We start from the raw sequence: 56,351 nt of genomic DNA on the forward strand, positions 1-56,351 counted from the left end.
CACTGAGCGAAGTCGAAGTGTCGCTAGCGGTAGCCTCAACCTCCCTCAACCTCCCTCAACCTCCCTCAACCTTCTCAACTTTTTAACTAATTTGCTGCTTGCTCCACTTTCCCTTTCAAGCGCAATACCACTTGTTCGTCACTCAGGCTAGTGATGACGGTCACCTGCTTGGTAAACTCGCCCGGCGCCAGGGCATTGTAAGTAGCGGTGATTTCGCCAGTTTTTCCAGGAGCAATGGGTTCTTTGGTGTAATTAGGTGTAGTACAGCCACAAGAGGCATTCACCGAAGTAAAAATCATGGGCGACTTACTCTTATTTTTCACTTTAAAAACCGCAGTCACGGGTTTGCCTTGAGGAATGGCACCGAAATCGTGTTCGATTTTGTCCCAAATCAAAGTGGGTGCTTTCTTTTTACTTTTGGCTGAAGCTTCACTTTTTTTCACAGTGGCTTCGGCAGTGCTTTGAGCAGCAAGGGTTCCAAATGTGCTCAGGGCCAATAGGGCAAGGATCAAATATTTCATGGCAACGTCGTTTTTGTTCCGCATTTTAACGGAGGTTCTTAAAACTTGTACAAAAGTAATGTAAGCTTGTACAAGGTGCTGTTAACAGGATTCAAATGTTTACAAAGTCTCCGGTTATTCCAACCCAAATTTATCTAATAAGTACACCAGCGCGGTCATAGCAGCGGTGCCCAGCTCCAATTCGCGTTTGTTGACGGCGTCGAAAGTATCAATGGCGGTGTGGTGATAGTCGAAATAACGTTGAGAATCGGGTTCAAAGCCAAACAAAACCCCTTTTTGCGAGCGCAGGGGGCCAATATCTGCCCCTGAGCCACCCCTTTTAAACGTAAGTCCATAGGCTTCCAGCAGCGGCGACCACTCCATGATTTGTTTGTACTTTTTATCAAAAGCCCGGTTTTCCGATTCGCAGGTAAAGCCTCTGGGCGTAAAGCCACCTCGGTCTGACTCAATGGCAGCCAGGTGAAACTCTTGCTTTCGGTTGGAAATTTCGGCATAAGCCTGGCCTCCTTTTAGTCCGTTTTCTTCATTCATAAACAAGACACAACGAATGGTGCGTTTGGGGCGGTACCCCAGGCGTTTGAATACCTGTAGCACATCCATAGCCTGCACACAACCCGCTCCGTCATCGTGTGCACCAGTACCCACGTCCCAGGAATCGAGGTGGCCACCGACCAGGATGATCTCTTCCGGTTTTTCACTGCCCCGGATTTCACCGATCACGTTGTGCGAGGGTTTCATGCCCATCATGTGGCTGGTGTTGCGGATGAATACCCGAACGGGTTCGTCTTTGAGCAGGCGACTGAGTAGTTCGGCATCGTTGGTGCTGATGCCGAGGGCGGGAATGGGCGTAATGCCAGGCTCGTAAGAAGTGCTACCCGTGTGGGGCACATCGTCGTGGCGAGTGGTCATGGAACGCACCAAAACAGCTAGCGCACCATATTTGGAAGCACGGGAAGCCCCCAGGCCACGTTGATCTACGGCCCCACCATAAGCGGCAAAAGTATTGAGTTGGGTTGGATCCATCGGGCGATTGAAAAAGACAATTTTTCCGGCGAGTTTTTCTCGGCCCAAGTTTTCGAGTTCGTCCAGGCGTTTGACTTCAATGACTTCGGCACTCAGGCCGTTGGGCCCCGTGCCTTCGGAGTTGCCCAGGGCCAAGGCCTTGAGGTCAAAACTCCCCATTTTGGAATGCACCACCCGCACTACTTCTTTTTCCCCACGTTGCCAATGGGGCACCATACAGGGTTGAATCCAGACCGAGTCTAATCCCATGGTGTCCAACATTTGGCGGGTGTATTCTACCGCAGCGGCAGCTTGTGGCGTGCCACTCAGACGGGCCCCGATCCGATTGCATAAGTAGTCCAACCAGGGGTAAGATTTCCCTTGGGTGAGCGCCTTATTGTAAATTTCGCGGATGTAAAAAGCGTCGACATCCGATTTTGCATTGGCTTGAGCGTGTAAATTTTGCAATTGGCATCCGAGTACAAGCAATAACGCAAACAATTTCAGCTTCATGAGTAAGTGGTATTAATGGTACATTGCGTGAATCAAAAAAAAGTTCAAAAAAGGGCAAAAAAAGTTTTTTCGGCTTTTTTGGAAAAAAATTTTCTATTTCTCGAAAAAAGCAAATTTTTATCGCCGAAAAGGGGGTTTTGCTTAGTATAAAATCTAATTGTACAAAAATGGCTTTGTTTGTAAATTAAACAAAGTATCCTTTTTGGAAAAAAGATTTGATATTTTCAAAAAAAGGCCATATTTTAGCGCTATCAATTAAAAAGAACAAAGAGTTATTGAAAAATTTGTAATTGTACTTTTTACAATAACTCCATTTGTTTTCAACAAGTTGCAGAATTTTTTCGAAAAATATAATTTGGTTTTATTTGGTTAGGGCTGAGGTAGTGCTGTGGTAGCGCTGCCTCCTTTTTTTTGCCCCTACCTGAAGGTGGGGCAAAAATCCCACGACTGAAGCCGTGGGTTGGCGTAGTTCCCAGAGTGAATGAAAGGCCAACACACCCACACATTCACACTCAAACCCACACCCATTCTTCACGGCCTTACCTTTTTAGCCTTTGCTTTCTGCATCGGATTTGGACCTTCCTCTATTTTATGGGCTTTGAACACCTGGAAGCGGGTCGGCACCTGTTTTACTGGCCAGTTGTTGTTGCTTTCGTCGATGTCGGCGGTTTCGCGGAAGGGGTCGAGGCGTACGGCTTTCACCATCTTGTCTTTGACGAAGACCTTTTTGAACTGGCTTTCATTTTTGCGCCAAATTTCGGCGGGAATCCGGTCGACTTGAGTGCTGCCATCGGCAAAGGTCCATTCCAGGATGATCGGCATCACCAGACCACCCTTGTTGCTGAACTGTAGTTCGTAGTAGTGCTTATCGCCAAAACGTTTGTTTTTTTCCTCCTTGCTGTAGGTTTGATCGTAGAGGGATACTTTGACTTCCTCAATGGAGTCCGCTGTAGCCCAAGGCTGGTAAGTGGTGTAAAAATCCTTGAGGCTGGTATCCCGGTCAATCAAGGGCACTTTGCCCGCTTCTTTGTTGCGTACCTTATTGATGTCGTAAAAAGGTTTTTCGACCTTGTTTTTTTCAACAAATTCTTCTTTCACGGGGTTATTGTCCAAATCCACCCGGTAGTACTTGATGCTATCCAGCGAAATATCCACCACATCAGTGGTAAAAAACCAACCGCGCCAAAACCAGTCCAAATCCACCCCGCTGGCATCTTCCATCGTGCGGAAAAAGTCGGCTGGCGTGGGATGTTTAAAAGCCCAGCGGCGGCAATATTCCTTAAAGGCGTAGTCGAATAACTCCCGGCCCATTACCGTTTCGCGCAGGATGTTGAGCGCAGTAGCGGGTTTGCGATAGGCATTGGCAAAGAAGTCGATGATATTGTCGCTGTTGGTCATGATGGGCTCTAGCTGGTCTTTGGGCAGCTTCATGTAATCCACAATCTGGTGCGCTGGGCCAAACCAGGGTTTGTAATCGTTGTCCATTTCCCGCTCGGCCACAAACTGGACAAAGCTGTTGAAGCCTTCATCAAACCAACTCCACTGCCGCTCGTCGCTGTTGATGATCATCGGAAAATAATTGTGCCCTACCTCGTGAATGATGGTGGAGACTGCGTCAATTTTGGTCGCTTCCGAATAGGTGCCGTCGGGCTCCGCTCTACCCGGATTGAAACAAATCATCGGGTATTCCATGCCGTTGGCGGCTTCTACAGAAATGGCGGTAGGATAGGGGAATGGAATGGTGTATTTGGAATAGGTATTAATGGTGTGCTGAATGGCTTTGGTGGAATACTTTCGATAGATTGGGTAGGCCTCCTTGGCGTAATAACTCATACACATCACCTTTTTGCCTTCCTCGGTGGTATTAGCCAAGGCATCCCAGACAAACTTGCGGCTAGCTCCCCAGGCAAAATCGCGAACATTGTCTGCTTTGTAAATCCAGGTTTTTAGCTCAGTGGCACGTTTGGCTTTTTCCGTTTTTTTAGCTTCCTCCAATGTGACAATTTCGATGGGCTCTTTGGATTGCTGCGCTTGTTGCCAACGGGTGTATTGAGCCGGACTGAGCAAGGTGGAATAATTGAGGCATTCCCCCGTAGCCGCAACCACATAATCGGTGGGCAGCGTCATTTTGACCACAAAATTGCCGAAGGTCAACGCAAATTCAGCGCGCCCGGTGAATTGTTTGTTTTGCCAACCCGCAAAATCGCTGTAGGCACAGAGCCGGGGATACCATTGGGTGATGGTGAAAATGTAATTGTCCTCGTCCGGGAAATATTCGTAGCCACCACGGGCCAGGTTGGTGGCGCTATTGCTCATGATTTTGGCAATGTTGATGCGGTCCACCAAATAATAATGCCATCTGACGCGGAAAGCAAAGGAACTGCCCGGCTTGAGGGGTTCGGGTAGCTCGATGCGCATCATCGTTTGGTTGATGCTGTATTTGAGCGCCTTGCCATTGGCATCGACCACTTCTTCGATTTTGCAACCAAATTTCTCTTTGCCCTTGGCGGGTTCCAGGCCCTGCATCTGGTTTTCACTCATGGTGGCGTTGATGCTGGTGGGGTCAAAAACCTGATTGGGGTTATCGGCGGCGTGTTGGTTTTCATCGAGTTGCAGCCAGATGTAACGCAGGATTTGCGGCGACTGGTTGACATAAGTGATGTTTTCGCTGCCGTTGAGGCGCAGGTTGTTCACATCCAGGGTACACTCGATGTCGTAATCACAGCGTTGTTGCCAGTATTGTGGGCCAGGTGCACCGTCAATGTTGCGGTAATTATTGGGATCGGGAAGCAGGTCGGTGATTTGTTCAAACTTGTTGCCGTGGTTAGAAACGGGTTGGGCAAAAAGGCCCACACTCCACAACAAAAGACTAAGGCTGATCCAGCTGCGCTGGATGGAGGGCTGTTGAAACATAAACAGTGGTTTTAAATGGGAAAAGCATGACTCGCCGTTCAAGCATTACCGTAAAGTTCAATAATTTCTGGACTTTTAGGACAAAACTTGCCAATAATATAGTGTGAAAATAAAAACGCCCGCTAGAACAATTCTTCTAGCGGGCTACTAAGCCGTTTTACCTCATCTTACTTCATCCAAAATGGAATCAGGTTGATCCCGATCACAAAAGAAGGTGTTTGGAGTTCCTGGCTTCGTTCCAGGATGAGGAGATTTTTTTTAAATATTTTTTCTGCCTCATTTTTTGCAGTCAATCAAAACAAATCAAAAAGCGAGGCGTTTAAATTTCAATACTTTCAAAATATATTGAAAACAATGAACCCTTCTTTTACCCTTCCCAACGCTGCCTCATTGGCCCAACATTGGCAAACACAACAAGCCCAAGCTTATGCTTATCCAGAAGTAGGTAGCAGCGCTGTTGATCCTCCCCCTGGTTATGACCACGACCACGAAGCTACCCTGCTGGGTTTTGGCGATGGGGTGTTTCGGGCAGCAGCTCAAGCCTTGCGCGAATGGGCGATGTTCCCGCCAGGTTGGACACAAATTTACCCCAAGAATGCCCCATTAGAACCGGGCAGCGTCGTCCTGGTCCTGTTCAGGATATTTGGGTTATGGTGGTGGCGCAACAGTTCCCGCATCGTTTACCTCATCGACGAGCCCACCCGTTTTGGCTTTGCTTATGGAACCTTACCAGCACACATTGAAAGGGGTGAGGAGATTTTTTGGGTTGAATTGAGGGATGATGGCAGCGTGTGGTATTCCATTCAAGCCTTTTCTAAGCCCAATCGCTGGTATGTGTGGTTGGCTTATCCGCTGGCGCGGGCTTACCAGCGGAAGTTTCGGCGCGATTCTTTTGCGGCAATGGAAGAAAGAGTGAAAAGTGAAAAGTGAAAAATGAAAAATGAATAGTGAATAGTATGGGAAAGCGAATAAACAGTTGGGAACTAATTTCCGGAGGATTGGGACTGGTGCTGTATTGGGTGTGGAATGGCAGTGTGCAGCCTTTGGAAAAGGATTGGGTGGAATTGTTGGTCTTGTTGGGGGCGATGGTATTTGTGCCTATGGCGATGCGGCAGTCCGGGGTCTTGAAGACAAAAGCTGAGCGTTTGGCTGTAATCCTGTCGACTTGGGTCTTGCTGTTGGCTTATTTGCAGGAACCAGGTATACTGGCGGCATTATTGGCCCTACCTTGGGTGTTGGTTTCAGTTTGGTTATTGGGAAATGCTTTTCAAAAACTGATGTTATCGCCATCAAAGCTGGCCGACAAGGCTCAATTTGCAGCATACCTGTATTTTCCAATTGGCCCACTGGCGGCATTCAGCGACCGCCTGGATTGGGCACCACTGGGGTTTAGTTCGATCATCATTTTGCTCACTGCGGCGCATTTTCACTATGCTGGTTTTTTGTTGCCCTGGGTCTTGTCGAATCTTCTGCGCCAAAGGGAGCCTTCACGCTGGCAGCGTTGGGCGGCCTGGGCCGTATTGTTGGGCATTCCGGCGGTAGCCGTGGGGATTACTTCAGCACAGTTTGGGATCGATCCATGGCTGGAGACTTTTGCGGCTACTTTGATGGCCTTAGGTGGCTTGGGTGTAGCCTTTTGGCATGCTGGACTGGCGCTGAAATCAGGACAACCTTTGAATCAAAGATTAGCTAGCTTAGGGTTGTTTTTGTGTCTAGGTACTGGAATGATCCTCGCCTTATTGTATGGCTGGCGCAACTATTTCCTCCCTCCATTTTTATCCATTCCCTGGATGTATGCCCTGCACGGCACTATGAATACGTTAGGTGTAGGGGTATTCGGGATATTGGTTTATAGACAAAATTTAGCAGGCAAGTACTAATTCATACTACTGGGTATTTTTGTTTATTGGAATCGGAGGACATGAGTTGCCTCCAGCTTCAGCTGGTGGATAAGCAGTAAACACTAGTTTTTGGGCTTCAGCCCTAGCTTAAAGATTAAGGTTTGGGCTAAAGCCCATTCAAGATTTGACCTTCAACCCACCAGCTGAAGCTGGAGGCAATTCATGTCCTCCGAGCAATGCAACCCGTCTGATTCAGTCTAAATTTCTGATTTCCTGCCTAGTAATTTTACCTACCCAAGGATAACCTTTCCACGACTCTTTCCGTATATCCTAAAAAAGAGCCTTTTCCTCGTTTTTCCTTCCTTTTTTATCGAAAAAAATCGAACTTAGTTTGACTTTTAAACTAAGTCTTTGTATATTTGAATCATTGAAGGTTAGTTTAGAATCAAAACTAAGTATATGTCACCACAGGAACTCATCTACAAAATCAACAACGCCAGTCATTTGGGCGAAGTACTGGAGTTGAACAACTGGAAAAAACAGTACAGCGACATGGCCCGGTTGTTGCATCCAGACCTGTGTAGCATCTCTGGTGCAGCCGATGCTTTTGCCCGTTTGAATGCCTTAAAGGAAGGATGGGAAAAAGGTTACCGCTTTAGTGATGATGCAGGTGCAGTGCGGGCCCAGAACACTACGATTACTTTTGTAGGCGACCCCAAATTGCTGTTGCAGTCTTACCGCAATTACGGCTACCTCAAAAGTTTGCGCCACCCGGCGGCCCAACATTTTCACCGCTACCTACCCGAATCGATGACGTTGGATGGCGAAGCATTGACGCTTCAGCTCCGTCACCGTGCGGCACCACTCACGGGACTGACTTTGCCACAAGGGCACGCCAACTGGATTTTGTCCCGCTTGTTGGAATTCAATACCTGGCTGGCGCAGGAAGGCTGGACGCACTGCGGCATCAATCCCGAAAGTGTATTGGTGGTACCCGAAACCCACGGCATCATCCTGAGCTCTTTTTACCACCTTACTCCGTTGGAGGGAGCGCTAAAAACGATCTCCGCCAAGTACAAGCACTGGTATCCCAATGCCCTGTTTGTGGACAAAAAAGCAGTGCCGATGATCGACCTGGAACTGAGTAAACGAACCATTGTCACCCTACTCGGCGACCCCTCCGGGATGGGCATCAAGCTACAAAAAACGCACAACCCCGCGATGATTGACTTTTTACTTACTGCACATACCGACGCATTTGAATGCTACGACAAGTACCGCAAGTTGCTGGACAAGCACTTCCCGAAAAAGTTTTTACCCTTAAATCTTTAATCAACTTTTATAATCCTAAAAATAAACAACTATGGGCTACACTTCATGGTCTAGCGATGCTTATTCGCACTTAAAAACTTCCTATTCCGGCAAATCTGCTGATCAAATTTTCAGCAGCGGCATGAACCCCACGATGGACCCGCAAGGGCTCGTTTTCCGCGAAAGCCGCGACTCCGATGCACACCCCAATTCAATCGCAATTGCCGTATTTCTGGATGTAACGGGCTCGATGGGCCAAATTCCGGAGATGTTGATTCGCCACAAATTGGGTTCTTTGATGGACACCTTGTTGGCGCACGGTGTGGAAGACCCACAGGTGATGTTTTCCGCCATCGGTGACCACCACACCGACCGTGCTCCCCTGCAAATTGGACAATTTGAATCGGGAACGGATGAATTGAACGAATGCCTTTCCAAAGTCTACATCGAAGGTGGTGGTGGTGGCCAAAACATGGAATCCTACCTCTTGGCCTGGTTGGTGGCAGGCCGCCACACCAGCATCGATTGTTTCGAAAAAAGAGGCAACAAAGGTTTCCTATTCACGATTGGTGACGAAAAAAACTGGGATTCGGTGGCCGCACCCCGCCTGAAAGAACTGATGGGTTATGCCCAAACCGATCCGATTACCGATGCTCAGGTATTGGCGCAGGCCCAACGCATGTACCACGTTTTCCACATCCACATCAATGAAACGGGCTACAAAGACAACCCCGACGTGATCGGCTACTGGAAAAAACTCCTGGGTGAACGCGCCCTGATTTTGGACCAACACATGGCCGTGGCCGAGTTGATTGCCTCCACCGTAGCAGTCATCAATGGTGCCAACCTGGACAAAGTAGCAGCGGAATTCGATTATGCAACGGCTAAATCTGTGAAAAACGCCTTGATGCTGGTGAGCACGGATGTGATCAAAGCAGGAGGGAATAGCGGAGTGGTCAAACTTTAGTTCAGACGAAGCCCTGTTAGAGGCGAAATATGGGTAGTCAGACCACGACCAAGTGTATCAACAGTCCCGTCAGGGACGCGATATGGGTATTCGTGATCAAAACAACCCACATTTCGTCCCTACGGGACTTTGAAAAAACCGGGCACCTCATTTCTACCCATATTTCGCCCCGATGGGGCTTGTGGGTTGCTCAATAATCGCATATTCTCTACATAAATCTTGACACCATGAAAACACAAATTGTAATTGGTTTAGGATATGGAGACGAAGGCAAGGGCCTAACCACCGACTACCTGTGCCGCCAGGCCGATTGGCCACTGGTAATTCGTTTTTCAGGCGGGCACCAGGCTGGGCATACCGTCGTTACTGCCGATGGCCAAAGGCATGTGTTTTCGAGCCTGGGGGCAGGTAGTTTGGCGGGTGCGGCCACGTACTGGAGTCGCTACTGCGCTTTTGCCCCAGAGAATTTCTGGAAAGAGTACCAGGCTTTGCAGGTCAATTCTGCTGGCTTTGTACCCAAAATGTATGTCGATGCGCTGGCCCAGGTAACCACCCCTTACGATGTGTTCCACAATCAATCCTCTGAAAAAATCAACGCGCACGGGAGCTGTGGAATGGGCTTTGGAGCAACCATGGAGCGCAACGAGTTGACGCCCTACCGCTTGTACGTTCAGGATCTTTTTTATCCCGCTGTGCTGGAGCAAAAGTTGCTGGCCATTGGTGAATACTACCGCCGTAAAGTGCACAACCCCATGCTGATGGTGGATTTGCAGGAGATCGTGACGGCTTTTAAAAGTGCAGTACAAGCCATTTTACCGCTGATTGAAGTGGTGGAAGAAAAAGTTTTTTTGGAAAAACGCATTTACCAATTAGGCTTTGATGCCATAATCTTTGAAGGCAGCCAGGGAATTTTGCTGGATCGCGATTTTGGGTTTTTCCCCAACGTGACGCGGGCGTACACCACTTCGCGCAATGCGATGGAATTAATTCAAAGCTACCAATTGCCACTACCCGAACTTTTTTACATCACGCGGGCTTACCAAACCCGCCACGGCAAAGGTTTTTTGTCGAATGAAGGCCTTAAGTTGAGTTATACCCCCAACCCCATTGAAACCAATGTTTACAACGAGTGGCAAGGCCATCAACGGGTGGCACCACTCGATGTGGATTTGTTGAATTATGCCCTGGATTGTGACCGCAATTTTTCCGGCACTGCGCCAAAAAATTTGGTGATCACCTGTTTGGATCAATTGAATGGCCAGATGGAAGCTAGTGTTGCGGGAAAAACGGTGACATTTGCGAAGCCCGAAAACCTGTTGCGTCAACTCAATGTAAAACCTGGCAATTTACTTTTATCCTATTCGGATCGAGCAGAGGGAATGGTGAAATTGTCGCAGGTGCAAATGGTGAAGGTTTGAAGTTGAAGGGTGAAATATTGAAATGACCGGCACTTCGACTTCGCTCAGTGACCGGTCATTTCAATATTTCACCCTTCAACATTTCAACTTATCGTATCTTTGCGCCCATGAACGGAAAAGAACGCATGGATATCCGACAGCGCTCGTTGGCAGAATTAGGGGAGCTGTTCAAAGAAATGGGGGAAGCCAAATTCCGGGCCAAACAGGTCCACGAATGGTTGTGGCAAAAAGGCGTACGTTCTTTTGAGGCCATGACCAACCTATCCAAAGGGCTGCGGGAGAAACTGGCCGAAAATTTTGTCATCAACGGCATCGTGGAAGACAAGGTGCAACGCAGCGCCGATGGCACCATCAAATCTCGATTTCGCCTGCACGATGGCCACCTCATCGAATCGGTGTTGATTCCAGTGCCAGAAGACAAACGTTTTACCGTTTGTGTATCCTGTCAGGTGGGCTGTAGCCTGACCTGCAAGTTTTGTGCAACCGGGCGAATGAAGCGCGTGCGCAACCTGGACGCCGCGGAAATAGTGGATCAGGTGGTGATGGTCAATCAACAATGCCTCGAAACCTTTGGGCATCCGCTTACCAATATCGTGTACATGGGCATGGGTGAGCCGCTTCTCGCTTACAACAACGTGATGGAAAGCGTAGAGCGCCTAACCGCTCCGGATGGCCTCAACATGTCGCCCCGCCGCATCACCATCAGCACTGCGGGTATTGCCAAAATGATTAAAAAACTGGCCGATGATGGTTGCAAAACCAATCTGGCCCTCTCGCTCCACGCCGCTGACGACCTCAAGCGCGACGAACTGATGCCCATCAACGAGCAGAACAACCTGGCCGTGTTGATGGAAGCGCTGGAATACTTCTACCGCAAAACCCACAACCGCATCAGCTACGAATACATTACTTTCCAAAACGTCAACGACAGTCTCGAAGATGCCGCCAAACTGGCCAAACTCTGCCGTCGCTTCCCCGTGCGGGTCAACATCATCGAGTACAACCCAATTGGCGATGTGCCTTACCTCAAATCGGAGGAAGACCGCATCGACGCCTTTGCGCGCTACCTGCGCGAGCGCGAAATCACGGTGACGGTACGCCGGAGTCGGGGCAAAGATATTGACGCGGCTTGCGGCCAATTGGCGAATAAGGGTTGAGGGAGGTTGAGAAAGTTTAGGGAGGTTTAGGCTACCGCGAGCGATTTTGACATTGTCCTTGTCTAAGTCGCTCGCGGTAGCCTAAACTTTCCTCAACCTCCCTCAACCTTCTAAACTTTTTTTAAATACGCGGGAACTTTTTAATTTAGGATAAGGTTGATGCATTGAAACCTAAAAAATCCTAACTTTATGGTAGCACAAGCAACGCAAAGCATGAATTACGATCGTATCCTGGAGGAGGAGTTGCTGCCTCAGGCGGAGGCGCTGCTTACTTTTGCTTACCATCTGACCTACAATCAGCAGGATGCTGAAGATTTGGTGCAGGAAACGTACATGAAAGCGTACAAGGCCATCGACAAATACATTGAAGGCACCAACGCTAAAGCATGGCTGTTCAAAATCCTGAAAAACACCTTCATCAACGACTACCGCCGCAAAAGCCGTGGTCCTGCGATGAAAGAGTTGGATGAGGTCATCGCCTATCAAAATCGTGAAAACACGCCTTACATCAGCGCACATGCGGGTTTGGCAGTGGAAAATTACGAGTCAGCAATGGGTGACGAAGTCACGATGGCCATCAACAAACTCTCGATGAACTTTCGGGAAGTATTGCTGTTGAGCGATGTGGAGGATTTTTCTTACGAAGAAATCTCCAAAATTTTGGATATTCCCATCGGAACGGTGCGTTCGCGACTGAACCGGGCACGGAATGCCGTCAAAGAAGATTTGCAATTGTACGCTCAGTCTATGGGCTTCAAAGACAATCGATAAACCCAGCCTTGGCTGGGAGAAGGCCTTTTCTTCTGATCCATACCTGGGACGGTGCGAAGAAGGGGCCTTTTTTTTAGCCTGTGGCTAAAAAACCCACGGCTGAAGCCATGGGTTGGGTGCAAGAGTGAAAACTTGAAATTTGTACCTTCCCACGGTTAAAACCATGGGGTTCTAGTTAACCTTAATTAAATGCTACCGGAGGATCTACTTACCATGATTAAAATCATGCGTTAGAAGATCGCCACAAAAAAACAAAGCTATGGTAAAGAGTCCGATCACCAATGATGAGTTCATTAAAAAGGTGGGGTTATTCCTGGACAACGAACTCAGTGACAAAGACAGCCGCGATCTCCTGCGCGAGATTCAGACAAACCCGGCATTCATGCACATTTTAAAAGAAGAGCAGACTTTTAGAGAATTTATAAAGACTAAAATAGACCGACGAAAACCTTCTCCTGCCCTAATAGCTTCAATAAAAGATAAAATAAAAGCTTCTTCGCCGATCTGATCGTTGTTCAGATCCTTCCGAAAACCACTAGTCCTTCAACACCTTTAAACTCAGATCCAGACTTTGGGCGGAGTGCGTCAGTGCACCTACCGAAATGTAATCTACACCTGTGAGTGCAATTGCACGAAGTGTGTCCAGGGTTACTCCGCCCGAAGCCTCGGTCTCGAAGCGATTGCCCACTATTTTTACAGCTTCACGCATGGTCTCCAGTTGGAAATTGTCCAACATGATGCGGGTAACTTTTCCCGTATCGAGCACCTGCTGGAGTTCTTCCAAATTGCGCACCTCTACCGTCACATTGAGGTTCAGCCCTTTTTCCTGCTGATAGGCATCTACTCGTTCAATGGCCGCTTGAATGCTGCCACAGGCATCGGTATGGTTGTCCTTGATCATGAACCAATCGTACAAGCCATCGCGGTAGTTGTGGCATCCTCCAATGCGTACGGCCCATTTTTCCAAAAAGCGGATTAAGGGAGTAGTTTTGCGGGTATCCAAAATTTTGACGGGTAAATCGGCCACGGCATCGTGGTATTGCTTGCTGATGGTGGCAATGCCGCTCATGCGCTGCATCGTATTGAGCGTAAGGCGTTCGCCTTGAAGCAGGGCCTGGGAGTGGCACTCGACAATGAATGCCACATCTCCATACTTGATGTTGGTGCCGTCGTCGAGGATTTTTTCAAAATGAGCTGTGGGATCCAGGGTTTTAAAGATGCGCTCGGCAATGGTTACTCCGGCGAGCACCCCTTCGTCTTTGACGAGCAGGCGGGCGCGGTTGCGGGCACTAGCTGGGATGCAGGCGAGACAGGTGACATCGCCCGTGCCGATGTCTTCCTTGAGTCCGGCGGCGATGAAGGCGTCGATTTGATCGAAATTCATGGGTTGTTTTATTTTGAACCACCTTAGGCACCTATAGGCACTTTAGAATCACCTCAGGTGTTTTGCCTCTAAGGTGGTGCTAAGGTGTCTAAAGTTTCTAAGGTGGTTCAATATTGTATTACATCATCTTGCCCACCTTTTCCAGCAGGGCTTTGGTCAATTTGATTCCTTCTTTTTCAGGCGTTTTTTGTCCCTCATACTCAATACCGACATAACCTTTGAACTTCGCTTTTTTCACGATTTTCATCATTTTTACATAGTCGGTATGGGTTTCGTTGCCAGCGGCGTCGAAGTCGTGGGTTTTGGCGCTCACCCCTTTAGCAAAAGGCATCAATTCTTCTACGCCCAGGTAGCGGTCGTATTCCTCGGCGCAATCATAGGAGCCTTGTTTGCGGGTGATGCAGAAGTTGCCAAAGTCGGGTAGCGTACCTACGTTTTTCATGTTGACCTGCTTCATCACGCCGGATAGCCATTTGCCATTGGAGGAGTAGCCGCCGTGGTTTTCAACGAGCACATTAATGCCCATGCTCGCGCCGAATTCGCCAATTTTGCTCAAACCCTCTACGGCAGCTTTGCCTACTTCTTCGGCGGTGCCTCTGCCGGCGGCATTCACGCGGATGGTAGCACAGCCCAGGTATTTGGCGCATTCTACCCACTGTTTGTGTTGGTCTACGGCTTTGTTGAGTTCCGCAGCATCGGTAGCACCCAGGTTGCCTTCCCCGTCGATCATGATGAGGTGGTTCTTGATGCCGTTGTCCTTGCAACGCATGAGCAGCTCGTTGAGGTAAGTGGTATCTTTGGCTTTGTCCTTGAAAAACTGGTTGACGTATTCAACGATCCCGACGCCAAATTCTTTGCGGGCCATCACCGGAAAGTCCAGGTTGGTCATTTCTTTTTTGAACAGGGCATTGTGGAGCGACCACTCAGCCAGCGAAATTTCAAAAAACATTTTTTTGCTGCTGTCCAGGTCCATGCTGCTCAGCGGCAGCACGGCTAAACCCGCCGCAGTATAAGTCATCTGATGGAGGAAATCACGACGTTTCATGTGATGGAAGAATTTTGCGTGAACTAATGGTGAGCAAGATAGGAGTTTTGGGAGATTCTGGATGGGCGGGGCTAGAAAATAAAATGCCTGCAAACTGCCACCATTTGGAAAAGAAGCATCATTGATCTGGAATGGTCTAGACTTGATCTATGAATTACACTTTTCTTTTACTTTAACGCAACCACTCCCATCGCTCTGCCCAATCCAACAAAATATCACTCCTCCACTTCGAAATCGTTCCCCCCTGAATCTTCCCATCGTATAAACTGGGGTCAGCTTTGTCGGTATACCAAAAAAATAAATTTTTCTGACTTCAGAAGCTGTTTGAGTTTTATTCCCAGGGCCCGGCTTCAGACACATGTACAATCTTTGAATCTTTAAGCCGAAAAAGCCCCCCTGATAATCCAAACCAAATCCTCCCTTTACGATCTTCCAAAATGGCTTGAATGCCATAACCATAAGGCATCAGGTCTGCTCGATCGGTTTCGCTGTACAGCGTGAATTTTTTTCCGTCGTAGCAATAAACCCCCACACGGTTGGCGCCAATCCAGATTTTTCCGGAGCGACCTGCGTGGATGGCGTAGGTTTCATTTTTACTTAAACCTTTTACAGCCGGGTATTGAATGATTTTTTTACCATCATATCGACTAAGTCCCCCATCGCCAGTTCTGCTCTTGGGGTCGGGATTATCTTTTTCCGTAATTCTGGAGCCGAACCAAATATTGCCCTGATTATCTTCTTGAATGGCTTGTACATTGTTGGAGGCCAGGCCGTCCTTTTTGGTGAAATGGGTAAAGGATTTTCCATCAAATTTACAAGCACCGTAACCATCTCTACAAAACCAGATATTGCCCTTCTTGTCTTCCATGATTTCAGTCACCCAGTTCATGGTAGTTTGATAACTCAATAGCTGTAGATTGGGGATAGGGAGGGGGAAACTGGAAAAAGTACTGCCATTGAGGCGAAAAACCCCACCCCAGGTTCCCACCCAAATGTTTCCTTTTTTATCGATTAAAACATCGGAAACCTGGTTGTTCATAAGCCCATCTTTGCGGGAAAAGTTGGTAAAGGTTTTGCCGTCGTATTTGGAAAGACCGGATTGGGTGCCAAACCACATATTACCTTTGCGGTCTTCAACAATGCTGACCACAGCGTTTCCGATTAAGCCTTGTTTAGTGGAAAGGTAGCTGAGTTTTTTTCCATCATAAAAGGCTACCCCTTTGGACAAGGTTCCAAACCAGAGCTTGCCTTTGGAGTCTTCAAAAACTTCTACCACGTATTGGTCGATGGGTTCTTGGGCAACTTTGGTCTGTCCTAAGCAAAGTGGATGGGCAGCTGCCAAAAGAACCAGAGCGCAAAAAATTAGGAGGGAGTGATTTTTTTTCATGGAAAAACTTTTTTTGTTAAGGGGCGATAAAAAAATAAGTGATCATTTTGCCAGAGGATTAGATAAGTAAACGTTTCATTTCAAGTGTCTTATCTAATCCTCTGGCTCAGGAAAAATGATCACTTATTTTTGCCCCACTACTAAGGTAGATCACTGGGCATTTTGGAAGGCTATATGGAGTGTAAAATGATGTAACGGAAGTGTAAATAGTTGAAACGCTTTAAAAACTTAGAGCTTGTCAAAATTGAAGTGAATAAATTGCGCTTATGTTTACGGATATTTTAGGTTTTGTAAATGAGTCTAAACCTGTTCGTGATTGAACATCAAACCGTGGAAAGGTATGCAGTACTTTGTTGAAAAAAATTCCATCGTTCGGCGAATTTGGGGCAAAAGCGACACCATCCTGTTCATTTTTGCAGGTGCTGCTGCTGAATTTGCCTTGAATAAAGCGGTAGACTGGCTGTACTTTACGGGCAGGTTGCCTTCCGATCCTTTGGGCCGGCTGTTTTCTACCGTTCAATACGCCAGGAGGATCGTTTTTGCTCCCTTGGAAGGCGCCCATGCGGCCATTGACACGATGCGGCAAATCCACGATGCTGTGGAAAAAAAACGCGGCGCAGAAATCCCCGACTGGGCTTATCGCGATGTGCTCTTTATGCTCATTTATTATTCGATTGCCGCTTATGAGCTGCTCGAACGAAAGCTAAATGAGGCCGAAAAAGCGGAAGTGTATGACGTTTTTTACCGCGTGGGCAAACGGATGGGTTTAAAAGAACTCCCCCCTACCTATGAGGAATGGCTACCCGTCAGGGCAGCACATTTAGCAGCAGACCTGGAACAAAGTACCTACACCATCGACCTTTTTCAACAGTATAAAAAACACCTGGGGGCGATGCGGTTTCGAGTTTTAATCGAAGGACAAAAACTGGTGGTTCCTGATCGGGTGAAAGCGCTATTGCATTTTAGCGATTTTTCACTGCTGACTCCGGTCGTGCCGGTTTATAAAATCAGTAGATTGATGAAAATGGACTGGTTGCTTAAAAGTATTTTGCTGCCGGGGGAATATAAGGCGCAGATTGATGCGTTGGATGAGGCGTGAGGGCGAAGGGAGAAACAGTAATTATTGGTTTTTTTGAAGTGCTTGTTCTAATCCGATTTTGATTGGGGTTAAATTGGAACCCTTTTTTTAGGATAACTTTGATTTCTACCCAAAAGACTTTAAATTGTCCTACGAATCATCACAACATGCAAGCGATCAGAAGTATTTATAAGGTTGAAAACGGGAAGTTAGTCATTGAATTGCCCGCCTCTTTTCAACATACAGAGGTGGAAGTGATTATTTTGCCAGCTGCGGCAGAAGATGTGGCAACATTGCCACATGCCATTGATCGGGGCAGTAAAGCGGAGCGCTTGGAAAAATTATCCTCGATGAGTGTTTGGGATGAGGCAGATGAGCAAGCGATTATTGAAAGTCAGAATCTTATCAATCAATGGAAAGTAGTCGAATTTTAATTGATACCTCAATTGTGATTGATTATCTTCGTAGCAATAGCCGACAAGAAACAAACTTTACAAAACTGTTTAGTGACAACGAGCTTTATTTGTCTTCCATTTCAGTGTTCGAGCTATTCAATGGAGCAACCTCAGAGGCTAAAAAACAAGATGTAGAACAGATTTGCCAACAAATCTCCGTGCTAGATTTCAACCTGGACACTGCTAAAATTGCTAGCGAAATTTATCTTGATTTACGCACAAAAAATAAGTTGATTGAATTTAGGGACATCCTGATAGCCGCAAGTGCTTTGCAGCATACGCTGCCAATTGCGACTTTGAATCGGAAGCATTTTGAGCGGATAGAGTGGTTGGAATTCGTCTGAAAGCAGGATATTCTTACGAGCCAGATTTGAATATCTTTGAAGACGATTTTAAAACCCGATATTCAAAAGTTAACTATGGCATTAACCGAAAAACAATTGCAAGAAATCAAGGCTGCGGGAGAAGACTTCCTGGAGTTGCGCAGACCACCTGAAGCAATCAGATCAAAACTTGACCTGATTTATCGCATTGAAGGACAAAGCGTACTCGTGTACGAAGTCCGGCCTCAATGGGATAATCCTGCTGACATCACGGAAACGCCAATGGCCAAAACTACCTTTGTACAAACCCAAAACGTGTGGAAAATCTATTGGATGCAGGCTGATCTGAAATGGCACAGCTATTCACCCAAACCACAAGTGAAATCCATAAAAACCTTTTTTAAAGTGGTAGCTGAAGATGTACATTCTTGCTTTTTTGGGTGAAGATGAATTGTCTGATCAGGACGTTACTATTTCACTTTGATCATCTTCTCCGCTTCAAATAAACTTTTGACAATGGGCTTAATCACTTCGCTTAGCCTTTCCCGATTCTCACGCAACCAGGTATCTACCTCCAAATCGTTGGTAGTTATTTCCAGGGTCACTGGTTTTAAGTTGTTTTTGGCCCCTTCCTGCTTGGACTCGCTGAATAATTTTGCTTTTTCCTCCCAGGATAGGCTGAGGTTTTCCTTTGACCATTCTACTTCATCAATCTCTTCGTCATACGCAATGTCGGCATCATCATAAAATACATTTTGCTCAGGAATAACAATTCCAGAACGTGCAAAGGATAAAGCATCCCGAACACTCACCTGAACAGTATCTAGGTCTTCAAGTACAACGCCTTTTAAACTTTCCCCATTCTTGATCATTGCCAAGGCTTGTTCAGTTTTCATCTTCTTGTTGTTTAAAGCGATTCTCAAGATAAGCATTTCTTTCTTCTTTGCTCGCTTGCCTCGCAGAGATTAACCTCACTACCACATCCCGCATGGTGTAAACGACAACCAAGATGAACTTTGCTGTCGTTTTGCCTATTCTTATAATGCGGGGTTCATCCCGAAAAGTTCCAAGTCTTTCAATGGCATTTTTGTCATCAAAGATTTCTTGCGCTTCACGGAAATCTACGTTGTGCTTCGACCGGTTCTTTTTGTTTTTTTCTGGATCCCATTCAAAACTTGACATATGGTTGTATTTATTTAATCAGCGAGGTAATGTTTTGCAGGATGAAGAGTTTTCAATACTTTAGGATTTTAGAACGGTTAAAAATCAAATTTCAATCAAAAATACAGATTTATACTGTATAAATACAAATTTTTTATCCTTTTTATGAAAAAAAATATTGTCCCGGCATTGGTGGCCAGCAAACTGAAAGCGCTCAACCTGTACTCTACCCAAGGAGAACTGGCAAACCTCATTGCAGCGTTTGACGGAGAACCCATGTACCAAAGCTGGGTCTCAATGGCCTTAAATGGCAAAAACAAAAAGACTTTGGGTCGGATAGTGAATTATTTGATTCAAGCGCATGGTGCAGAATTAACGGATTTTTTGCCGCAGGAGGAATTGCAGACGGAGATTCGGTTGTTGAAAGAGGCGGTACGGAGGTTGGAGGAGAGGGTTGAGAAGTTGGAGGGGAGGGGGTGATGAGCTGTTATGGGATAGCGGTTAGGTGGCATGAACAGAAAGCCTTTGTTTGTTGCATATTAATTGTTTTTGTGTTGATTACAATACTTTTCATAGCCTGATCCAAGAAAATTGGCTTTAGCATAATTGGAGCATGATGAGGTACTGCATTTTGGTGTATGAACTGTACAATAACTTGTCTGAGTCTTTTGATAACCTGAATCATCGACCCTTGCAATATTAAAACAATTCGCTGTCTTACAGGTGTGTTCGTGGTCACTGCAATACTTTCCATAAACAGAACCGAGAAAATTAGATTTAGCATACTTAGAGCATGATGGGCTGCCGCATTTTGGCGTATGAACTGTACAATAACTTGTCTGAGTCTTTTGATAACCTGAATCGTCTACCCTTGCGATATTAAAACAATTCGCTGTCTCACAGGTGTGTTCGTGGTCACTGCAATACTTTTCATAACTTGAACCGAGAAAATTAGTTTTAGCATGCTTGGAGCATGATGGGTTGCTGCATTTTGGAGTATGGACGGTACAATAATTTGTCTGAGTCTTTTGATAACCTGAATCGTCCACCCTTGCAATATTAAAACAATTCGCTGTCTTACATGTGTGCTCATGGTCATCACAATAATTTAAATAACTTGAGCCAAAATAATTTATCATTCTTGGTTGACTGCATTTAGGGTTTGAGCATTTAGGTGTATGTAATTTACAAAAACTAGATTGCTTATACATATAACCAGAACTGTACACTAATCGATACTCAGTACAGTTTAATTGCGCGCAAGGTTTTGTATCATTACTTGTATAACTATTACTCCATCCGCTATATGTTGAACTAAGTGCGTAATTGTCAGGTTTAACCCAACCAGACTGACCAGTGTAAGGGTTAATATTTCCTAATGTCGAGAAATTATCCCTATTGGTAGAATTGGAAGCAGTTCTATAATGAGGGCTTACATACGTACCATCACTTCGATAATGACCTCTAACCCTCACATGATTTGGATTCGTTTGAGACAACCCGTATACTATGTTAAATAAAAAAAACAGAGACAAAAAAAATGCTTTCCTTATGTAATACTTTATGATTTTACAATTTCTGAATTCTGCACTACCAGTCTCCAAACGTAAATATATTTCTGTTGAGTCAGTGCTCTGATTTCCGGATATGGGATCTGAAATGCTTCTCATAAGTACCTTACGTTATTTTCCAAAATTGTTTGTCACTTCAAGAATATAATCCATCAGTACGCTCAGATATACACAACACTTTTGATTACAAAAGGTATCAAATTTGGCTTTACAGCTTTTTTAGAAACCAAATCGACTTTATACCCAAGCAATTCTTCCAATTCTGAGGCTAAGTCAACCATCTCCCAACCCACAGGCTCGGAAAATTCAGCCAAAATATCAATGTCGCTATCTGCATTTTTCTTCCTTGCGCGAAACAGACCCAAATATCCCTAACTCTTTGATGGGGTATTTATGGAAAAGGACATCCTTGTTCGCGCTAAGAATTGCTGTTGCTGTTTCGAGCAGATGCATAGTGATCTTTTTTACAAATTAAGCACTTCTGGCCAAAAATCAAAACTATAACTTGATTAGCCCCCTTTTTTAGGGTAACTTCAATTCAATTTATACACAAAAGATATGAAACCAATTTCGCCATGTTGCTTTATCTGTAGCGGAAAGATAGAAAAAGGGACAACTACTTTTGTACTTGACCTGAAATCTAGCCTAATCGTCATCCGCAATGTTCCTGCGCTAGTATGCACACAATGTGGAGAGGAGTGGATTGAGGATTCTACGGCTATTGAGTTGGAGCAGATTACTGAACGGGCTAAGGCTCATGATATTCAAGTAGAGGTGGTTTCGATGTAATGCTACCATCTGTGCTAGTGGACAGCACATCATTGTATTGCATTCAAAGTTAGAAATACTCTGCCTTCCTTAAGAATTTCAGGCTTTTGTAAATATGGAACTACTTGCTCCTTTAAAAGAGCTAAATGTAAATTTGGAATACACACAGCGTTCATATTGCCATCAACATTGAATACTCTGTAGATCTGGTAAATTTCTTTATTTTTTAAGAAATGACTCCATTCATTAGTAGTTAGATAAAAAGTGGGTTTGTCCATTGAAGTTCCCTTGCACTCTACCAATGTTGAAATATTTCCAATGTCATCTAAAATTTCAAAATCGTGTTGTTTGCCACTTTCGCCATTTTCATTCAACCATCTAACTTTATTAAGTCCATACTTGTGGCATAAAATTTCATGGAGAAATTTTTCGCTGCGTTGTCTAATGCTTTCACTGTATTCACTGTCTATGGTCAAGGTTGTTGCATCAAACCCTGAATCAAGCAATGCATCCACTCTGAACAATTCTTTTAATGATGAAAGCTCTTCAAGTAGTTTTTGACTATTAGATACCTGCTCCTGGATTTTATTTTCCAACTCGTCAAGCTGTAAAATGGTTGCTTGTTTATGTTGCTGGTTTACCGCAGCAATTTTTTTCTCAACTGTTTCTTTGATTTTAGCAGGTTGAATTTGAGGATGAATACTGTTGGAAATAGTTTGAATATTTTGATTTGTGTTTCGCAGAATAGCAGTTTTAAGCGGTGCTAAAACTCTTTGGATTTCATTGGCAGCGAAGGATTTTGTTTTTATATTGTAGTAGCCTCCTGAGGCAATTTCACGAGATTTTTCTTCTGATTGATTATCTTGAGAAAGACCAATGATAAAAATTTTACAAGGTATCCCATCCAGTTGTTCAGCTTTTTTTGCTGCTTCCCTATAGTCGCCTTCCCCGGTTTCTTCTCCATCGGTAAGCATAATAATTTTTCTATCGCTGTTTGGGTACTTGGATAAATTAGTCACTGCTTTATTAATGGCTGCTGTAATTGGAGTACCACCACTTGCTGGGTCTTGCAGTGAGGCAATTACAGTTAAAATTTTTTGCTTGTCAAAAGCGCCTTGAAATATGATTGGAATTGAAAGTTCATCAACAACTTTGCCTTCCTCTTTTTTGCTATTGAATCGGAAAGTGCGGATAGTGATTTGGTTGGCGTAGTCAATTGTGGGAATAATTTGCTCTGCCAAAATCTGTTTTATCAAAGCCATTCGGGTCAGGCCATCAATTAAAAACTTTCCTTCATGCTGTGGATAGCCTGTCATATAGCCCATGCTTCCAGAGTTGTCAATTAATATTTCAAGGATGGTGTCACTCATTTTTTTAAAATTTTAATGCTTGTATTCCCTAAAATTCAATGCAGCCGAAAGGGGCTTGCAGCAGTATGGGCCGCAACTATTGTTGTTAGCCGAATTTTCATTTGGTTAAATAGTTGTTTTTTTCTAAGATTTGAACAATCATCTTCTTCAAATCTGCTTTAACTTGTCCCGCACTTTCATAATCTAACCTTCGATTTTTTGAAAAGTCAAAAGGAGTATCGTCATTTTTTAGTTCTTTTCGCCTGCGTTTGACTAATACAATCTGATTCATCTCTTTTCTTAATAACGCATAACTTGTTTCAAAGACAACATTCGCGTTTGGATAATTTTTGCCCTCTTCTATTAATTTAGAATCATTTCCCAGAACTCCGGCAACATTAGTGATATCGGAAACGATAATTAGCGACTTGTCAATGTTGTCTTTGATTGCCTGAACTATATCTTTTGCTCCATCTTCTGCTCTTGTAGATTCAACAATTTCTAATTGTTGTTTAGGCGCTCTCGTTTCATTTATCTCATTTATTGATTCTTTTAAAGCATCTTTTATCTGCGTCCGCGATGGATTGTAATCACTTTGCCAACTAAAAAAAATCCATGGCTTATAACCGATAGGAATGCTCAATCTTTCAAGATAAATTTCGTTTTCGGATAAATCTATATTTACTAAATGATATATACCACTTCCGTCCACGTAAAAATTTACTTTATTACCAAGCAAGAAATCTTCATACCATTTAGCTTGGCTAATTTCACTTCCCTCAATAATAAACCCTCGAAAACCTGTTTTGAGAATACTCTTCTTGATGATGCTAAATTCTACTTGTTGGGTTTTGGTAATTTCTAAATCGATTATTTTAGTATTAATAAGCCAACATTTTATTGGATTATATTTCATGAGTTTTGCTTTTAATTATGCCTATCAATTTCCAAGTTACCGTATTTCACCTTTTACTTACACTCCAAAGTTCGTTTATTTGCACTTATACTTCATCGAGTGAGATTTGTGCAAATCGTTGCTGCGAAACCTCATGAAATCAGGGTTTTCAAAGCATATTTGGACAAAATCTGAATCGGCGCGGTATAGTCAATATTCCAACTTGGCCGCTATACTTGATTCAAGTTAGCCTGCTATATAAATACCTTTATTCATCCATACAAGACATATTTTCAGACCGCTAAAGGAAATAGTGCTACATAGATCTCTACCTCAACGCCCCCCCACAACGCCTCCCCAGGATGCAGCGCCTTCCACCCCGTCCCATCCAAAAGGGCACATGCAGCTATTGAGCATTATACTCTAGAATCCTATCGACAGCTTCAAGCATATCCTCCAAAAGAACCTTATCAGAGCGCTCAGACATAAACGATATCTTTTAAAACGAAGGGCATTAAGTTGGCGCGAACCGCTTTTTTAGAAACCAAATCGACCTTGTACCCCAGCAATTCTTCCAACTCTGACGCTAAGTCAATGATTTCCCAGCCCACAGGCTCTGAAAATTCAACCAAAATATCAATGTCACTATCTGCATTTTCTTCTTTGCGCGCTACAGACCCAAATATGCCCAACTCTTTGATGGGGTATTTGTGAAAAAGGACATCCTTGTTTGCGCTAAGGATTCCGGTAGCTGTTTCGAGCAGATGCATGGTAATTTTTTTTACAAATTAAGGGATTTTGACTAAAAATCAAAACTACAACTTGATTGACCTGAAATCAAGCCATTGAAACCTTAACTTTGGCCTCCACCTTTTCATCACCACAAAACACCACCATGGCAAGCCACTACAGACAAAACTTATGCTATCTGTTCCTGAGCCTCTGGGCCATCAGCACCTCCGCCCAATCCCCCACGCTCGCCGATACGCTCAAAAAAATCGACGCCATTTTTAGTCAATGGAACACCAATGCCCCCGGTGGCGTCCTGACTGTGATGCGCCGTGACCAAACCATTTACAACGCTGCCTTTGGCATGGCCGACCTGGAACACAACATCGCCAACACCCCCGAAACCGTGTTTGAAGCAGGCTCGGTGTCCAAACAATTTACAGCGGCCGCTATCCTCTTGCTGGTGCAAGATGGCAAACTCAGCCTCGATGACGATATCCGCAAATACCTACCCGAAATTCCCAATTACGGCCCGACGATCAAAATCCGTCACCTAATGACCCACACCAGCGGCTTGCGCGATTGGGGTTCGGTAGCAGGAGTAGGAGGATGGCCGCGAGGCAAACGCACCTACACCCACGCACACGTGCTGGAAATTTTGTCGCGGCAAAAAAGCCTAAATTTTCCACCGGGCGACCAGTACAACTACTGCAATTCGGGCTACAACCTCATGGCCATCATCGTGGATCGGGTCAGTGGGATGTCTTTTGTCGAATTTTGCAAGCAGCGCATTTTTGGCCCGATGGGCATGACGCACACCCAATGGCGCGACGATTACCGCAAAATTGTACCCAATCGCGCCATCGCCTATTCCGGGTATGGCAACAACTACCTGCAAAACATGCCCTTTGAAATGGTACACGGCAACGGTGGCCTCTTGACTACGACCTCAGACCTGGTGCGCTGGAACCAAAACTACAAAAGCCATATCGTGGGGGGCAAAGCCCTCGCGGAATTGCAGCAAACCCGCGGCATCCTGAAGCATGGCGTGACCATCTCGTACGCAGCGGGCTTGACCATTGGTGATTTTAATGGTTTCAAAGAAATTAGCCACAGTGGTGCCACCGCCGGGTACCGGTCTTGGCTGGCCTATTATCCTGAGCAGGATTTGTCGATTGCTTTTTTGAGCAATTCGGCGATGGTTGGCCCCGTGGATGTGGGGGTGAAGGTGGCGGCAGTGTTTTTTGGCGAAAGGACCTCCACTGAACCGATGTTGGGTACCATTGTCCCTGATGAAACATCTTTAAAAGCCAAAGCGGGACTCTACCGCTCGGTGCGCAACGACAACGTTACTGAACTGGAGGTAAAAGACGGCCTGCTGCGCACCAAAGCTGGGCAGATTTTGCAGGCGACCAAGGAGCATACTTTCTTTCAGGGCAATACCCGCCTGGAGTTTGCCGGCAACAAGTATATCGCCTATAGCAGCAATGGCGACACGCTAACTTACCAGAAAAAAACTCCTTTCCAGCCCAGCGAGAAGGACTTGTTGGCTTTGGTGGGGACTTACCGCAGCACCGAAGCGGATGCGACTTATGAGATTCGGATCAAAAATGGGGTGCTGGAAACTTTTTTGCTGCCCGATTTGGATCAGAAGCTGACTCCGTTTTACAAGAATACCTTTAAAAATGAGCAGGGGGAGTTGTTGGAGTTTACATTTGGTAAGACGGGGAAGGTGACGGGGTTTAAATTTACGACGGGTCGGGCTTGGAACATTGAATTTGTGCGGGTGAAGTGATGGCTCGACGGAAGTAAACTTTCCTTGCTGAAGTTAACGTATAATTTCTTAGGTGAAATCTGAGGTGTCTTCGGTTTCTTAGGTGGTGAGAGAAGTGCTGCACTGTTTTTTTTCACCACCTAAGAAACTAAAGACACTTAAGATTTCACTAAAGGCTGGTAAATTATTAGAAAAGCTATGCTAAACCGATTGTTAAGTCTTGAAATCCTGGTTTTATCCCTTGCCCTGTTCATCAGTGCCTGCCAGCCCAAACCGCAGGTGCAACGCGCATTTTACCACTGGCAAACCAATTTGTCGCTCAGCCCAACCGAACAAAAAAGCCTACAATCCCTCCAAGTTTCGAGATTGTATGCCAAGTTTTTTGACGTAGACTGGAACGAAGCCCAAGGCCAAATCGTACCCCTTGCCAGCATTCAAATCGATACCGCCGGGCTCCAACACCTGGAGTTGATCCCCGTCATTTACATCACCAATCGCACCTGGGATCACGTGGAAAGTGAGGCGAAATTGGAGACTTTGGCGCAACGGGTCATTGCTAAAATTGATGCGTTGACCCAACCTTTGGGTAAGCCAAGCCTCTCCGAAATTCAAATTGACTGCGACTGGACAGCCGGCAGCCGCAGGGTTTATTTTGCCTTTTTGGAAAAACTGAGCAACAAACTCGCGCAGCGCAAGTGCCGTGTTTCCGCCACCATCCGTTTGCACCAATTCAAATACCCCCAACGTACGGGCATTCCACCCGTAGCCAGCGGCACACTTATGCTTTACAATGTGGGTGATTTGGAAAGTTGGGAGGAGGAGAATTCCATTTTTTCCAAATCGGCAGTTGAGGCTTATGCCCCTTTCCCAAAGTACTCCTTGTCGCTGGATGTGGTGCTGCCAGCCTTTAGTTGGGGAGTGTTGTTTCGGGAAGGGGAGATGATCCGACTGGTGAATGAGCTACGCTTAGAAGACTTGAGCGGCGATGCCCGTTTTGAGCAGATTGCGCCGCAGCGATTTCGCGTACAAAAAAGTACTTATCTCAATGGGCATTATTTGTACCAGGGCGATTTGTTGCGGATTGAAACCTGTGGGTATGCTGAGTTGTTGGCGGCGGCGCGTTTTGCGCAAAAGCATCTTCCGGTTTCTGGTATGCATTGGGTAGCGATTTACCATTGGCACCATCGCCTGAAAAAAGTGCTCAGTGATGATGAGTTGGAGGGTGTTTTTGCGGTTTTTTAGGAAGCACATTAAAATTCATTTCCCCTGCTCCGCCGGATAAGGCCCCTTTTCAAAGGCCCGATCATGATAAACCTTTGACCCTACCTGCCTCGCCAAGGGGCTGAAAAAATCCGTACCCGCTTTGATTGAATCAAGCACATGGCGAAAATCGTATTTCGGCTGCCAGCTCAAATCACGCCTTGCTTGCTCGTTGACATAAACTCGATCAAGGTTAGCGAACATTGCCCAGTTTTGCTGCGCGTAGATTTCGGCAAAATCCGGGAAAATACCACTGACTACCTCATGCGCATTTTTTTGCAACCTCGTCAAGTCTTCGGAACTAAATGGAGTTGTAGCACTGATGATGTACCGCCCAAAACCGAGCTCTTTCGCCTTGGTCATCGCCAGCAAATGAGCATCAACAATGTCGGCCAGATCAACTCGGCGGTACAAGAATTCATTCGCCTTGGCATTGAGGTCTTGGTACTGGATGCGGGTATTTTCCTGATCGTCGGCTTCCAGGAAAAAACGGGAGGTACGCAGAATCAAACAGGGCAATTTGTAGCGTTGGTGGAAAAGTTTACACAAGTTTTCGGCAGCAATTTTGGTTACGCCGTAAATGTTTTTGGGGATGGGGGTCACTTCCTCTGTAATCCAGGTTGCGGGCCCACCAGGAAGGGGTTTCATGGCATCGCCAAAAGTACTGGTGGTGCTGGTAAAAATGAAGCATTCAACACCAGCCTGCACGGCTTCTTCCAGCAGATTGCTTGTTCCTGAAATATTGGTGTCAATGAAATCCTGAAAACTGTGGGTAAGCACGTGCGGTTTGTGCAGGGTCGCAGCATGCAGCACCACATTTACCCCTTGCATACATTGGCGCACAAAATTGCGGTCTACTATCGAGCCAACTCGGCTGGTAAATGCCGAGGGTAAAATGTCCAGACCAATCACATCATGTTCGGTTTGTTGGAGGGTGCGTACTAGGGCTTCGCCCAAATGTCCGGCACTCCCGGTGACGAGTATTTTCATGACGGTATGGTTGTTTTTGGTCGTAATTATGCAAAAGAATGTGGGAAAAACGTAAGAAAAGCAGCTAAAAGTTCCCAATCTTGAGCAAGTTTTAACAAATCAAATATCTTTATTCGTTGGAGCTTGTTTAAGTTATTTGAACGGGCTACAAACGGCCCATTTTTGTCCAAATTTCGTTCCGAAAATGCTCATTTAGCGCTGCTAAACTCCGCTTTTCGTGCCTCATTTGGACAAAAATGGCCTCGCTTTCGCTTCCGTTCAAATAACTTAAACAAGCTCTCAGAAACATTGCTACCACATTCACGTTAGTGTAGAAAACCCAAAAACCGATGCGTCTCCTATTCTTGCTTATTTTATCCACCCTGTCCTTGCAACTAATGGCCCAACTCGACTTGGGTTCTCATTTCATTCGTGGCACTTGGCAAGCCCATCAGAGCAACCCTGCGCTATTGCCCCAGCAGCGCATCACCATTTCGCTACCCAATATTTATGGCTATGGAGAGGTAAGTGGCTTTACCTTGGATGAGGTATTGGAAAAAAACGATCAAGGCCAAACCGTAGTGGATGTAGCAAAAGCCATCAGCCTACTGGAGCCTGAAAACTACATCCGCGACCGCATCGATCTCGGCACCCTCGGCATCGGCTTTCACGCAGGCGACTGGTACCTTTCCTTAAGCCATCAGGTGCGGCAAAATGCGTATTCCAAATACCCGAAAGAACTCGCCCAACTGGCCTGGGAAGGCAATGCCCAGTTCATCGGTCAGGAAATTCAGATTGCGCCGCGTATCGGGATTCAGGCGTATCAGGAGTTTGCGCTGGGATTGGGATTTCAAGTGAGCAAAAACTTCACCTTGGGTGGCCGCATCAAATTGCTCAATGGTGTAGGCAACATCTCTTCGCTCAACCACGATTTCCGTCTCTTCACCAGCGACGATGTGTACCAACTGACCGTCAATGCCGATTACGCCCTCAATACGGCAGGCACCCAGTTGCGCTACAATGGTTTTCAGGACATCAGTGCCAATCTGGACATCGCCACTTTCGACTGGAGCAACAATTGGACCAACAATACCGGTTTTGCACTGGACTTGGGGGCTAGCCTCCGCCTCGGGAATCTTGAGTTGGCCGCTTCCATACTCGATCTGGGGCAAATCAATTGGAAGCAGGACGCCACTCAACTGGCCATCAAAGGGGAATACACTTTCGAGGGTTTGGATATTTTTCCCAATGTTTGGACCGATTCGGTCAGTTTTGGGAGCATCGTTGATACCCTGGAGGCGCGGTTTAAAGTAGTCCAAACGAATGGAGTGTACGCGACCAGTTTGCCCGCCTATTCTTTTTTGAGTGCCAATTTGAAATTGAATGACAATACCTCGATTGGGGTGCTAGCGTACGGCGAACGGATTGCCGATGAGTGGTTTCCCGCTCTGGCCTTGAGCTTACAAAAGCAAATCTTTAAAGGTTTCACCTTGGGTGGTGCCTACGTGATCCGCAACAAACGTTTCGACAATGTCGGCGTCAATACCAGCCTGAAAATTGGCCCACTCCAAATCGTAGCCGCAACCGACAACTTGCTGACCCTCCTACAAAGTTCCAACAGCAATACCGTCAATGGGCGCATCGGAATCAACCTGCTTTTTGGACAAATGGAAAAAGAAGAGCAGAAGAAACTTCCAGAAGAAAAAGATTTTTTCAAATAAGGGGCGACAAAAAAATAAGTATCCATTTTGCCAAAGGATTAGATAAGTAAACGGTTCATTTTAAGTGTCTTAGCTAATCCTTTGGCCTAAAAAAATGAACACTTATTTTTGCCCCACTACTAAATCGGAAAAAAATACGGCCTAAGGTTGCTAGAAACCGACAGGACTACTATCTTTGCACTCGCTTTTGAAGTAAGAGCTTGCTTAAGCATTTTTTGGCGTGGTAGCTCAGCTGGTTAGAGCGTGCGATTCATAATCGCAAGGTCGGCGGTTCAAGCCCGCCTCACGCTACAAAACAATACCTAAGGACATCGAAAACAGGCATTTGCCCTTTCGATGTCCTTTTTTTATTTTATAAAAAGTTGAGTTCATCTGACCCTACGCACTTCGGCTTCGCTCGGTGACCGGGATTGATAAACTCAACTTTTTAGTCGGCCATCAAAAACGCGGCCCCAAATACCCCGGCGCTATCGCCGAGCTTGGGCTTCAGGATCAGGGTATCCAAACGCGGATTGAAGACAAACTGTTTGACCCGTTCGATTCCTTCCGTATACAACAAATCAATATTGCCTACTCCCCCACCCAAAACAATCACTTCAGGATCGAGGATATTGATCAAATTGGCGAGGCCTTTGCCAAAAAAGTGCAACAAACGTTCGATGGTCGCGCTGGCATGCGGGTCACTATTGGCTTTGTGGCGCTCCAGAATTTCTTTGAGTTTGAGTTTTTGGCCGGATTGTGCCAGGTAAAAACGTTCCAGCGCCGGGCCTGAAAAAACCGTTTCCACACAGCCTACATTGCCACAGTAACATTTTCCCCCAGACTCATCCAGAAAACTGTGGCCCCATTCGCCGCCAATCCCTTGCCGGCCATTCCACACCTTGCCGTCCATCACCAAACCGCCACCAACGCCGCTGCCCATGATGACGCCAAAAACCATACGGGCGCTGGGCATTACATCCTGTACAATCCCCATTTTGGCTTCAGCCACTGCAAAACAATTGGCATCATTGGCCAACTCGAAAGTCAGGTTCAACGCAGCCTCCAAGTCTCGTTTGAAGGGCATGTCGTTGATGCAGGTGGTGTTGCTGTTTTTCATCGTATGCGTAATCGGATCCAAAGCTCCGGGCGTACCCATACCAATGGCTTCCGGCACCAGACCCGATTCTTTTTTCATCAAATCGATCAACACGCCAATTTGCTGGATGATGTGGTGGTAACCCTGTTCTTGTTCGGTAGCAACACGCAGGCGAGTCAGTACTTGCGGATCTTCTTTGCTCTTGAGAATCACCCCTTCGATTTTGGTGCCTCCCAAATCAATGCCCCAGAGTGGCTTCATAATTACTGATAGTTTTGTTGAAAATATTACTAAATGCGGATCAAAACCGATTTAACCCTTAAAAATAGCATCTTTCGTTTATTTTTACGGGCAATCTGAAAAACTGGGCAATAAGCTTGGCCTTGTTGACAGTTTTTTAGGGTAAAATTTCATTTAGCAGGAAAAGTTCGGTCGGGAAAATGAAAATAAACTGGCAGAGTGGCTGGGTCGTGGGAGCACAACAATTATTGATCCCTGTAAGCAACAATCAAGGTGAGTGGATACAAAACCTTGAACAGATTGGCACACAATTTGGCGTAAGCTTCAAGGGCGCGCTGGAAGATTTTAAAGCGGAGACGGGCGAAACCACGGTTTTGTACGGTCCTGAATGTAAAATCTTTCTGCTTGGTTTGGGGCGAGAGGCAAGTTTTGCGGAAATATTGCGTGCAACGCGCTTGTTTGCGGCGCGCCAAAAAAGTAAACTGTCTACAAGTTTGGGCATCTACCTTGATGCGTCCCTTTTACCCGCTGACCAACACATCGTTTGCATCGAAGCCATCGTCAATGGTCTATACCTGGGCACTTACGATGCCGGGAAATACAAGAGTAAGGCCGCAGAAATTCACCCTTTGGCTACGGAAGAGGCGGCAGTTGAATTTTATTTGCCCGCCAATCTCAGTGTCAAAGCCGTGGCCAAAGCGGTAGCACAAGGCCAAGTGATCGCCGAAGCCCAATTGGCCATTTACGACCTGATCAATGCACCTGGCAACAAAAAGCAGCCCTCACATTTGGCTAGCTTTGCCCGGGCTGCTGCGCAAAGGGGCAATTTTTCAGTGCGGGTACTGGAAAAAGCGGAATTGGAAACGGAAGGATTTTATGCGCTCCTGGGAGTCAATCAAGGCAGTGCGGCGCCCCCCGTTTGTATTGTAATGGAATACGTTCCTGCACAAACCGCAACCCGGACAATTGGACTGGTAGGCAAAGGAGTGACCTTCGATACGGGCGGGATTTCCATCAAACCCTCGGCCAATATGCACCACATGAAAAGTGACATGAGCGGTGCAGCAGCGGTGTATGGGGCAATTGAAGTGGCGGCACGCCTGGAATTGCCATTCCATTTGATTGGCATTACTCCCGTCACCGAAAACAGTGTAGACGCCGACTCCCTCAAGCCGGGTGATGTTATCGACTCCTACAGTGGCCGTACCATCGAAGTGACCGATACGGATGCGGAAGGCCGGATCATTCTGGCGGATGCGCTCTCCTACCTGGTGCGCAACTACAAGGTGGACAGCATTGTGGACCTGGCTACGCTCACGGGTAGCGCGGCCCGGGTGTTGGGTGCCCATGCCGCTTGCTTGTTTGCCAATGATGACCAACTGGCGGAATCACTGGCTGTGGCTGGCGAATACAGTGGCGAACGGCTGTGGCGCTTGCCGCTCTGGGATGTATACAAAGACGAACTCAAATCCGACGTAGCCGACCTGCGCAATTTTAGTGGCAAACCTGCGGCGGGTGCGATCAGCGCGGCCAAGTTTTTGGAAGTGTTTGTGGACGAGCATCCTTCCTGGGCGCATCTTGATATTGCCGGGGTGGCTTATGGGGATGTGGATTTTTTGCCGCATAAATCAGCGACGGCTTTTGGGGTGAGGTTGCTGGTGGAGTGGTTGATGGGGCAGGTCACAACTTAAACCATGCTGAAAACAACTGAGGTGTCCCTTCGGTGTCTTAGGTTTCTTAGGTGGTGAAAAATACACTATTGTAGATTTTTCTTTTTCACCACCTAAGAAACTTAAGACACCGAAGAAGCACCTCAGATTGTGTAGAGTAGAGATTCAGTCTTGCCTCTGAACAATTTTTGAGATTAAAGGAATTGATGTAATCTCTCACTAACCCAACCACCCCTGAATCTGCACATACTGCAACAACATAATCGTCTTCGCATCCTTTATCTCCCCACTTTCGATCATCGCCAGCGCCTGCGCAAAAGGTAGCTCCATCACTTCAATGTTCTCCTGCTCGTGATCCAGGCCGCCGCCGTCGCTCACCTGCATGTCGTGGCTGTATTCGGCAACAAAAAAGTGGAGGATTTCGGTCACCGAGCCCGGTGACATGTAGGCTTCGAATACCTTGCGCACATCGCGTACCTTATATCCCGTTTCTTCTTCGGTTTCGCGGCGGATACAATCTTCCGGGTTGTCCTGATCCAATAGTCCAGCGCAGGCTTCGATCATCATTCCGTCGGCATTGCCATTGACGTAGGTAGGCATGCGGAACTGGCGGGTGAGGATGACCGTTTTGTGCTCCAGGTTGTAAAGTAGAATGGCGGCGCCATTGCCCCGGTCGTAAGCTTCGCGGCTGTGGGTTTCCCAGGTGCCGTCTTTTTTTTGATAGTCAAAAGTGATTTTGCGGAGGGTGTACCAGTTGTTGGCGAGGACTTCGGTTTTGGTGATGTTTACGTTGGACATGGGTGTTAAGTGAAAAATTAAAAGTGAAAAATTTAGGTGTACGCGCTGTGTGCAAAGATGCCAAATGCTGCGCAATAGTTTTACGTGGAATCATACAAATGTTCCAAATACTCATTCGCAGCTACAGGTTATTCATTTGTAGCCTTTAAAATGGATACTTGTCTACAATTTAGCCTGAGAATTATTGCTAATTTTAGACATGATGATTATGAAACTCAATCCTGTAATACTGATTTGTTGTTGCCTGTTTTCAAGCGGAATTTTGCTTGCTCAAGCGGATTTGTCTTTTGTGTTGGAATGGAAAGTGGGAAAGACGTATTGGTTGGATGTGCGGCAAGAAGATAAAAAGTATTATGGTGAACCTTACAATCGGGATTTCATCATCATGCAAAGGGCAAAATGGGCCTTGCAAGTGCTGAAAAAAGGAAAAGATAGTGTATTGCTCAGCGCAAAAATTAATCGCTTGCGCAGTCAGCGGGGCACACTAGACAATTTTGGTTATTTCGATTCAAAGTACCACCACCAGGAGGAGGACTACCAACGCTGGAATGTGTACACCAAAGAATTTTTGATTACCGTTGACCTTCAAGGTAGGGTTTTACGGCATCAATTATTGCTGGAAGGCAAAAAAAAGGATACAAAGTCTAGCATAAAAAATCGTCCCTTTTTCTGGCTATTGAGTCCCCCAGAAAGGGACGAGAATACATTGACTCCACCTTATCCCAAAAAGGACCAGTATACAGTCACACCCTTTCTTAAAACACCCAGTTATACAAAAACGACCAGCATTCCTTTTTTACAACGCCACCATTTTGGTTCCAATCATTACTTGGTTGTAGATAAACGCAGCAATTGGATCAAATACGGAGAATTTTCGGAAACCAGCCCTGAATCAAGCCGAAGGGTTTGGTTGCGTGGTTGGTCAACGGCGCAAGCGACCGTGAAAGGGAAATTATTGAATTTTAAAACAGCAGGGGCACTAAAGGAAAAAGAGGAAATCTTGAATACCCTGCGCTTCCGCTTCGGGGTAAAGGCAAGATTTGATCTCAAGACCGACGGTAGTTTTGTGCTCACCGCACCCTTGCAGCGCAATCTTGCTTTTGAAATATTTGACGTACCCATTTTGTTGTCTCCAGGTGACTATTTGGAGGTAAAGGCAAATTTGGATAGTATCCTCAGCACAACCGTTTACCAAGGCAATTGCGCCAAAGAAAATGAGTTGTGGCTGAAACTTCGTCATCGGGATGATCACCAGAACGAGGATAGCGAAAAGCTCATGAAGATCCTCAATGAAAACGCTGACCCCGTGATACTCTATCAGGATGCACGTAACGATTTCAACCAAGATTCAACCTTGATTGCAGCCTGGAAAGAACAGATCAATCCTTTTCATTTTTGGGACATCTACTGGGAATACCGATATTTAGAGGCCTGGCGCATGTTTATTTTTCCAGGCTCTTATCGCATGCCAGCCTTGAAAAGACTGGAGCCCATAAAATACATTGGCCGGTTCAATACACTACCTATACTCAACGATTGGAGTGAATATGGGTATGATTACCCCAATTTTTTACACCGTATATATATGAGCTATAAATCGAGCGGGATCAGGGTTTTTAATGTCTACACCTCTAATGTACCACATGGGAGTGTTGATGATCTGGCCAAATTTATGCTAACGGGTGAGCCACTCAGTAAGGTTTTGTACAACAATCTTTCTGGAGACTACACTTCACTATATACTGATTATGCAGGTCTTTTCGCTGAATCCACAGACTTTATCAACTCTAGCCCGGATTCCGTTTTAGTAGAAAATGTAAAGAAATTCCGAAACACCATGCAAAGCCTGGATAAAGGCAAAGCGTTGCCCGATTTTGAAGTATACAATTTAGAAGGTAAAAAACTAAAGGCAAAAAACCTGCAAGGCAAAAAAACAATTTTTTCAATCGCGCTTGGGCCCTCATCCTTACATGCAATTCAATATGCAAGGTTGGCAAAACGTTATCCATACCTGAACATTGTGCATGTTTATCCCTTGCCTTATCGCGAGTTCAAACAAAAATATGGAGCACAAATCCCTCCGCCTTACACCAAAGACAATCTTTTTTTTCCAAAAGACTTAAAAGCAGCACAGGACATCCACGATCATTTCTGTTTCAATGAATACGGCAAATGGGAGGCAGCTTCGTATTCCCGCTTATTCTTTGTCAATGAAACAGGGAAAATTGCTGATTTTATTGACGACACTAAAGATCAGGCGCAACTAAGGGCTGATTTTGCAGATCGCTTGCATTACTTTTTGGCACAGAAAAACCCTGCGAAATCCAATCTCACCTGGCTTTATATCCTCCTTGGCAACCTCGCCCTCGGTGGCAGCTTCCTCGCCTTGCGCACCCGTTACATTCGCCGCCGCGAAGCCCGAAAACGCCGCCTGACCGAAATAGAACTCAAAAGTTTGCGCGCTCAACTAAACCCTCATTTTATTTTTAACACCATGGGCTCTATTCAGCACCTCATCGCCAGCCAGCAATCCGAAAAAGCCAATGACTACCTGGCAGATTTGGCTGCTTTGATGCGCCTGGTATTGCGGGCTACGCAGAAAGGAATCATTTCCCTGCGGGAGGAATTGGACTTGGTTGAACAATATTGCGCACTGGAAAATTTGCGCAAACCTTTTACTTTACGCTTGGATATTGCTCCCGAATTGGATGTAAATGCTTGTGAAGTACCAGCCCTGCTTTTACAGCCATATGTGGAAAATGCCATTTTGCATGGTTTGGCACCGGTAAATGCGAGGGGTGAAATTGAACTACAATTGAGGCGAGATGGGCTGTATGTGATCATTTCCATCCAAGACAATGGAGTGGGCATTCACCAGGCCCGCCAAAAAAACAGCAATGGTACCCAAAGTGGCCTGAAGATGAATCAGGAGCGATTGCAACTGATGTATGGCGCCGAGGCAAGTGTTCACATCGTCGATTTGGTTGAAAAAGACCCCACAGCATCTGGCACCACAGTCACCCTCAAACTCCCATGTTGCTGATGAAAACCCTCATTCTGGAAGACGAAGCCCACAATCGGGCTTTTTTACAACTAACCCTCCAGCAGCACTGCCCGCAGGTACAGGTCGTGGCACAGGCGCAAGGGGTGGCAGAGGCTTTGGCCTTATTTCGCCAGCATTTGCCGGAATTGATCTTGCTGGACGTAGAATTACCGGATGGAACGGGCTTCGATTTTCTGGAGCAATTGTCGCAGCCCTGGCCCAAAATCATCTTTATCACCGCCTATGATCACTACGCTTTGCAGGCCATTCGTTACAGTGCGATTGATTATTTGTTGAAACCGATTCGGGTGCAGGATTTGGTGGGCGCTGTGCAAAAAGCCAGCCAGCGCCTGCACATGGAGCAGGAATACGCCCTATTGCAATTGTTGCTCCAAAGTCGCCGTGAAACGACCACTCCCAAGCGCATCGCGCTTCCCACCGCCGAACGGATTGAGCTGATCCCCATTGCCGACATCATTCGTTGTATGGCCGAAAACAATTACACCCATTTTTACATTCGCGATCAATCCAGCATTCTGGTCTCCAAAAACCTCGGTGAGTTTGAAGAAATGCTCCAAGAGTACGGCTTTTTACGCACCCACCAATCCCACTTGGTCAATGTTGAAGCCATAAAATCCTGGGAAAAATCAGACGGAGGGTACCTCTTGATGAAGGATGGGAGCCGGGTGGCCGTATCACGAAGCCGGCGAGAAAGGGTATTACAAACCTTGTTAAAAGATGAGAGATGAAAGATGAGAGATGAAAGATGAAAGATGAGAGATGAAAGATGAGAGAGGCTACCGCAGGGACATGAACGAGGCTATCGTCAAGGGTTATTGCTCTCATCTTTCATCTTTCATCTTTTTACTCAAATCGCTGCAGAAACGGGCTCACCATCGTATGCTCCGTCGCCAAGGCCATATACCGGGCCTTTGGTACCGGCATACCTTGATTGATGAAGTGGTTTTCCAGCTCCATTTGGGTTTGGTAGAACACGACGCGGAAAGTGCGCACCAGCTCAGCGTGCAAAGGATCTTGCGCCGCCCAGATGTTGAGTTTGTTCAGCAGTTCGGTCGACCAGGCGTCCAATTGGGCTTGTTCGGTGGCAGAAACCTGCACTTTACCCGCCAACAATTGGGTGCGGTGATCCGTAGCTTGTTTGAGCAGGGCTTCAGTCGGTTTGTCTACCCCAATGTCTTCCGCCAAGAGTTGTAATACTTTGCTGCTGTTTTGTTCCGCTGCGTCTTGCTCCTCACAGGTTTGAGTAGGCAGGGCCAAAGTGGAAGAAGCATTGAACAAACCTTGCGCTTCGGCGCTCTCCTGCGGATGTTTGTCATTCAACCAACAAGGTAGCGGATGTTCCTCACCCAAGGCAGCATGCAGGTAATACAAATGCAGGATAAACTGCCGTAGATCCGTATAAGCATAAGCCGCTTTGCTGTCAAAACTGATCTGATTGCTCACATTGCGGCTGGAAAACACCTCACGAATGGCACCATTCATCAAGTTGTTGGTTTCAAACCCGGGGCCCCGAGAGGTAAAGCTATTGTACGCCATATATGCCTTGGACAGGGGGTGGTTGATGCTGGCCAGACTCGCGATGGGGTTGGCATCTTTATCCAGGTTGTTCAACATGTTGTTCAGGCGCGAAGCTGCATTGTTGGTATCTTCTTTTTTTACTTGTGCTGCCGCAGTGTAGCGGGTCATCAAGCGATTGCGCTCCTGGAAAAAGTCATAAGCCTGCTCGGTAGCCGCGTTGAAATATCCGTCGATGCCGCTGCGGTAGGCACCTTCTTGCGCCAGGGCTTGTTGCAATTCCTTCACCGAAGCCCGATAAATGGCGACGGGAGCAGGGGGTTGATTGTTCTGTTGTAAAGCATTGCTGCTCGGATTGTTGGCAGGTGGCACATTGGCACCTTTTACCCCTGAAGAGGAGTTGTAGTTGTAACCCGGAGCAGCATTGCCGTAGGTATTGTTTGGGTTAACCGTACTAGGATTAGCCGTATTGGGATTGTTGTTAGGATTATTCGGATTCGCCAGATTGGTATTGGCATTGTTCGAATTGTTGGAAGCCTCGTAGGAAACCGGAATCTGGGCACCTTTTGCCTGGGTATTGGGCGGATTGTTGGTTGTTCCTGGAGTATCCCATTTGAATTGGGCCTGACCGTTGCCAGCAGGTGCCGTGCGGTTGTTATTGCCATTGGGCGGTGGCACGGAAGCGTAGCCGTTGTTTGCGTTGGGATTGCTGGTGTTGTTACCTGGATTGGCATTGGTATTGGCCGGATTGTTATTCACCCCGGGTACCGCTGCCGTATTGGTATTGGCTTTGGCCGGATTGTCGAGTTGATAATCTACAGGCAGGAAGGTCGGCTGAGGCCGTTGCACGGGTTTGGATACCGGGACATTGGTCTTTTTGGGGCCAATTTGCGCCGTTGCGCTCACCTCTTTGGGTTGAGTACCCGTTTCAAAGCCGCCTATTTGGTGCAAAAACGTTGGGTGAGCTGTGCGCACAAAAGCATCGGTATAGCCCATCGCCTGAACTTTGGCCAGTTCTTTCCGGGCCACTTCAATAGTGGGGTAAAAACCAGTCAGCAATTTCGCTCCATTTTCATTGGGGATCACGTACAAATCACCACTGAGCGCCTGATAGCGATTCCAGGTAACCGAAGCATTGGCCTCAAAGCTGGCAATTTGAATGGCTGCTATCGACTGGTTGTCGCGCACCACATATTGCTGAACTTTAGCTGCAGAAAAGCCCGCTTTTTTGACTTGATCCAAAATTTTGGCTGCTTCCAGCGCCGTGTCGTAGCCGCCGATGTAGACGTCAAAGACTTGATTGGGGCGTTCTTTGGCGAACAAAAAGCCCAGTTTTTCTACACTCTTGTAGTTCTCGGGTCGATTGCCAGAAAAAGTGCCCACCAGGATGGTGAAGTAGCTGTTGCTGCTTTGCGCCAAAAGCGCGCTAGCGCTCAACAACAGGAGGAAAAAGAGAGAAAGTTGAATGCGTCGCATGGGAAAATGATGATTTAAGGTTGAGGAGGTTGAGGGAGGTTGAGGGAGGTTGAGGCTACCGCGAGCAATTTTGACAGAACTCGTGTCTAAGTCCCTCGCGGTAGCCTCAACCTTCTCAACCTCCCTCAACCTTCTAAACTCTATTGACGTAAAAATGATGTTCTCGCCACAAAAGTAAGCATAAATGTCAGGTTTTGACACCTTTATTATGTTAAAAGTGTCATTTAGGCAGTTAAACTACAGTGGAACCGATTTTGTTGTATGAACTGGCGTTAAGGAGAACTTAAATAGGAGAACAGCTGCCAATATTATAAAGCGTGAAAGCATTCAGATGGGTAGTATTGGCAGAGGAAGGAAAAACTTTCGTCGAAATTCCCGAAAATTTAAACGCAATCGCGTATATTTTGGATAGCGAAGTGACCCTCAACGAAAATTTTTCGTATAAAGGTGAAACTTTGCTCCATTTTCGTAACGATGGGAGCGGTTTTTCGTTTAAAGCTCTAGAACCTGCATTGACTAAAAGGTTCCAGGGTTCCAGGTTCCAAAGTTCCGGGGTTGTCCTTAACCCTGGAACTTTGGAACCTGGAACCCTGGAACCCTAAGATTCTTACATGAAGCGTACTTACATGGTGGAGTTTGAGCTCCCTGAAAGCCTTTCGGAAGAGTTTCTTGCCCTGATTCCCGAGCAAAGAAACATGGTAGATTACCTCATGTCGGAAGGTAAAATTCGTTCCTATTCCCTGGCCATGGATCGTTCCGTGCTGTGGGTGATCATGGAAGCGGATTCAGAGTTTGAGGTGATGGAAACCATTGCCCAATTGCCCCTCAGTGATCACATGCATCCGTACATTTCGGAATTGATGTTTCACAATACGGCGGATATGGCGCTGCATTTTTCAATGAACTGATCCATCTCGGATTTCGTGATTTCGGATTTCGCTTGCTAACTTGCGCCCGAAATCTCGATATCTGAAATTCGAAATACACCGCATGAAACGCATCGCCGTAGACATGGACGAGGTAGTAGCCGACGTCCTCCCTAAATTTTTGACCCTCTTTGAACAAATCAATGGCCGCCGACCTACCGAGGAAGAATACAATGGCAAAAAACTGTACGCTTTGCCCGGTGGCGAAAATCTTCGCGAAGCACTCTATCACAAAGGCTTTTTTGCTGATTTAGATCTCATTCCTGGTGCTCAGGAAGGGATCCAAAGTTTGTTGGACGATGATTACGAAATTTTTTTTGTGACTGCCGCCCAGGAATTTCGCAATAGCCTGGAAGACAAGTATGATTGGCTTCTGCAATTTTTCCCGAACATCTCCTGGCGAAACTTCGTTTTTTGTGGCGACAAAAGCATCATCGGCACAGATTATATGATCGACGATCACGCCTTCAACCTCCGTACTTTCAGTGGCAAAGGATTGTTGTTCACCGCTCCGCACAACCTGAGCGAGACCGAATTTACCCGGGTCAACAACTGGACCGAGGTACTGGCCTTTTTTGAACAGGAAAAACTGCGCCATGCCAATAATCGATAAACTCAAGTCCTTACTTCAACTCAAACTCAAATACGCAGCCTCCGCTGGAATTGCTACTGCAGTTGATTATGCTCTATTTTTTGGACTAAAAAACGGCTTGCAATTTACGGCTACCCTGGCTCAGCCTTTTGCCTACGCGGCGGGGGTCTTGGTCAATTTTGTGCTGCAAAAGCGTTTTGTATTTGAGTTGAAGCGCTCAGTTTGGTCAGCTTTTGGGCTGGCTTTGTTGGTATCTTTAGGTGGCTTGTTGTTGAGTACAGGCATCATTCACCTATTGGACAATTATTTGCCCTTCTTTCGACAAAATGCCTTATTGGCAAAATTACTCACCTCTGGCATCGTGTTTTTTTACAATTTCTACCTAAAAAGGCTGGTTTTTGAAGGAAAATTCATTTGAATTTCCTCATTCACTTGTAACTTTCACAGATTTGCTGCATTATTGTTTATGACAAAAAAGTTTGTTGTATCTTCCCGGAAACAAAGAGCCACGTGAAAAACATTGCCATTTTTGCTTCCGGTTCAGGCTCAAACGCCCGGAAGATTCTGGAATATTTTGCCGAACGTAAGGATGTGAGTGTCCAAATGGTCATCTCCAATCGTGCGGACGCCGGAGTGTTAAAAATTGCTGAAAGTTTTGGGGTAGATTCAATAGTCATTGACCGCCATACGTTCTATGAAACGGACGATGTTGTATCTATCTTGAATAAATATGAGGTTTCGCTTGTCGTTTTGGCCGGATTTTTATGGTTGATACCAGAATACTTGGTCGAAGCGTTTCAAGGACGAATCATCAATATTCATCCAGCCTTGTTGCCCCAGTACGGAGGCAAAGGCATGCATGGTAAACATGTTCACGAAGCGGTCAAAAAAGCCAATGAATCGGAAAGTGGAATGACCATCCACTACGTGAATGACCGCTACGATGAAGGTCAAATTATTTTCCAAGCCCGTTGTCAACTTTCTCCAACTGACACTCCGGAAGACATTGCCGGGAAAGTGTTGCAATTGGAACACAAACACTACGCCGAAGTTATTGATCAATTGCTACAAAGGTTTTGAGCGCTTAAACAAGCGCTAATTAACCTATGCAATTATTTGTTTTCATATGTCTCACAACACGATCTGTGCCTAAAACCAGGCCACGGGTCGATTGTAAGTAAAAAGCACGCTATGTTGAGAAAGCTTGTTTTTCTGCTGTTGAACTTCAGCCTCATCTGCACCCTCAGCGCCCAAAGCGCCAAAAAACTAATGAAACAAGGTGAAGAAGCCTACACCAAAGGAAACTATGTGCAGGCAGCCGATTTGTTTGAAAAATCCTGGCTAAAAGGCAAAAAGCCCGAAGCCATTTTCAAAGCCGGCGAGGCCTACTACGTGTTGCGCAATTACCGCAAAGCGGCTGAAGCCTACCTGAATGTAAAGGACAAAAACGATCAGTTCCCATTGGTGGGGCTCAAATACGCCCGCAGCCTCAAGCAAGATGGGCAGTACGACAAGGCCTCCAAAGCCTTCAGCGATTTTAGAGATAGTTACACCGGTGAAGGCAAAGCCGTGATTGAAGACGTGGTACAAACCGAGATGCAGGGCAGTGAACTGGGTAAATTACTACCCGCTCAGGCCCAGCAAGGCATCGAAGTCACCCATGCTGGCGCAGGTGTGAATACCAGCGACAACGAGTTTGCCCCCTTGCCCATCGACAAAGGTTTGTTGTATTTCTCTTCCACCATCGGTGGTACGGCGCGTATTTATCGCTCTTCCCTGGCCGACAATGCCTGGGGCAAAAGGGCTACGCCCGACAATTTTCCGGTGATTCAAAAAGGCCAGTATTGTCACGGCTCCTTGACTCCAGATGGTCAGCGCTTTTATTTCACGATTTGTGACGCGGCCGGTTCTTTTAGCAACAACACGACCCGCTGTGAAATTTACGTCATCCGCAAACAAGCGGCTGGCTGGTCGGCACCCGAAATGTTGCCGGAATCCATCAATGCCAAAGGCACTACCGCAACCCAACCCCACGTGGTACAGAACAACGGTAAAGAGATCCTTTACTTTGCTTCGAACCGCACCGGAGGCCGGGGTGGCATGGACCTCTGGTATGTAGAAAAGCCTTTAAGTGCAACGGGCAACACCTTTGCGAACCCGATCAATCTTGGACCAAACATCAACACCCTGGGCGACGAAATGACGCCTTACTTCAGTGCGGGTGAGGGTACGCTTTATTTCTCTTCCAATGGCCAAACCTCTATTGGTGGTTTTGACATTTACAGTTCCAGAGGAGATTTGAGCACCTGGGCACCAGCGGACAACCTGGGTTTGCCTTACAACTCCCCTGCGGATGATTATTACTACATCAAACACAACGACGGTGAGGGTGGCTTCCTGGTATCGAACCGGATTGTGGCGGGCGAAAAACTGACCACCAAGGACGACGATATTTTTGAAATCAAAAGCAAACTGGTGGTGGCCAAACTCCAGGGCAGCGTATTTGCTCAGGAAACGGGCGAACCGATCAACAAATACCTGCTGACCTTGTACGAAATCCGCACCGATGAGTCGGAATCCATTCTGCTCAACCGCGAATTCAATACCAGTACTTACGATTTGGAATTGTTGCCCAATCGCAAGTTCAGGGTAGAAATTACCGCACAAGGGTATGCTACGGGTGCCTACAATTTTGTAACGAATAACCCTAGTGGGCAAGCTTATGGGCAGCCCCTGATGTTGGTAAAATTGGGTGGGGCAGTGGTGAATACCAACCCGGCGGGGAATCCCAATAATACCAACCCAGGCACCAATCCTCCATTCGGTAACCCCAACAATCAGGGTAACAATAACCCAGGTAACAATAATCCAGGTACCAATCCACCACCCAATAATTTCCCCAACGCCAATCCTAGCGGAGGTGTATACACCGCGAAAGGAGCTGGGCCTGCGGATAAGGAGGAATACTCCACTGATGCACCCCGCTACGAAGGGGAGTACTACAAAATTCAGTTGGCGGCACTAAAAGCGTTTAGCCCAAGCGATAAGCGCTATACCGCCATGAGCGAGTTTGGTAACCTACAAACGGAAACCATCTTAAGCAAACAAATGACCCGGGTGCTGGTGGCTAGTTTTTATACCAAAGACGACGCCAAAAGGGCGCTCGCTGCGGTCAAAAGAAAAGGGTTTTCGCTGGCTTTCATCGTGAAATACACCAATGGAGAACGTTATGGGCGGGTAAATCTTTAATCCTGCTGTTAAACCATAAAATTGTTCTAATTTTGTCGGGGTTTAGGCTACGTGGTCTAAACCCCGTAGTTTTTTTATTTTGAACCACCTAAGAAACCTTAGAAACTATAGGGCCACCTTAGTTAGCGCCTACTGCTTAGGTGGTTATATGGTTTCTAAGGTTCCTCAGTTGGTTCAAAAAACAGAACGCCGCAGGCGTTCCAAAAATAGTCTAAGCTTTTATGGCTAAACAATCCAATCGCAAGCCCAGTGCTTACGGCAAAAAAAGAGTTGATCGTCGTCCACCTACCGCTCCGGAATCTACCGAGGGGATGCGGCTAAATAAGTACGTTGCGCATTGTGGTGTCGCCTCGCGCCGGGAGGCCGCTGAAATTGTGAAGCAGGGGCACGTCAGTGTCAACAACGAGCTCGTCATTGAACCTTTTTACCAAATCAAGACGGGTGACATTGTCAAATTCAAAGGCAAAGTGATCAAGCCTGAAATCCGCCGGGTATATTACATCATGAACAAACCCAAGGATGTGATCACGACAACTTCCGATGAAAAGGGCCGCAAAACGGTGCTTGACCTCATCGGGGATCGGGTGGAAGAACGCGTTTTCCCGGTAGGTCGCCTCGACCGGGACACCACTGGCCTGCTGCTGTTAACCAACGACGGCGAGCTGGCCCAAAAAATGACCCACCCGAGCTACAAAATCAAAAAAATTTACCACGCTACCCTCGATAAAAGTATCCCTAAAGAACATTTGGAAAAAATTCGGGAGGGGCTGGAACTCGAGGATGGCATCGCTCCAGTGGACGAAGTGGATTACATCATGGAACGGCCTCACACTGAAGTAGGGATCACCATCCACATTGGCCGCAACCGCATCGTGCGCCGCATTTTTGCGCACCTGGGCTATGAGGTGCTTAAGTTAGACCGGGTGTATTTGGGGGGCTTGACCAAAAAAGACTTGCCAAGAGGTTTTGTACGTCCCTTGAGCAGACAGGAGGTGATTATGTTGAAGCATTTTACGGGGAAATAACTTTTTCAATGTATTAGACTTTATGAGCAAACCACTGACGTCTAAAGTCCTCAATTCTACCGTGATTGTAGCTGGCCTGGGCTATTTCGTGGACATTTACGACTTACAATTGTTCAACATCATAGGCAAAGAAAGCATCCAAAGCCCGGCGGGTTTGAATGTTTCCGACCCATTACAAGTCGCCAATTTGTTTGACAATAACCTCTTTTACTGGCAAATGGCCGGGATGCTGGTAGGTGGTTTGTTTTGGGGCGTATACGGGGATCGCAAAGGGCGTAAATCCATCCTGTTTGGCTCCATTTTGATGTATTCCCTTGCCAATTTGCTCAATGCATTTGTAACCACGGTGGAACAATACCAGGCGGTGCGTTTCCTGGCTGGTTTGGGTTTGGCGGGCGAACTCGGCGCGGCCATTACTTTGGTTTCAGAAATCATGACCAAAGAAAATCGGGGCTGGGGCACGGCCATCATTGTTACCCTCGGTGCATTGGGTGCCGTAGTTGCCGCCATTATCGCCAATTATAAAATTGCCTTCTGGGGCCTGGAAGCCTGGCAAACGGCCTATATCATTGGCGGCGTATTGGGGCTTTTGTTGCTCTTGTTGCGTTTTGGTACTTTTGAATCGGGCATGTTTGAAAAATTGGAAAAGAGCAGTTCCCGAGGGAATTTTTTTCTGTTGTTTCAGGAGCGGGAGCGCTTTTTCAAATACCTGCATTGCATCAGCATCGGATTGCCCGTATGGTTTGTACTCGGAACCTTGATCAAACGAGCACCCGGCTATGCCGAACACATCGGGGTGACTACTCCCATCAGTGTAGCCACAGCGGTGATGATGGCTTATTTGGGGCTATCCATTGGCGATTTGATCAGTGGTTTTTTGAGCCAGGTAATGCGGAGTCGGCGCAAGGTGGTGTTGATTTATTTGGGACTTTCGATGGGCACGACGCTGGTCTATATTTTTAGCCCAGCCATGTCGGCATCGGCGTTTTATATCCTAATCTTTATTCTGGGTGTGAGCACGGGTTATTGGGCTTTGTTTGTGACGATTGCTTCGGAGCAGTTTGGTACCAATATCCGGGCTACGGCTACCACTACGGTGCCCAACTTTGTACGGGGGGCGGTGATTCCGATTGGGATCAGTTTTGCAGCATTGTCGGCTTCAATTAACCTAGTTACCGCAACCCTAGTCGTGGGGGGCGTCTGTTTTGGGCTGGCAGTATTTTCAATTCTGAGCTTGCCGGAGACGTTTGGGAAGAGTTTGGACTACTTAGAGTAAACGCCATGGCTGGAATCTACCTTCACATCCCTTTTTGCAAGCAGGCTTGTCACTATTGCAATTTTCATTTTAGCACTTCGCTGCGGCAGAAGGGGGCGATGGTGGAGGCTATTATGCGTGAATTGGAACTGCAAAAAGACTATCTACAAGGTGCGCCACTGAGTAGTATTTATTTCGGCGGCGGCACTCCCTCCCTGTTGGATGCAGGGGAACTGGAGCAGATTTTTTCCAAAATATATCAGCTCCACAGTGTTCAAGCCGATGCGGAAATCACTTTGGAGGCCAACCCAGATGACCTCAGTCTGGAAAAGCTGCAATCCTTGCGCAACAGCCCCGTCAATCGCTTGAGCATCGGCATCCAGTCTTTTGCCGAGGAAGATTTGCGCTACATGAATCGGGCCCACAACGCCCAGGAGGCTAGGGCTTGTATTGAAAATGCGCTGAGTGTGGGCTTTGAAAACCTTACTCTGGATTTGATTTATGGCGCTCCAACGACTAGTCACGAGCAGTGGGCCAAAAATCTGGACACCATTTTTCAATACCCCATTCCACACCTCTCTGCCTATTGTCTGACGGTGGAGCCCAAAACCGCTCTGGATCATTTTGTGCGCCAGGGCAAAGCCTCCCCGATAGATGAAGAGCACGCCAATGCACAATTTTTATACCTCATGGAGGCGACCCGGGCGCAAGGTTACGAGCATTACGAAATCTCCAATTTTGCCAAACCCGGTCGCTATGCCCGCCACAATTCCAGCTATTGGTTGGGTGAGCCTTATTTGGGCATTGGCCCGTCGGCCCATTCCTTCAATGGCCAGACTCGACAGTGGAATGTGGCCAACAATGCCCAGTATTTAAAAATTTTGAACGAAGGTGATCTCACTCAACTTTCAAATACTGGACTTTTTGAACTGGAAGCACTCAGCCCGGCTACCCGCTACAACGAATACGTAATGACGGGTTTGCGCACCATTTGGGGCTGTGACCTTCAGAAAATTGCCCCCGTTTTTCAGTCTTATTTTTTGGAGAACGTTCAGCCCTTTATTGACAAAGGCCAGGTGCTGGTGCAAAACCACCAATATCGTTTGAGCGCCAGTGGCAAGTTTATGGCGGATTACATCGCCGCACAGCTTTTTTTCATCGAAAATAATTGAGTCTTACTTGCACTTTGTGCTTATTGCTGCACGTTTCGATACAATTTATCACCAAAAACATACTCCAATGAGGATCCTCTTGCTTAGTTTTTGCGCCTTGTTTTTGTTTGCCTGTAGCCAGGAAAGCCGCAAAGATGCTTACATCAAATCTTTCAATGCCTTTATTGAAAAAATAGAAAAAGAAGCGCCCGAGTATACCAAAGCGGATTGGGAAGTTGCGGAGACCGAACTGGATGAATGGACAGGGATCAAACGCCATGAAATCCAGGCTGCCTTGACCAATGAAGACGAAGAGTTTTTGAATAAATTGGAAAACCGCTTTGAATACGCCTATGCCCAATTTCTGAAAGACCGCCTTTTGAATGGGCTCAATAAAACCTTAAAAAATGCCAAAAAAGAAATCCGGGAAGAAGTGGAAAAATTAGTGGAATGACCCACTTTGCCAAGCACTAAAATCATCGCTTCAACTGATCTTCACCATTTACAGTAGCACTCGAATGCGCCTAGCTTTGATGAAAAATCAATAGCCATGACCACATTCAAGCGCACGTTGGTTGCCATGGACTTAAGCGTAATGGATTCAAAATTGTTGGAATGGGTGGGCACGCTGAATAAAAAGCTCGGCTTTCAAAAAGTCTATCTTTTGCATGTGATGCCCGATTTCAGCGCCCCTCAAAATGTTGACATTGAATTCCATTCCTTGTTTTCAGCAGATTATCCCGCCGATGAAAAAGTACGCGATAGATTGGCAGAAGATGTAGAAAAAGCGCTGGGAAAACAACCTGGCTTGGAGCTGTCCATCGAAGTTCGTGAAGGTAAGCCTTACCAAAAAGTAGTCCACCTGAGCGCCGCGAAGGACATTCAATTGTTGGTTATCGGTCGTAAAAAGCACAGCGAAGGTAGTGGCATCAGTGCGCGCAGAATTACCCGTGCTGCGAAATGCAACGTGTTGGTTGTGCCGGAGAATAGCCAGGCAAAATTGCAGCACATTCTGGTGCCAGTTGACTTTTCAGAGCTATCGGCTAAAGCCTTGCGCATCGCACTCGACATTGCCTTGAAAAACACCAACACCAGAGTTACTGCGCTGTATGTCATGGACTTGCCGCCGAGCAATGCTTTTGATCGACCTTACGCCAATGCGGGCCTACAACAATTATTGAAGAATGCAGCAAGAGAGGCTTTTGAAAAGTTCCTGACCGAATTCGCCGATAAAACCCCCTTTACGCTTGCAGAAGTAATCGTTGACAATGTTTTCAACAATACGGCCCGGCACATCAGCAATTATGCCTTGACTCAAGAAGTAGATATGGTCATCATGGGTGCACAGGGACATAGCAACTGGGAAAACCTGTGGTTTGGCAGTGTAACAGAAAAGGTGGTCGAGACGGCAAGTTGCCCGGTTTTAGTGGTTCGGTAACGCTTAGAATTTGGAGTAAATGCCTAATTCTGTCCAATCTATTCTGGGTTCCATAGTAGGACTTATCATTAGATCACGTAGCTTTGACCTTAGACTGTTGTGAACAGATCATGCTCTGTTCATAAACTATTAATTCTGTCAAACGTTAATCGTGTATGTCCGAACAACAAATCAATGACGAGTTGCGGCAGCGACTCAAAAATTGGCCAACTTTGTTTCATAAGTACGCTCAGGCCAATACCAAGAAAGCAGTGCTGCAAATGATCACTACTTTTTTGCCTTACATTGGACTCTGGGCTTTAATGTACTGGAGTACCTTTTATTCTTGGTGGCTTACCTTTGGTTTGGCTGCCATCAACGCATTTTTCCTCGTGCGCATTTTTATCATTCAGCACGATTGTGGTCACCGCTCTTTTTTTAACAATCAGTTGGCGAACAAAATCATTGGCTGGTTTTGTAGTTTTTTCAGCACCATCCCCTATTCCTACTGGGCTGGGGTACATAATTTCCACCATGGTCACAGCGGTCAATTGGAGGTTGAAGTCCGCGACATCGGCGATCTGATGGTCATGACCGTAGAAGAATACCGGAAAGCATCTTTCTGGCAGCGCGTTGGCTATCGCATTTACCGCTGGCCCATCGTTACCTTTGTGATCGCTCCGGTGATCTATTTAGGGTTATACAACCGGATTCCATTGGTGAATCTGAGTGGCTGGAAAAAAATCCATACCCAATTGCACCTCAATAATTTGGCACTTTTGGCCTGTTACCTGCTCCTAGGTTGGGCCCTGGGCTGGCAGCGCTTTTTGTTCATCCAATTGAGCATTGTGTTCCTGTTTGGGATCATTGCCATGTGGTTCTTCTATGTGCAACACCAGCACGAGGATGCTTACAAAGAATGGAAAAGCAAGTGGGAGTACGTGCTTTCGGCGGTTAAAGGCAGTACCTATTACAAATTGCCCCGCTTGGTGCAATGGCTGACGGGCAATATTGGTTATCACCACATCCACCACCTCAATTCCAAAATTCCGAATTACCACCTGGAGCGTTGCGCCAAAGACAATGCGTTCCTGGATAAATACATCACTACGGTGACTTTTTGGGAAAGTTTGAAATTGATGCACAACAAACTTTGGTGTGAAGAGACCAAACGGATGATTACGTTCCTGGAGTTTTACCACCGGGAGTATGTGCGCAATTTGCAAATGCAAAGGGCGTAGGTTTTAGTTTCCCAAAGCGACTTTTTTGAGCATAAAGGACACTAAGGCAGCACAAAGGGCACAAAGTTAGACGTTGACGACGCTTTCTTTGTGCCCTTTGTGCTTCCTTGGTGTCCTTTGTGCTTTAAAATATGCCGCTTTGGTATGGCTCTGATATCCTCGGTGGTACTATTCCAAACTCGCCAACTCCGCTTGCACTTTCTTCGGCAATTTAGCCCTTACCAATGCATACGCTTTTTGAACATACCCCTGCCATTCCCCATCACTGAGGCAATCAAAATCGCTCACCTGCACCCACTTGAATTTTGCCCCACCGTAAGGGGCCGGGACGATGCCTTCCCGCTCACAGATTTCCTCAAACTCCTACTCGTCTACTTTAAAATTGGCCTTATCCAGATTTTTTACGTTGGAACTACAAAAGACCTTGCCCATCACCATGAAGCAAAGCTGATCGCCGTATTTGATGCCTTCGCTGGTGCCCGGTAGGGAAAGACAAAGCTCGCGGAGTTGTTCGATGTGCATAGGCAAGGATTGTTTTGAGAAAAGAGTCCGCAAGATTCGGGTTTTCAGCATGGTGCTTTTATCCGAATTTTGAACCATCAAATTTACAACAATCCATTGTATGAAAACATTCATTTTGATCCACGGGTCATGGCATGGCTCCTGGAACTGGCACCGTGTTGTGCCGATTTTGGAAAACCTGGGGCATCGGGCTATTCCTTTAGATTTGCCCGGCATGGGTCGCGACAAAACGCCAGTGCAGGAAGTCACTTTAGAAAAAAGTGTGCAAGCCGTTTGTGACTGCATTGACGCCATAGCAGGCCAGGTTGTTTTGGTGGGCCATAGCAAAAATGGCATTGTCATATCCCAGGTAGCTGAATATCGCCCTGAAAAGATCGAAAAACTGGTGTATTTGGCCGCCTACCTGATCCCCAACGGAAAAACCCAGCGCGAATATTCCATCCAGGATACGGAAGGGGTGTTGAAACCATATGTCAAACTGCACGAAAACGGGAAAACTTCTACCCTCGATCCCGCCATTTACCACGAAGGTTTGTACGCCGATTGTGACCCTCACATTGAACAATTGGCGCGGGTGCTGCTCAGCCCTGAGCCAATCGAAACAGGAATGACGCCCCTTCAACTGAGCCCTGAAAAATTTGGCTCGGTACCCCGCGTATACATCGAATGCACCCTCGATAAAGCCGTCACACCCTTCATTCAACGCAAGATGTACCAGGAAATGCCTTGTGAAAAGGTGTACTCTATGGAGACCAGCCATTCGCCTTTTTTTAGCAAACCTGCTGAATTGGTGGAAATTTTACTGGATTTTTAAGCGGAATACCTACTCGATACGAATGCGGATGGGTAAATTCATCACTGTTCTGGTCGGCATCCCTCTTTGCCGCCCAGGAATCCAGTTTGGCATTTTGGCGACTAGTTTAAGGTAGGCGGCGTCAATGTTAGTGTCGATGCTCTTCATTATTTTAGAGTATTCATTCCAGGCGAAATCTGATGGGCAAATTCATTTCGATTGCTACCGGAATACCTTCTTTGGTGGTGCCAGGTATCCAATTGGGCATTTTTTGTACTACTTGAATACCCATTGCATCACAAGCAGGATGCAAACTTTTTGCGATTTCCGCTGAACTCACTTTCCCGGTTTTTTCAATCATAATTTTTACAACAACAATACCTTCAACACATGAATTTTCTAGTCCTTTAGGCCATTCTACATGATCAGCAATGAATTGTAGCATTTGTTCCTGCCCACCGGGGTACCTAGGGACATGATTAAAATACTCCGGCATGGCGCAAATCAAAATACTTTCCTCAGAAGCTTCTTCACAAGGCTGGGGAGAAATAGGCGATTCCATATCCTCCAATAATTCACACGACGATAGCACGAGCAGTAGCACCAGGCTACTCACCCCAAGAAGGTTTATCCGCATTGTTTTTGAATTGAAGTTGAGCTAAAAAAAGCTACATGGGTAAAGATGAAGTGTAATTCTATTTTGGTGTGCGGCACTCATTTTTTGTAAAAATCAAACCCCAAAATTTGCACAAATCAAAATAAAAACTAGTTTTGTAACTGGTTACGTAACTTAAATAAAAAACGCTCCACCATGTCATTTTTCGAACAAACTGGCAAAAAAGCCATCGGCACCCGCCTGCGGCGTTTGAGTGAATGGATCACCGAGGATGCTGCCCAGATTTACACCCTTTACGGCGTGAACTTACAACCCAAGTGGTTCCCAGTGTATTACGTGCTATCGGGTGGGGAAGCGAAAACCATCACTGGTATCGCCGAAGAAATTGAGCACTCCCATGTTTCGGTCAGCAAAATCATCCGCGAAATGGCCAAAAGTGGCCTGATTGCCTTTGGCAGCGACGAGAATGATGCCCGCAAAAACCTGGTTAGCCTTTCCGAACTGGGCCTGGCCATCAATGCTAAAATTGCGCCCCAATTTGAAGATGTAGACAACGCCATCGGGGCCATGATGGCCCAAAGCAACCACGACTTGTGGAAGGCCATCGAAGAATGGGAATTTTTACTCAGCCAAAAATCATTGTTGCAGCGGGTGATCGAACAGCGCAAGGCGCGCGAAAGCCAGGCGGTAAAAATTGTGGACTACAACTCCACGTACCAACAAGCTTTTCGGGATTTGAACGCCGAGTGGATCACCCAATACTTCAAAATGGAGGCTGCCGATTACCAGGCGCTAGATCATCCCCAAAGTTATATTTTGGACAAAGGAGGGTATATTTTGGTGGCATTGTACCAGGATCAACCAGTCGGGGTCTGTGCTTTGATCAAAAAAGACCACCCCGTATTTGACTATGAGCTGGGGAAAATGGCGGTCAGCCCAGCGGCGCAAGGCAAAAACATCGGTTTTTTGCTGGGCAAAGCGATCCTGGACAAAGCTCGGACACTGGGGGCCAAGAAGGTATTTTTGGAAAGCAATACCCTCCTCAAACCGGCGATCAGTTTGTATTACAAGTTGGGTTTTGAAAAAATCAGTGGATATCCTTCGCCTTATGAGCGGAGTAATATTCAGATGGTGGTAGAGTTGTGAGCACCAAAGCCTCAAAACTACCAGCGCGATATTTTTTTAGCACAAAGGAAAAAAAAGAGGACACAATGTGCACAAAGTTAGACGTTGACGTTGCTTTGCTTGATGCCCTCACTCGACGCCTCGTTCCTCATCCAGGTGGTCATAATCCCCCTGCCAGGCATAGTAGCCCATCAGTGACATCCCTGCGGCAATGGGCACAAAAATGGTCAGGATAATGATCCAGAACGTGTAAGTTTCCTGGCTTGCCGGAACCGCAGCGTTTGGTGACAGTTCCCTCATGGCCTCTATGATCCCAAAGATGATGCCCGCCGGGCCTAAAACCATCCAAACCAAGCCAAGTATTCTTTTGATTGCGTTCATCGCTCGTCTATTTTTAATCCTCTACGTTGGGATCGATTTTGTTGGATAAATACACCGCACCAATGACCAGGCAAAGGAATGCAATCACAATTGGCCACCACAAACCCGCATAAGGATCGCCCATACTGGTGGTCAAACGGGTGGCGATATAGGGCGTGAGCCCACCAAAAATCCCGTTGCCGATGTGGTAGGGCAGCGACATGGAGCTGTAGCGGATGCGCGTGGGAAAAATTTCCACCAGGAATGCGGCAATTGGGCCATAAACCATCGTTACATACAACACCTGAATGACAATCAGGAGAATCATCATCCAAAAACCATTCGTGCTGAGGGTTACTTCTTTGGTGACTACTGGTGCGGGCGCAGTGGCCGCAGCATCGATCAATTGAGTGGTTTTGGTCGTTTCTTTGTAGGTCGTCCCGTCGGTATAAGCTTTGCTGAGCACGGCAGTGGTGATGGTTCCCGCTTTTACCTTTTCACTGCTATTCACATTCGAGGTTTGGGTGGTGATTTCTTGCTTTTGAGTCAAGTCCGCCAAACCATACATGGCTTTGTAAATAGGTCGATAGCTTACAATCGCCAGCAACATGCCCGCTAGCATGATGTACTTGCGCCCAATTTTATCACTCAACCAGCCAAAGAGCACAAATGCCGGGGTGGCAATCGCCAGGGCAATCAGGATGATGTTGCGCGCTTGGACAAACTCGATGCTACAGGTTTTTTCGATAAAAGACAAGGCATAAAACTGTCCCGTGTACCAAACCACACCTTGCCCCATCGTGGCGCCAAACAAGGCCAGCAAAACCATCTTCATGTTGGCGCGTTTGGTGAAGGAATCTTTTAGTGGGTTGGCGGACACCTTACCTTCCGCCTTGATTTTGCGAAACAGTGGCGACTCGTTCATGCGCAAACGGATGTAAATCGAGATGCCGATCAAAAACGCCGATACGAGGAATGGAATCCGCCAGCCCCATTCACCAAAACTGGCTACCCCCATGGAGTTGCGCGTAAAAAGGATTACGCCCAAAGCGAGGAACAGACCCAGGGTAGCCGTGGTTTGAATCCAACTGGTGTAAAACCCGCGTTGATGGGCGGGCGAGTGCTCGGCCACATAGGTGGCTGCGCCCCCGTATTCACCACCGAGTGCCAGCCCTTGTAACAAGCGCAGGAGCAAAACCAGCAGCGGTGCCGCCGCGCCAATGGCCGCATAACTGGGCACCAAACCAATGGCAAAAGTAGAGCCCCCCATGATGATCAGGGTCAGTAAAAAGGTGTATTTCCGACCGACCAGGTCCCCCAAACGGCCAAAGACGAGTGCCCCAAATGGACGGACAATGAAACCCGCTGCAAAAGTAGCCAGTACCGAAAGGTAGGCAGCGGTAGGGTTGCTAGCTGGAAAAAATTTGGTGGAAATGATCGTCGCCAGTGCTCCAAAAATGTAGAAGTCGTACCATTCGATCAAAGTGCCTACCGATGAGGCCAGAATTACTGCCCGAATGGTCTTCTTTTCTTCCGTGGTCAAGTCTACGGGTTTTGCGGTTGGTGTGCTTGTCATGTTTATAGTTTCAATAATTTTCAATGTTAGAAAATTATTTCCATTCACCCAAATAACCTCTCGGCGTTTTGTTGTCTTTTTTGCAAGCAGCAAAAAAGTAGCTCAGTTTGCCTACCTTTGCGCAGTTTTTATCAAAAATGTCATGCAAGAAATATCCAACGCACAAAAGCTCCGTTTGGAGTTGTTATGGTGGCTGCTTACGGGCTTATTTTTGGCCCTGGTATTGGCGCCCGTCTACATATACACGGAGGGCTATCCATTTTGGAGGGTCAACATCATTTACATCGTCACCTTTGTCACCGTGGCGCGTTACATTTTTTTATTACCCACCACCTTTTTAGCCAAAATGCAGTGGTTGAAAGTGGCTTTGATTTGTGGG

At 46.6% G+C, this 56,351-nt stretch carries 55 protein-coding genes and 1 tRNA gene (1 of these 56 running past the window's edge); 35 read left to right on the top strand and 21 right to left on the bottom strand.

What is annotated here, in order from left to right:
- Positions 1–86: 86 nt before the first annotated feature.
- The 3 genes from ACEW9O_RS14240 to ACEW9O_RS14250 form a co-directional block, all read right to left on the bottom strand.
- Positions 87–521, bottom strand: coding sequence for a DUF1573 domain-containing protein (locus ACEW9O_RS14240; protein WP_373550844.1), 435 nt, complete (start codon positions 519–521; stop codon positions 87–89).
- 114 nt (positions 522–635) lie between these two features.
- The gene (locus ACEW9O_RS14245) at positions 636–2,036 is read right to left on the bottom strand and encodes a M20/M25/M40 family metallo-hydrolase (protein WP_373550845.1); all 1,401 of its coding nucleotides are present in this window, start codon (positions 2,034–2,036) and stop codon (positions 636–638) included.
- 531 nt (positions 2,037–2,567) lie between these two features.
- On the bottom strand, positions 2,568–4,949 hold the full coding sequence (locus ACEW9O_RS14250; protein WP_373550846.1) for a M1 family metallopeptidase: 2,382 nt from the start codon (positions 4,947–4,949) through the stop codon (positions 2,568–2,570).
- Positions 4,950–5,303: 354 nt separating this feature from the next.
- On the opposite strand from ACEW9O_RS14250, the gene ACEW9O_RS14255 reads away from it, so the two are divergent.
- The 8 genes from ACEW9O_RS14255 (at position 5,304) to ACEW9O_RS14290 (ending at position 12,922) form a co-directional block, all read left to right on the top strand.
- Complete coding sequence (locus tag ACEW9O_RS14255; RefSeq protein ID WP_373550847.1) at positions 5,304–5,879, top strand: DUF1990 family protein; 576 nt, start codon at positions 5,304–5,306, stop codon at positions 5,877–5,879.
- Positions 5,880–5,905: 26 nt separating this feature from the next.
- Entirely contained in the window at positions 5,906–6,829 is a 924-nt protein-coding gene (locus ACEW9O_RS14260; protein WP_373550848.1) for a YndJ family transporter, read from the top strand.
- Positions 6,830–7,249: 420 nt separating this feature from the next.
- Positions 7,250–8,122 (top strand): hypothetical protein, encoded by an 873-nt coding sequence (locus tag ACEW9O_RS14265; RefSeq protein WP_373550849.1) that lies wholly within the window; start codon positions 7,250–7,252, stop codon positions 8,120–8,122.
- Between the two features lie 31 nt (positions 8,123–8,153).
- Entirely contained in the window at positions 8,154–9,068 is a 915-nt protein-coding gene (locus ACEW9O_RS14270) for a hypothetical protein (protein WP_373550850.1), read from the top strand.
- Positions 9,069–9,295: 227 nt separating this feature from the next.
- Positions 9,296–10,486 carry an adenylosuccinate synthetase gene (locus ACEW9O_RS14275; RefSeq protein ID WP_373550851.1) on the top strand — a complete coding sequence of 397 codons (1,191 nt, stop codon included), beginning with the start codon at positions 9,296–9,298 and terminating at the stop codon, positions 10,484–10,486.
- 107 nt (positions 10,487–10,593) lie between these two features.
- Positions 10,594–11,643, top strand: coding sequence for a 23S rRNA (adenine(2503)-C(2))-methyltransferase RlmN (gene rlmN, locus ACEW9O_RS14280; protein WP_373550852.1), 1,050 nt, complete (start codon positions 10,594–10,596; stop codon positions 11,641–11,643).
- Positions 11,644–11,832: 189 nt separating this feature from the next.
- Complete coding sequence (locus tag ACEW9O_RS14285) at positions 11,833–12,414, top strand: sigma-70 family RNA polymerase sigma factor (protein WP_373550853.1); 582 nt, start codon at positions 11,833–11,835, stop codon at positions 12,412–12,414.
- Between the two features lie 259 nt (positions 12,415–12,673).
- Positions 12,674–12,922 (top strand): hypothetical protein, encoded by a 249-nt coding sequence (locus ACEW9O_RS14290; protein WP_373550854.1) that lies wholly within the window; start codon positions 12,674–12,676, stop codon positions 12,920–12,922.
- Positions 12,923–12,949: 27 nt separating this feature from the next.
- Here the strand turns inward: ACEW9O_RS14290 and nadC are convergent, their stop codons facing one another.
- From nadC to ACEW9O_RS14305, 3 genes are all read right to left on the bottom strand, one after another.
- Positions 12,950–13,798, bottom strand: coding sequence for a carboxylating nicotinate-nucleotide diphosphorylase (gene nadC, locus ACEW9O_RS14295; protein ID WP_373550855.1), 849 nt, complete (start codon positions 13,796–13,798; stop codon positions 12,950–12,952).
- A 118-nt stretch (positions 13,799–13,916) separates the two neighbouring features.
- Positions 13,917–14,843 carry a sugar phosphate isomerase/epimerase family protein gene (locus ACEW9O_RS14300; protein ID WP_373550856.1) on the bottom strand — a complete coding sequence of 309 codons (927 nt, stop codon included), beginning with the start codon at positions 14,841–14,843 and terminating at the stop codon, positions 13,917–13,919.
- A 331-nt stretch (positions 14,844–15,174) separates the two neighbouring features.
- Entirely contained in the window at positions 15,175–16,230 is a 1,056-nt protein-coding gene (locus ACEW9O_RS14305; protein ID WP_373550857.1) for a two-component regulator propeller domain-containing protein, read from the bottom strand.
- 340 nt (positions 16,231–16,570) lie between these two features.
- Here ACEW9O_RS14305 and ACEW9O_RS14310 point away from each other — a divergent pair, with 340 nt between their 5' ends.
- The 4 genes from ACEW9O_RS14310 to ACEW9O_RS14325 all read left to right on the top strand — a co-directional run bounded on the left by ACEW9O_RS14310 (position 16,571) and on the right by ACEW9O_RS14325 (position 18,530).
- The gene (locus ACEW9O_RS14310; RefSeq protein ID WP_373550858.1) at positions 16,571–17,329 is read left to right on the top strand and encodes an oxygenase MpaB family protein; all 759 of its coding nucleotides are present in this window, start codon (positions 16,571–16,573) and stop codon (positions 17,327–17,329) included.
- 146 nt (positions 17,330–17,475) lie between these two features.
- On the top strand, positions 17,476–17,742 hold the full coding sequence (locus ACEW9O_RS14315; protein WP_373550859.1) for a hypothetical protein: 267 nt from the start codon (positions 17,476–17,478) through the stop codon (positions 17,740–17,742).
- Positions 17,721–18,107 carry a type II toxin-antitoxin system VapC family toxin gene (locus tag ACEW9O_RS14320; RefSeq protein WP_373550860.1) on the top strand — a complete coding sequence of 129 codons (387 nt, stop codon included), beginning with the start codon at positions 17,721–17,723 and terminating at the stop codon, positions 18,105–18,107. The genes ACEW9O_RS14315 and ACEW9O_RS14320 overlap by 22 nt, the downstream gene beginning before the upstream one ends.
- A gap of 75 nt (positions 18,108–18,182) precedes the next feature.
- Positions 18,183–18,530, top strand: coding sequence for a DUF3024 domain-containing protein (locus ACEW9O_RS14325; RefSeq protein ID WP_373550861.1), 348 nt, complete (start codon positions 18,183–18,185; stop codon positions 18,528–18,530).
- Between the two features lie 26 nt (positions 18,531–18,556).
- Here the strand turns inward: ACEW9O_RS14325 and ACEW9O_RS14330 are convergent, their stop codons facing one another.
- Positions 18,557–18,982, bottom strand: a complete 426-nt coding sequence (locus ACEW9O_RS14330) for a hypothetical protein (protein ID WP_373550862.1) — start codon at positions 18,980–18,982, stop codon at positions 18,557–18,559.
- A complete protein-coding gene (locus ACEW9O_RS14335) occupies positions 18,972–19,268 on the bottom strand; it encodes a BrnT family toxin (protein WP_373550863.1) in 297 nt (98 codons plus the stop codon). Before ACEW9O_RS14335 ends, ACEW9O_RS14330 begins: the two co-directional genes overlap by 11 nt.
- Before the next feature lie 144 nt (positions 19,269–19,412).
- Between ACEW9O_RS14335 and ACEW9O_RS14340 the strand changes: the two genes are divergently transcribed.
- On the top strand, positions 19,413–19,727 hold the full coding sequence (locus ACEW9O_RS14340) for a hypothetical protein (protein WP_373550864.1): 315 nt from the start codon (positions 19,413–19,415) through the stop codon (positions 19,725–19,727).
- 1,252 nt (positions 19,728–20,979) lie between these two features.
- Here ACEW9O_RS14340 and ACEW9O_RS14345 read toward each other — a convergent pair.
- A complete protein-coding gene (locus ACEW9O_RS14345) occupies positions 20,980–21,183 on the bottom strand; it encodes a nucleotidyltransferase family protein (RefSeq protein WP_373550865.1) in 204 nt (67 codons plus the stop codon).
- Between the two features lie 193 nt (positions 21,184–21,376).
- On the opposite strand from ACEW9O_RS14345, the gene ACEW9O_RS14350 reads away from it, so the two are divergent.
- A complete protein-coding gene (locus ACEW9O_RS14350) occupies positions 21,377–21,607 on the top strand; it encodes a type II toxin-antitoxin system MqsA family antitoxin (protein WP_373550866.1) in 231 nt (76 codons plus the stop codon).
- A gap of 29 nt (positions 21,608–21,636) precedes the next feature.
- Here the strand turns inward: ACEW9O_RS14350 and ACEW9O_RS14355 are convergent, their stop codons facing one another.
- The 3 genes from ACEW9O_RS14355 to ACEW9O_RS14365 all read right to left on the bottom strand — a co-directional run bounded on the left by ACEW9O_RS14355 (position 21,637) and on the right by ACEW9O_RS14365 (position 24,600).
- A complete protein-coding gene (locus ACEW9O_RS14355) occupies positions 21,637–22,956 on the bottom strand; it encodes a protein NO VEIN domain-containing protein (protein ID WP_373550867.1) in 1,320 nt (439 codons plus the stop codon).
- 97 nt (positions 22,957–23,053) lie between these two features.
- Positions 23,054–23,851 (bottom strand): hypothetical protein, encoded by a 798-nt coding sequence (locus tag ACEW9O_RS14360; protein ID WP_373550868.1) that lies wholly within the window; start codon positions 23,849–23,851, stop codon positions 23,054–23,056.
- Positions 23,852–24,309: 458 nt separating this feature from the next.
- Complete coding sequence (locus ACEW9O_RS14365) at positions 24,310–24,600, bottom strand: nucleotidyltransferase family protein (protein ID WP_373550869.1); 291 nt, start codon at positions 24,598–24,600, stop codon at positions 24,310–24,312.
- A 125-nt stretch (positions 24,601–24,725) separates the two neighbouring features.
- On the opposite strand from ACEW9O_RS14365, the gene ACEW9O_RS14370 reads away from it, so the two are divergent.
- Together ACEW9O_RS14370 and ACEW9O_RS14375 are read left to right on the top strand one after the other, a co-directional pair.
- On the top strand, positions 24,726–26,354 hold the full coding sequence (locus ACEW9O_RS14370; protein ID WP_373550870.1) for a serine hydrolase domain-containing protein: 1,629 nt from the start codon (positions 24,726–24,728) through the stop codon (positions 26,352–26,354).
- A gap of 177 nt (positions 26,355–26,531) precedes the next feature.
- Positions 26,532–27,575 (top strand): hypothetical protein, encoded by a 1,044-nt coding sequence (locus ACEW9O_RS14375; protein WP_373550871.1) that lies wholly within the window; start codon positions 26,532–26,534, stop codon positions 27,573–27,575.
- Between the two features lie 15 nt (positions 27,576–27,590).
- Here ACEW9O_RS14375 and ACEW9O_RS14380 read toward each other — a convergent pair whose 3' ends face one another.
- Positions 27,591–28,583, bottom strand: coding sequence for an NAD-dependent epimerase/dehydratase family protein (locus tag ACEW9O_RS14380; protein ID WP_373550872.1), 993 nt, complete (start codon positions 28,581–28,583; stop codon positions 27,591–27,593).
- Between the two features lie 329 nt (positions 28,584–28,912).
- On the opposite strand from ACEW9O_RS14380, the gene ACEW9O_RS14385 reads away from it, so the two are divergent.
- Positions 28,913–30,283: a DUF5723 family protein gene (locus tag ACEW9O_RS14385; RefSeq protein WP_373550873.1), complete on the top strand. Its 1,371-nt coding sequence runs from the start codon at positions 28,913–28,915 to the stop codon at positions 30,281–30,283.
- Positions 30,284–30,500: 217 nt separating this feature from the next.
- Positions 30,501–30,574 (top strand) — tRNA-Met (locus ACEW9O_RS14390).
- Between the two features lie 136 nt (positions 30,575–30,710).
- Here ACEW9O_RS14390 and ACEW9O_RS14395 read toward each other — a convergent pair.
- Positions 30,711–31,622, bottom strand: a complete 912-nt coding sequence (locus ACEW9O_RS14395; protein WP_373550874.1) for an ROK family protein — start codon at positions 31,620–31,622, stop codon at positions 30,711–30,713.
- A 179-nt stretch (positions 31,623–31,801) separates the two neighbouring features.
- On the opposite strand from ACEW9O_RS14395, the gene ACEW9O_RS14400 reads away from it, so the two are divergent.
- A complete protein-coding gene (locus ACEW9O_RS14400) occupies positions 31,802–33,292 on the top strand; it encodes a M17 family metallopeptidase (RefSeq protein WP_373550875.1) in 1,491 nt (496 codons plus the stop codon).
- Between the two features lie 198 nt (positions 33,293–33,490).
- On the opposite strand, the gene nudK is transcribed toward ACEW9O_RS14400, so the two are convergent.
- Positions 33,491–34,069 carry a GDP-mannose pyrophosphatase NudK gene (nudK, locus tag ACEW9O_RS14405; RefSeq protein ID WP_373550876.1) on the bottom strand — a complete coding sequence of 193 codons (579 nt, stop codon included), beginning with the start codon at positions 34,067–34,069 and terminating at the stop codon, positions 33,491–33,493.
- Positions 34,070–34,277: 208 nt separating this feature from the next.
- On the opposite strand from nudK, the gene ACEW9O_RS14410 reads away from it, so the two are divergent.
- Entirely contained in the window at positions 34,278–37,112 is a 2,835-nt protein-coding gene (locus tag ACEW9O_RS14410; protein ID WP_373550877.1) for a sensor histidine kinase, read from the top strand.
- Positions 37,112–37,861, top strand: a complete 750-nt coding sequence (locus ACEW9O_RS14415; RefSeq protein WP_373550878.1) for a LytR/AlgR family response regulator transcription factor — start codon at positions 37,112–37,114, stop codon at positions 37,859–37,861. The genes ACEW9O_RS14410 and ACEW9O_RS14415 overlap by 1 nt, the downstream gene beginning before the upstream one ends.
- A 115-nt stretch (positions 37,862–37,976) precedes the next feature.
- Here ACEW9O_RS14415 and ACEW9O_RS14420 read toward each other — a convergent pair whose 3' ends face one another.
- Positions 37,977–40,124 carry a peptidoglycan-binding protein gene (locus ACEW9O_RS14420; RefSeq protein WP_373550879.1) on the bottom strand — a complete coding sequence of 716 codons (2,148 nt, stop codon included), beginning with the start codon at positions 40,122–40,124 and terminating at the stop codon, positions 37,977–37,979.
- A gap of 611 nt (positions 40,125–40,735) precedes the next feature.
- Between ACEW9O_RS14420 and ACEW9O_RS14425 the strand changes: the two genes are divergently transcribed.
- From ACEW9O_RS14425 to ACEW9O_RS14475, 11 genes are all read left to right on the top strand, one after another.
- The gene (locus tag ACEW9O_RS14425; protein ID WP_373550880.1) at positions 40,736–41,032 is read left to right on the top strand and encodes a muconolactone Delta-isomerase family protein; all 297 of its coding nucleotides are present in this window, start codon (positions 40,736–40,738) and stop codon (positions 41,030–41,032) included.
- An 82-nt stretch (positions 41,033–41,114) separates the two neighbouring features.
- Positions 41,115–41,663, top strand: a complete 549-nt coding sequence (locus ACEW9O_RS14430; protein ID WP_373550881.1) for a 5'(3')-deoxyribonucleotidase — start codon at positions 41,115–41,117, stop codon at positions 41,661–41,663.
- Positions 41,647–42,060 (top strand): GtrA family protein, encoded by a 414-nt coding sequence (locus tag ACEW9O_RS14435; protein ID WP_373550882.1) that lies wholly within the window; start codon positions 41,647–41,649, stop codon positions 42,058–42,060. Before ACEW9O_RS14430 ends, ACEW9O_RS14435 begins: the two co-directional genes overlap by 17 nt.
- 92 nt (positions 42,061–42,152) lie before the next feature.
- Positions 42,153–42,722: a phosphoribosylglycinamide formyltransferase gene (locus ACEW9O_RS14440; protein ID WP_373550883.1), complete on the top strand. Its 570-nt coding sequence runs from the start codon at positions 42,153–42,155 to the stop codon at positions 42,720–42,722.
- 111 nt (positions 42,723–42,833) lie between these two features.
- Complete coding sequence (locus ACEW9O_RS14445; RefSeq protein ID WP_373550884.1) at positions 42,834–44,891, top strand: SPOR domain-containing protein; 2,058 nt, start codon at positions 42,834–42,836, stop codon at positions 44,889–44,891.
- A 221-nt stretch (positions 44,892–45,112) separates the two neighbouring features.
- Positions 45,113–45,916 (top strand): pseudouridine synthase, encoded by an 804-nt coding sequence (locus ACEW9O_RS14450; RefSeq protein ID WP_373550885.1) that lies wholly within the window; start codon positions 45,113–45,115, stop codon positions 45,914–45,916.
- A 22-nt stretch (positions 45,917–45,938) separates the two neighbouring features.
- Positions 45,939–47,192 carry an MFS transporter gene (locus ACEW9O_RS14455; protein WP_373550886.1) on the top strand — a complete coding sequence of 418 codons (1,254 nt, stop codon included), beginning with the start codon at positions 45,939–45,941 and terminating at the stop codon, positions 47,190–47,192.
- Positions 47,193–47,197: 5 nt separating this feature from the next.
- Complete coding sequence (hemW, locus tag ACEW9O_RS14460; protein WP_373550887.1) at positions 47,198–48,343, top strand: radical SAM family heme chaperone HemW; 1,146 nt, start codon at positions 47,198–47,200, stop codon at positions 48,341–48,343.
- A gap of 67 nt (positions 48,344–48,410) precedes the next feature.
- Positions 48,411–48,776: a DUF6565 domain-containing protein gene (locus ACEW9O_RS14465; protein WP_373550888.1), complete on the top strand. Its 366-nt coding sequence runs from the start codon at positions 48,411–48,413 to the stop codon at positions 48,774–48,776.
- Between the two features lie 96 nt (positions 48,777–48,872).
- Positions 48,873–49,760, top strand: coding sequence for a universal stress protein (locus ACEW9O_RS14470; protein WP_373550889.1), 888 nt, complete (start codon positions 48,873–48,875; stop codon positions 49,758–49,760).
- A 155-nt stretch (positions 49,761–49,915) separates the two neighbouring features.
- The gene (locus ACEW9O_RS14475) at positions 49,916–50,980 is read left to right on the top strand and encodes a fatty acid desaturase (RefSeq protein ID WP_373550890.1); all 1,065 of its coding nucleotides are present in this window, start codon (positions 49,916–49,918) and stop codon (positions 50,978–50,980) included.
- 363 nt (positions 50,981–51,343) lie between these two features.
- Here the strand turns inward: ACEW9O_RS14475 and ACEW9O_RS14480 are convergent, their stop codons facing one another.
- On the bottom strand, positions 51,344–51,502 hold the full coding sequence (locus tag ACEW9O_RS14480) for an MmcQ/YjbR family DNA-binding protein (RefSeq protein ID WP_373550891.1): 159 nt from the start codon (positions 51,500–51,502) through the stop codon (positions 51,344–51,346).
- 100 nt (positions 51,503–51,602) lie between these two features.
- On the opposite strand from ACEW9O_RS14480, the gene ACEW9O_RS14485 reads away from it, so the two are divergent.
- Complete coding sequence (locus ACEW9O_RS14485) at positions 51,603–52,316, top strand: alpha/beta fold hydrolase (RefSeq protein ID WP_373550892.1); 714 nt, start codon at positions 51,603–51,605, stop codon at positions 52,314–52,316.
- Between the two features lie 9 nt (positions 52,317–52,325).
- Here ACEW9O_RS14485 and ACEW9O_RS14490 read toward each other — a convergent pair whose 3' ends face one another.
- Positions 52,326–52,463 carry a hypothetical protein gene (locus ACEW9O_RS14490; RefSeq protein WP_373550893.1) on the bottom strand — a complete coding sequence of 46 codons (138 nt, stop codon included), beginning with the start codon at positions 52,461–52,463 and terminating at the stop codon, positions 52,326–52,328.
- A 13-nt stretch (positions 52,464–52,476) separates the two neighbouring features.
- Complete coding sequence (locus ACEW9O_RS14495; RefSeq protein ID WP_373550894.1) at positions 52,477–52,857, bottom strand: TonB family protein; 381 nt, start codon at positions 52,855–52,857, stop codon at positions 52,477–52,479.
- A 249-nt stretch (positions 52,858–53,106) separates the two neighbouring features.
- On the opposite strand from ACEW9O_RS14495, the gene ACEW9O_RS14500 reads away from it, so the two are divergent.
- Positions 53,107–54,057, top strand: a complete 951-nt coding sequence (locus tag ACEW9O_RS14500) for a GNAT family N-acetyltransferase (RefSeq protein WP_373550895.1) — start codon at positions 53,107–53,109, stop codon at positions 54,055–54,057.
- Between the two features lie 108 nt (positions 54,058–54,165).
- On the opposite strand, the gene ACEW9O_RS14505 is transcribed toward ACEW9O_RS14500, so the two are convergent.
- Both ACEW9O_RS14505 and ACEW9O_RS14510 read right to left on the bottom strand, forming a co-directional pair.
- Complete coding sequence (locus ACEW9O_RS14505) at positions 54,166–54,417, bottom strand: DUF6814 family protein (protein WP_373550896.1); 252 nt, start codon at positions 54,415–54,417, stop codon at positions 54,166–54,168.
- A 13-nt stretch (positions 54,418–54,430) separates the two neighbouring features.
- Positions 54,431–55,972, bottom strand: coding sequence for an MFS transporter (locus tag ACEW9O_RS14510; protein ID WP_373550897.1), 1,542 nt, complete (start codon positions 55,970–55,972; stop codon positions 54,431–54,433).
- Between the two features lie 142 nt (positions 55,973–56,114).
- Here ACEW9O_RS14510 and ACEW9O_RS14515 point away from each other — a divergent pair, with 142 nt between their 5' ends.
- A protein-coding gene (locus tag ACEW9O_RS14515) for a hypothetical protein (protein WP_373550898.1) crosses the window boundary here: on the top strand, positions 56,115–56,351 show its 5' end (the start). It continues 237 nt past the right edge of the window; the window shows 237 of its 474 coding nt (coding positions 1–237); its start codon is at positions 56,115–56,117; its stop codon lies off the right edge, out of view.

Source organism: Haliscomenobacter sp. (assembly GCF_041740695.1).
Lineage (GTDB): Bacteria > Bacteroidota > Bacteroidia > Chitinophagales > Saprospiraceae > Haliscomenobacter.

Bases quoted from the DNA above. Each gene is read 5' to 3' on its own strand.
- ACEW9O_RS14240 (WP_373550844.1), bottom strand. From the start codon at position 521: ATGAAATATTTGATCCTTGCCCTATTGGCCCTGAGCACATTTGGAACC.
- ACEW9O_RS14245 (WP_373550845.1), bottom strand. From the start codon at position 2,036: ATGAAGCTGAAATTGTTTGCGTTATTGCTTGTACTCGGATGCCAATTG.
- ACEW9O_RS14250 (WP_373550846.1), bottom strand. From the start codon at position 4,949: ATGTTTCAACAGCCCTCCATCCAGCGCAGCTGGATCAGCCTTAGTCTT.
- ACEW9O_RS14255 (WP_373550847.1), top strand. From the start codon at position 5,304: ATGAACCCTTCTTTTACCCTTCCCAACGCTGCCTCATTGGCCCAACAT.
- ACEW9O_RS14260 (WP_373550848.1), top strand. From the start codon at position 5,906: ATGGGAAAGCGAATAAACAGTTGGGAACTAATTTCCGGAGGATTGGGA.
- ACEW9O_RS14265 (WP_373550849.1), top strand. From the start codon at position 7,250: ATGTCACCACAGGAACTCATCTACAAAATCAACAACGCCAGTCATTTG.
- ACEW9O_RS14270 (WP_373550850.1), top strand. From the start codon at position 8,154: ATGGGCTACACTTCATGGTCTAGCGATGCTTATTCGCACTTAAAAACT.
- ACEW9O_RS14275 (WP_373550851.1), top strand. From the start codon at position 9,296: ATGAAAACACAAATTGTAATTGGTTTAGGATATGGAGACGAAGGCAAG.
- rlmN (WP_373550852.1), top strand. From the start codon at position 10,594: ATGAACGGAAAAGAACGCATGGATATCCGACAGCGCTCGTTGGCAGAA.
- ACEW9O_RS14285 (WP_373550853.1), top strand. From the start codon at position 11,833: ATGGTAGCACAAGCAACGCAAAGCATGAATTACGATCGTATCCTGGAG.
- ACEW9O_RS14290 (WP_373550854.1), top strand. From the start codon at position 12,674: ATGGTAAAGAGTCCGATCACCAATGATGAGTTCATTAAAAAGGTGGGG.
- nadC (WP_373550855.1), bottom strand. From the start codon at position 13,798: ATGAATTTCGATCAAATCGACGCCTTCATCGCCGCCGGACTCAAGGAA.
- ACEW9O_RS14300 (WP_373550856.1), bottom strand. From the start codon at position 14,843: ATGAAACGTCGTGATTTCCTCCATCAGATGACTTATACTGCGGCGGGT.
- ACEW9O_RS14305 (WP_373550857.1), bottom strand. From the start codon at position 16,230: ATGAAAAAAAATCACTCCCTCCTAATTTTTTGCGCTCTGGTTCTTTTG.
- ACEW9O_RS14310 (WP_373550858.1), top strand. From the start codon at position 16,571: ATGCAGTACTTTGTTGAAAAAAATTCCATCGTTCGGCGAATTTGGGGC.
- ACEW9O_RS14315 (WP_373550859.1), top strand. From the start codon at position 17,476: ATGCAAGCGATCAGAAGTATTTATAAGGTTGAAAACGGGAAGTTAGTC.
- ACEW9O_RS14320 (WP_373550860.1), top strand. From the start codon at position 17,721: ATGGAAAGTAGTCGAATTTTAATTGATACCTCAATTGTGATTGATTAT.
- ACEW9O_RS14325 (WP_373550861.1), top strand. From the start codon at position 18,183: ATGGCATTAACCGAAAAACAATTGCAAGAAATCAAGGCTGCGGGAGAA.
- ACEW9O_RS14330 (WP_373550862.1), bottom strand. From the start codon at position 18,982: ATGAAAACTGAACAAGCCTTGGCAATGATCAAGAATGGGGAAAGTTTA.
- ACEW9O_RS14335 (WP_373550863.1), bottom strand. From the start codon at position 19,268: ATGTCAAGTTTTGAATGGGATCCAGAAAAAAACAAAAAGAACCGGTCG.
- ACEW9O_RS14340 (WP_373550864.1), top strand. From the start codon at position 19,413: ATGAAAAAAAATATTGTCCCGGCATTGGTGGCCAGCAAACTGAAAGCG.
- ACEW9O_RS14350 (WP_373550866.1), top strand. From the start codon at position 21,377: ATGAAACCAATTTCGCCATGTTGCTTTATCTGTAGCGGAAAGATAGAA.
- ACEW9O_RS14355 (WP_373550867.1), bottom strand. From the start codon at position 22,956: ATGAGTGACACCATCCTTGAAATATTAATTGACAACTCTGGAAGCATG.
- ACEW9O_RS14360 (WP_373550868.1), bottom strand. From the start codon at position 23,851: ATGAAATATAATCCAATAAAATGTTGGCTTATTAATACTAAAATAATC.
- ACEW9O_RS14365 (WP_373550869.1), bottom strand. From the start codon at position 24,600: ATGCATCTGCTCGAAACAGCTACCGGAATCCTTAGCGCAAACAAGGAT.
- ACEW9O_RS14370 (WP_373550870.1), top strand. From the start codon at position 24,726: ATGGCAAGCCACTACAGACAAAACTTATGCTATCTGTTCCTGAGCCTC.
- ACEW9O_RS14375 (WP_373550871.1), top strand. From the start codon at position 26,532: ATGCTAAACCGATTGTTAAGTCTTGAAATCCTGGTTTTATCCCTTGCC.
- ACEW9O_RS14380 (WP_373550872.1), bottom strand. From the start codon at position 28,583: ATGAAAATACTCGTCACCGGGAGTGCCGGACATTTGGGCGAAGCCCTA.
- ACEW9O_RS14385 (WP_373550873.1), top strand. From the start codon at position 28,913: ATGCGTCTCCTATTCTTGCTTATTTTATCCACCCTGTCCTTGCAACTA.
- ACEW9O_RS14395 (WP_373550874.1), bottom strand. From the start codon at position 31,622: ATGAAGCCACTCTGGGGCATTGATTTGGGAGGCACCAAAATCGAAGGG.
- ACEW9O_RS14400 (WP_373550875.1), top strand. From the start codon at position 31,802: ATGAAAATAAACTGGCAGAGTGGCTGGGTCGTGGGAGCACAACAATTA.
- nudK (WP_373550876.1), bottom strand. From the start codon at position 34,069: ATGTCCAACGTAAACATCACCAAAACCGAAGTCCTCGCCAACAACTGG.
- ACEW9O_RS14410 (WP_373550877.1), top strand. From the start codon at position 34,278: ATGAAACTCAATCCTGTAATACTGATTTGTTGTTGCCTGTTTTCAAGC.
- ACEW9O_RS14415 (WP_373550878.1), top strand. From the start codon at position 37,112: ATGAAAACCCTCATTCTGGAAGACGAAGCCCACAATCGGGCTTTTTTA.
- ACEW9O_RS14420 (WP_373550879.1), bottom strand. From the start codon at position 40,124: ATGCGACGCATTCAACTTTCTCTCTTTTTCCTCCTGTTGTTGAGCGCT.
- ACEW9O_RS14425 (WP_373550880.1), top strand. From the start codon at position 40,736: ATGAAGCGTACTTACATGGTGGAGTTTGAGCTCCCTGAAAGCCTTTCG.
- ACEW9O_RS14430 (WP_373550881.1), top strand. From the start codon at position 41,115: ATGAAACGCATCGCCGTAGACATGGACGAGGTAGTAGCCGACGTCCTC.
- ACEW9O_RS14435 (WP_373550882.1), top strand. From the start codon at position 41,647: ATGCCAATAATCGATAAACTCAAGTCCTTACTTCAACTCAAACTCAAA.
- ACEW9O_RS14445 (WP_373550884.1), top strand. From the start codon at position 42,834: ATGTTGAGAAAGCTTGTTTTTCTGCTGTTGAACTTCAGCCTCATCTGC.
- ACEW9O_RS14450 (WP_373550885.1), top strand. From the start codon at position 45,113: ATGGCTAAACAATCCAATCGCAAGCCCAGTGCTTACGGCAAAAAAAGA.
- ACEW9O_RS14455 (WP_373550886.1), top strand. From the start codon at position 45,939: ATGAGCAAACCACTGACGTCTAAAGTCCTCAATTCTACCGTGATTGTA.
- hemW (WP_373550887.1), top strand. From the start codon at position 47,198: ATGGCTGGAATCTACCTTCACATCCCTTTTTGCAAGCAGGCTTGTCAC.
- ACEW9O_RS14465 (WP_373550888.1), top strand. From the start codon at position 48,411: ATGAGGATCCTCTTGCTTAGTTTTTGCGCCTTGTTTTTGTTTGCCTGT.
- ACEW9O_RS14470 (WP_373550889.1), top strand. From the start codon at position 48,873: ATGACCACATTCAAGCGCACGTTGGTTGCCATGGACTTAAGCGTAATG.
- ACEW9O_RS14475 (WP_373550890.1), top strand. From the start codon at position 49,916: ATGTCCGAACAACAAATCAATGACGAGTTGCGGCAGCGACTCAAAAAT.
- ACEW9O_RS14480 (WP_373550891.1), bottom strand. From the start codon at position 51,502: ATGCACATCGAACAACTCCGCGAGCTTTGTCTTTCCCTACCGGGCACC.
- ACEW9O_RS14485 (WP_373550892.1), top strand. From the start codon at position 51,603: ATGAAAACATTCATTTTGATCCACGGGTCATGGCATGGCTCCTGGAAC.
- ACEW9O_RS14490 (WP_373550893.1), bottom strand. From the start codon at position 52,463: ATGAAGAGCATCGACACTAACATTGACGCCGCCTACCTTAAACTAGTC.
- ACEW9O_RS14495 (WP_373550894.1), bottom strand. From the start codon at position 52,857: ATGGAATCGCCTATTTCTCCCCAGCCTTGTGAAGAAGCTTCTGAGGAA.
- ACEW9O_RS14500 (WP_373550895.1), top strand. From the start codon at position 53,107: ATGTCATTTTTCGAACAAACTGGCAAAAAAGCCATCGGCACCCGCCTG.
- ACEW9O_RS14505 (WP_373550896.1), bottom strand. From the start codon at position 54,417: ATGAACGCAATCAAAAGAATACTTGGCTTGGTTTGGATGGTTTTAGGC.
- ACEW9O_RS14510 (WP_373550897.1), bottom strand. From the start codon at position 55,972: ATGACAAGCACACCAACCGCAAAACCCGTAGACTTGACCACGGAAGAA.